Genomic DNA, 55,713 nt, shown 5'->3' on the forward strand with positions numbered 1-55,713 from the left:
GCTGCCGCGAGTGCAATAGGCTCGATCCAGAGTTCGCTCGCGGTCTGGTCGATGGTGCAGAATGCCTGGTACGGCCTCTCGCTCGGTTCGGTGCTGCTGCTTGCAGCGATCGGGCTTGCCATCACGTTCGGCGTGATGGGCGTCATCAACATGGCCCATGGCGAGATGGTGATGATCGGAGCCTACACCACCTTCGTGGTGCAGGAGGTGATCCGCACCCGCTATCCCGGCCTGTTCGACTATTCGCTGCTGATCGCGGTGCCGCTCGCCTTCCTGGTGGCGGGCGCGCTCGGCGTCGTGATCGAGCGCAGCATCATCCGCTTTCTCTATGGCCGTCCGCTGGAGACGCTGCTGGCGACGTGGGGCCTGTCGCTGGTGCTGCAGCAGGCCGTGCGCACCATGTTCGGCCCGACCAACCGCGAGGTCGGCAACCCCTCATGGATGAGCGGCGCATTCGAGCTCGGCCAGATCACGATTACCTATAACCGGCTCTGGATCCTTGTCTTCACGCTCGCGGTGTTCGTCATTCTGCTCGCGATGCTGCGCTACACGGCACTCGGGCTCGAGATGCGCGCGGTCACGCAGAACCGCCGCATGGCGGCTTCGATGGGCATCGCGACCTCGCGTGTCGATGCGTTGACCTTCGGCCTCGGCTCGGGCATTGCCGGCATCGCCGGCGTGGCGCTGTCTCAGATCGACAATGTCAGCCCCAATCTCGGCCAGAGCTACATCATCGACAGCTTCATGGTCGTGGTGTTCGGCGGCGTCGGCAATCTCTGGGGCACGCTGGTCGGCGCCTTCACGCTCGGCATCGCCAACAAATTCCTGGAGCCGGTCGCCGGCGCCGTGCTCGGCAAGATCGCCATCCTCGTTCTCATCATCCTGTTCATTCAAAAACGGCCGCGCGGTCTGTTCGCGCTCAAGGGCCGTGCGGTGGAAGTATGAGTCCTCACATGCTGACGCGATCGCTGGACCGCGGCGCGACGATCTTCCTTGCCGTCGTCGTGGCCTGCGGCATCCTCATCCCGCTCTCCAACCTGCTGCTGCCCGCGGGCTCGTTCCTGCAGGTGCCGACCTATCTGGTCGCGCTCTGGGGCAAATATGTCTGCTACGCCATCCTGGCGCTCTCGATCGACCTGATCTGGGGCTATTGCGGCATCCTTTCGCTCGGCCACGGCGCCTTCTTCGCGCTCGGCGGCTACGCGATGGGCATGTACCTGATGCGGCAGATCGGCAGCCGCGGCGTCTACGGCAACCCGATCCTGCCGGACTTCATGGTGTTCCTGAACTATTCGAAGCTGCCCTGGTACTGGTACGGCTTCGACATGTTCTGGTTTGCCGCGCTGATGGTGCTGATCGTACCGGGGCTGCTCGCCTTTTGCTTCGGCTGGCTCGCCTTCCGCTCCCGCGTCACGGGCGTGTATCTGTCGATCATCACGCAGGCGATGACCTATGCACTGCTGCTCGCCTTCTTCCGCAACGATTTCGGCTTCGGCGGCAACAACGGCATGACCGACTTCAAGGACATTTTGGGCTTCAACGTGCAGGCCGAGGGCACGCGTGCTGCGCTGTTCGCGCTGAGCTGCCTGGCGCTGATCGCCGGCTTCCTGATCTGCCGCGCCATCGTCTCATCCAAGCTCGGCAAGGTGCTGATCGCCGTGCGCGATGCGGAATCGCGCACGCGCTTCCTCGGCTACCGCGTCGAATCCTACAAGCTGTTCGTGTTCACGGTGTCGGCCTGCATGGCCGGCGTCGCCGGCGCGCTCTATGTGCCGCAGGTCGGCATCATCAACCCAAGCGAATTCGCGCCGGGCAATTCGATCGAGGCAGTGATCTGGGTCGCCGTCGGCGGCCGCGGTACGCTGGTCGGCGCTGCGCTTGGCGCCGTCGTCGTCAATTACGCAAAGACGTTCTTCACCTCCGGCATGCTCGCGCCTTACTGGCTGTTCATGCTGGGCGCCATGTTCATCCTGGTGACGCTGCTGCTGCCCAAGGGCATCGTCGGCACTTTCAACGCCTGGTGGGACTCGTCGAAGGAAAGGCGCGAGGCCGCGACCATTGCGAGCGCCGCGGCCGAAGACGGCGTCACCGAACCTAAAATGGCGGAGGAAGCGCAATGAACGTCATGGACACCCGCGCCACCTCCGCAATGCTTTATCTCGACGGCGTGCACGTCTCGTTCGACGGCTTCCACGCCATCAACAACCTCTCGCTGACGCTCGAGCCCGGCGAGATGCGTGCCATCATCGGCCCGAACGGCGCCGGCAAGACCACGATGATGGACATCATCACCGGCAAGACCAAGCCTGACGAAGGCACCGTGCTGTTCGACGGCGTCACCGATCTGACGCGGCTGGACGAAACCCGTATCGCCGAGCTCGGCATCGGCCGCAAATTCCAGAAGCCGACCGTGTTCGAGAGCCAGACCGTGCAGGACAATCTGTTGCTCGCGCTCAATGTCGACCACAGCGTCAAGGGTACGCTGTTCTGGCGCGGCAGCCGGGCGGAATCCGAGCAGATCGACAAGGTGCTGGAGACGATCCGCCTCACCGATGCCCGCGCCCGTCTCGCCGGCAGCCTCAGCCACGGCCAGAAGCAGTGGCTCGAGATCGGCATGCTGCTCGCACAGGATCCGAAACTGCTTCTCGTCGACGAACCCGTCGCCGGCATGACCGACGTCGAGACGCATCTCACCGCCGAGCTGCTCAAGCAAATCAACAAGACCCACACCGTGATGGTGGTCGAGCACGACATGACGTTCGTGCGCGAGCTGGGCGTGAAGGTCACCTGCCTGCATGAGGGGACCGTGCTCGCGGAAGGCACCATCGACCAGGTCTCGTCCAACGAGCGGGTCATCGAAGTCTATCTGGGGCGCTGAGCGATGCTTGAGGTCAAGGACATCAACCTGTTCTACGGCGCGGCGCAGGCGCTGCGCGGTGTCTCGATCGCGGCCGAGCCCGGCAAGGTCACTTGCGTGCTCGGGCGCAACGGCGTCGGCAAGACCTCGCTCCTGCGCGCCATGGTCGGGCAGTACCCGATTTCCTCGGGCGCGATCGTGCTCGACGGCAACGATATCACGGGCCTGAAGCCCTATGAGCGCGCGCGCAAGGGCATCGGCTTCGTGCCGCAGGGGCGCGAGATATTTCCGCTTCTGACGGTCGAGGAAAATCTCAAGACCGGCTTCGGCCCGCTCAGGCGCGAGGACAAGCACATTCCTGACGACGTGTACTCGCTGTTCCCGGTGCTGCAATCCATGCTCGGCCGGCGCGGCGGCGATCTCTCCGGCGGCCAGCAGCAACAGCTCGCGATCGGGCGCGCGCTGGTGATGCGGCCAAAGCTGCTGCTGCTCGACGAGCCGACCGAGGGCATCCAGCCCTCGATCATCAAGGACATCGGCCGAGCCATCTCGTATCTGCGCAATCTCGGCAACATCGCCATCGTGCTGGTCGAACAATATCTCGACTTTGCCTGCGAACTCGGCGACAGTTTTGCGGTGATGGATCGCGGCGCGGTGAAGTTCACCTGCGACCGCTCCAATCTCGACGCGAGCGAAATCAGCCGCCAGATGGCGCTGTAGGCCATTCTGCCGCGACCGGCTGGGGAGGCGGATGCGCAGCGACGTTTTAGCGACATCTTCGGTGTTCGACGCCAACCGTGCCCGCGGCGCGGTGCGCTTCGACGTCCACGCGCGCGACGGTGTGACACGTCGCGGGATATTGCATGAGTCCGGCTCGCTGCGCGTGCGCTTCCCTTCGCCGGAGGACGAGGGTCTCTCCGGTGTGTTCGTCAACACGGCCGGCGGCGTTGCGGGCGGCGATCGTTTCGACATCGAAATCGCGGCCGCAGATAGCTCGAAGCTGACGCTGACGACGGCAGCCGCGGAAAAGGTCTACCGCGCGCCAGCGCAGGCGGCGGAGCTCAATATAACGCTGAAGGTTGCCGCAGGCGCACATCTCGGCTGGCTGCCGCAGGAGACGATCCTGTTCGACCGGGCGCGCGTGCGGCGCCGCTTCGACATCGACCTCGATGCGACTGCCTCGCTTCTGCTGTGCGAGATCGTGGTGTTCGGCCGTACCGCCATGGGCGAACGAATGGAGCAAGGCGAGTTCGTCGACCACTGGCGGCTGCGTCGCGGCGGCAAGCTCATGTTCGCCGAGACCGTCAGGCTCGACGGCAATATCGGCGCAAAGCTTGCGCGATCGGCGGTGGCGAAGGGCGGCGCTGCGATCGGCACGGCGCTGCTCGTGCCCGGCGACGAGGCCCTGATCGAGCGTCTTCGCGAGGCCTCGGAATCCTTTGGCGGCGAGGTCGGGATATCCGCCTGGAATGGCTTTGCAATGGCGCGGTTCTGTGCCCAAGATGCGGCGCGGCTGCGCGCGGACATGATGGCCGTCCTGGCGCGCACCGGTGCGGCGTTGCCGCGGCTCTGGCTCAATTGATCGGCTGAAAGTGTTGAACGGAAGAGATTTCGCATGAACCTGTCTCCCCGCGAAAAGGACAAGCTTCTGATCTCGATGGCGGCGATCGTGGCCCGCCGCCGGCTGGATCGCGGCGTCAAGCTCAACCATCCGGAGGCGATCGCGCTCATCTCCGATTTCATCCTCGAGGGCGCGCGCGATGGCCGCACCGTCGCCGAGCTGATGCAGGCGGGCGCGCAGGTCCTCACCCGCGAACAGGTGATGCCGGGAATCCCTGAGATGATCCACGACATCCAGGTCGAGGCGACCTTTCCGGACGGCACCAAGCTCGTCACCGTGCACGAACCGATCAGGTAGGAGAGAAGCATGATTCCCGGCGAACTCTTCATCCAGGACGGCGAGATCGAGCTCAATGCCGGCCGCAAGACCGTGACGCTGACGGTCGCCAACACCGGCGACCGCCCGATCCAGGTCGGCTCGCACTATCATTTCTTCGAGACCAACCCGGCGCTGAAGTTCGATCGCAAGAAAGCCCGCGGCATGCGCCTCGACATCGCCGCCGGCACCGCCGTTCGCTTCGAGCCGGGCCAGACCCGCGACGTTCAGCTCGTCGCGGTGGCCGGTAAGAAGACCATCTACGGCTTCCGCGGCGACGTGATGGGGAAGCTGTGAAATCCACAGGAACGAGCGTGGCGCGCCACGGTTGAGGCGAAAACGGAGGACTTTGCCATGCTGTCACCTGTCCGCCTCATCTCCGAAGCCGCCGAACTCGCCGCGCGCCGCCACAACGGCATGGCGCGCAAGGGCCGCGGTCATGAGCCTTACATCAACCACCTCGCCGAGGTCGCGAACCTGCTTGCGACCGCGACCGACGGCACCGACGCCGAACTCGTTGCCGCCGGCTGGCTGCATGATGCGATCGAGGACACCGACACCACGCGCGAGGAGCTCGCGCAAAAATTCTCCGACCGTGTCGCGTCGCTTGTCGAGGAATGCACCGACGATATGAGCCTGCCGAAGCCGGAGCGGCGGCGGCGTCAGGTGCTCGACGCACCGAAAAAATCGGCTGGCGCCAGGCTGATCAAGATCGCCGACAAGATCAGCAATATCGGCGCGCGCGTGCATTCGGATCCGACGGCCGCGGAACGTGACGACCTCGTCGATTACACCGACTGGGCCGAGCAGGTTGTCGCCGGTTGCCGCGGCGGTAACTCCTGGCTGGATACGACATTCGACGACACGGTGCTCACAGCGAGGACCTCGCTGTGAGCACCGATCCAAAATTCAAACGCAAACGGGGCTTGTGATGTCCGTCAAAATAAAGCGTTCCGTCTATGCCGACATGTTCGGCCCGACCACCGGCGACAAGGTGCGGCTGGCCGACACCGATCTCATCATCGAGGTCGAGAAGGATTTCACCACCTACGGCGAGGAAGTGAAGTTCGGCGGCGGCAAGGTGATCCGCGACGGCATGGGCCAGTCGCAGGTCACCAACAAGCAGGGCGCGGCGGACACCGTCATCACCAATGCGCTGATCGTCGATCACTGGGGCATCGTGAAGGCCGACGTCGCGATCAAGGACGGCATGATCGCTGGCATCGGCAAGGCCGGCAATCCCGACATCCAGCCCGGTGTCACCATCATCATCGGCCCCGGCACCGACGTGATCGCAGGTGAAGGCAAGATCCTCACCGCCGGCGGCTTCGACAGCCACATCCATTTCATCTGTCCGCAGCAGATCGAGCACGCGCTGATGTCGGGCGTCACCTCGATGCTAGGGGGCGGCACCGGTCCGTCGCACGGCACGTTCGCCACCACCTGCACGCCGGGGCCGTGGCACATGGGCCGGATGATCCAGTCGTTCGACGCCTTCCCGGTCAATCTCGGCGTCTCCGGCAAGGGCAACGCCTCGCGGCCCGCGGCGCTGATCGAGATGATCAAGGCCGGCGCCTGTGCGCTGAAGCTGCACGAGGACTGGGGCACGACGCCGGCCGCGATCGACACCTGCCTGTCGGTCGCCGACGACTACGACATCCAGGTGATGATCCACACCGACACGCTGAACGAGTCCGGCTTCGTCGAGGATACCATCAAGGCGTTCAAAGGCCGCACCATCCACGCCTTCCACACCGAGGGCGCCGGCGGCGGTCACGCTCCTGATATCATCAAGGTCGCGGGGCTGAAGAACGTGCTCCCGTCGTCGACGAACCCGACGCGGCCCTTCACGCGCAACACCATCGACGAGCATCTGGACATGCTGATGGTGTGCCACCACCTCGACCCATCGATCGCGGAAGATCTGGCGTTTGCTGAAAGCCGCATCCGCAAGGAGACTATCGCGGCCGAGGACATCCTGCATGATCTCGGCGCGCTCTCCATGATCTCCTCGGACTCCCAGGCCATGGGCCGCCTCGGCGAGGTCATCATCCGGACCTGGCAGACCGCCGACAAGATGAAGAAGCAGCGCGGCTCGTTGCCGCAGGACAAGGGCAAGGACAACGACAATTTCCGGGTCAAGCGCTACATCGCCAAATACACGATCAATCCCGCGATCGCCCACGGCGTTTCGAAGCTGATCGGCTCGGTGGAGAAGGGCAAGCTCGCCGATCTCGTGCTGTGGTCGCCGGCCTTCTTCGGCGTCAAGCCGGATTGCGTCGTCAAGGGCGGCATGATCGTCGCGGCTCCCATGGGCGATCCCAACGCCTCGATCCCGACCCCGCAGCCGGTGCATTACCAGCCGATGTTCGGCGCCTTCGGCAAGGCGCGCACTGCGTCTTCTGTGGTGTTCACCTCGAAGGCCGCGATCACCGGTGGCCTCGCGCGCAAGCTCGGCATCGACAAGAAGCTCTATGCAGTCCAGAACACCCGCGGCAGGATCTCGAAGAAGAGCATGATTCACAACGACGCCACGCCCAATATCGAGGTCGATCCGGAGACCTATGAGGTCCGTGCCGACGGTGAGCTTTTGACCTGCGCCCCCGCCGAGGTGCTGCCGATGGCGCAGCGATATTTCATGTACTGAAATAGCGCCTCAACGCATGTCCCAGGAATATGTCTTGGTCGCATATCGGAGACAGGTTTTCCGGTTTTGCGTTCGATCCCGCCTGGTCTAAGGTCCCGCCCGGTATCTGAAGCCCAGAAGAAAAGCCGGGAGGATTTCTCGTGATCTATGTCGTCGCCACCTTGACCATCAAGCCTGAAACGCGCGCCGAATTCATTGCAGCCGCCACCGCCTGCATCAAGGAGACCCGGAAAGAGCCCGGCAATATCGCCTATGATCTGCATGAGAGCGTCACCGATCCCGCCAAGATGGTGTTCGTCGAGCAGTGGGAGAATGCCGAGGCGCTGGTGCCGCATCGCGCCATGGAGCACATGAAGACGTTCGGCCGCGTCGCGGTGAAGTGTTTTACGGCGCCGCCGAAGATCGAGGTGATCACGCCCGAGAAGGTCGAGACACGGTAACGGGGTAAAAGCGCATGATCCGGGCGACGCAGGTCAGGGGACAACACCGCTTCGCGGAAGCGCCGGCGGATACGGTCGTGCTCGATTTCGACGATCGACACCGCCGCCGCATGGCAATGACGGGGACGCGGGGGCTCGAGTTCCTGCTCGACCTGGAGAATGCCGTCGCGCTGCGCGGCGGCGATGCGCTGGTGTTGGAGGACGGCCGGCTGGTCGAGGTGGTCGCCGCGCCCGAGCCGCTGCTCGAGATCCGCGGCCACGATCCGCACCACCTTATTCGCGTCGGCTGGCATCTCGGCAATCGCCATCTGCCGACGCAGATCATGGCCAAGGGCCTGCGCATCCGCCGCGACCACGTCATCGAAGCCATGGTGAAGGGCCTCGGTGCCCGCGTGATCGAGATCGAGGCGCCGTTCGATCCCGAGGGCGGCGCCTATGCCGATGCCGGTCATGCGCATGGACACGACGACCATGCGCATCACGATCATGGCCACGATGATCATCATGGCCACCACCATGATCATGCCGCACATGGTGACGGTCACGATCACCATCACCACGACGAGCATTGCGATCACCCCGATCATCACCACGGCCACAAGCATGCTCATGACCACAAATGAGCCGGTCGCGGCCCGCGACCTCGCGGAGCGCGAGGCGGCGGCGCTGTACCGGTTGATGACCTGGCTGTCGCCCGCGTTTCCCGTCGGGGGCTTTTCCTACTCCAGCGGCATCGAATGGGCGGTCGAGGCCGGCGACATCACCGACACAGCGTCGCTGGCGGACTGGCTCGATGCGATGCTTCGCGACGGCTCGGGCTTCTGCGATGCGACGTTTCTGGTCCACGCCTATCGCGCCACTGAAGCGGGCGAGGGCGACACCTTGAGCGATATCGCCGAGCTCGCCGCGGCGTTCGTGTCCTCGCGCGAGCGGCAGCTGGAGACGACATCGCAGGGCCGTGCCTTCATCGATATCGCCCGCGCCGCGTGGGATGCCGACGGGCTGGATGCCATGGTTGCGGCATGCCGGACGCCACTGGTCTATCCCGTTGCCGTTGGCGTGGTCGCCGCGATGCACGGCGTGCCGCTGGCGCCGACGCTGCACGCCTTCCTGCATGCGCTGGTCTCGAACTGGATTTCCGCGGCCAGCCGGCTCATTCCGCTCGGCCAGACCGACAGCCAGCGCGTGCTGGTGAGGCTGGAAGCCGCGGTTGCCGCGACGGCAAATCGTGCGCTGAATGCGACGTTGGACGATGTCGGCGGCGCGACGTTTCGCGCCGACCTCGCCAGCCTGCGGCACGAGACACAATACACGCGGCTGTTCAGATCTTGATTGCGGCCAGTACACTCCGCAGCCGCCAGGACGACGTAGGAAAGAAGCAATGGCTACATCTCACGGCCCCTTGCGTGTCGGCATCGGCGGTCCGGTCGGATCGGGTAAGACCGCGCTGATGGACCTGCTCTGCAAGACCATGCGCGAGCGCTACGACATCGCCGCGATCACCAACGACATCTACACCAAATGGGATGCGGAATTCCTGGTGCGTTCGGGCTCGCTGACGCCGGATCGCATTGCCGGGGTCGAGACCGGCGGCTGCCCGCACACCGCGATCCGCGAGGACGCCTCGATGAATCTCGCCGCGGTAGCGGATATGCGCGCCAAGTTTCCCGGGCTCGATCTCGTGCTGATCGAATCGGGCGGTGATAACCTCGCTGCCACTTTTTCCCCGGAGCTCGCCGATCTCACCATTTACGTCATCGACGTGGCGGCCGGCGACAAGATCCCGTCAAAGGGCGGCCCCGGCATCACCCGGTCCGACCTCCTCGTGATCAACAAGATCGACCTGGCGCCCTATGTCGGCGCCTCCTTGGAAAAGATGGAGACGGACGCCAGGCGCATGCGCGGCGAGCGACCGTTCGTCATGACCAACCTGAAGAAGAGCCAGGGGCTGGACCGCATCATCGGCTTCATCGAGGCCAAAGGCGGCTTGAAACGGGCCAGCTGACCGGCGCGACCACCTGGCGCAGGCGTTTTCCCCTGATAACGGCACAGGCAGAGCCGTGTCCGCGGAACAAATTTCGGTCACGGCAATTGATTACCTCCGGTGCCCGGAGCAAATCCATCCCGGCCCGACCATCGGCCGGGCGGCTTTAAGCTTCTCAGGCGACCCAAGTTGCGTATCGATGCCTCCTCCTCCATTATCTCGGCCATTGGGGTTCACCCTGTTTCGGCACGTGCCCGTTCGAGCGGCGTCCATATGCTCCGTGTTTATTGCCGACCTCCTGCTTTCGCCTGAGTAGTCGCGTGGTCAGGCTGGGTTTCATCATCGGCTTCATTGCTCTTCTCGGAGCCCTGCTCTCCGGGCTTGCGGCTTATCGCGTCCACGACCAGGAGCTGGCGCTGGACCGGATCGCGCTTGCGCGCGCGATCGACGTCCATGCGAGCCTGGTCCAGGACCGGCTCACCGAGCGTGAACTGCTCGCGCGGGTTGCCTCCGGCCTGTTCCGGGCACCGTCGGTGCTCAAGCCAAACATGCTCGAGCCGCTGCGCTCGGCCATCTACGCCTTCAAGACCGATTTCGTGGTGGCGGGCTGGGTGGCCCGCCTGAAGCCGAACGAGCTTGCCGCAGCGCAGGCCGCCATCGCGAGCGCCGGCTTCCCCAATCCGCGAATCCGCACCTATGACGACAAGCCGATCGATCCGGCAGGTGTCACCCAGCCGATCGACGTGCTGCTGGATCTCGAGCCGCGCAGCAACGAGACCAAGGGGCTGCCTGGCCGCAGTTACGACCAGGACCAGGTGCGCAGCGCCATGCTGACGCGCGCCAGAGTGGAGAAGAGATCGGTTGCCTCAGAACCGGTTGCCCTCCTGCGCGGCGACGGGCCCATCGGCATCATTGTGGCCGCTCCCGTCATCCCCGAGGGCGCAACGGAGCCGGCGGGCTTCATCACATTTTCCTACGAGCTCTCTTCCCTGATGCTGACCAACGACGACATGTCGTTGTTCGCGGTCGCGTTGAAGGATCCGCGCCTGGAGGGTGGCGAGCTGGTCGCCAACGATCAAGGCGTCGTCTCCGGCCGAACGACGGCGGCCGATGGGCCCGCGCCGTCGGCGACGCGCACGGTGAGCTTCGGTGGCCGCGACTGGCAGCTCGGCTATTACGCCAAGACCAATTCGGCGCGCCGCGCCGAACAGACTGCGATCATCGTGGCGGCGATCGGCTTTGCGATCACCGCGATGGTGTGCGGCCTGTTCGGCTACGTCGCCTACAACAATTTGCGGCTCAGCCGGGAAATCCAGGTCAGAATCGGCTTCGAACGCCGGCTGACCGCTGTCATCGACGAGCTCAACCACCGGGTCAAAAACATCCTGGCGGTGATCCAGTCGATCGTGACCCGCACGCTGCGCCATGGCTCCGACATCGATGTCGCGCGCGAGCTCCTGATCGGCCGCATCCACGCCATGTCCAATGTCGTCTCGCTGCTCAGCGAGAGCCAGTGGCAGGGTGTCAAGCTGAAGGGCCTGTTCGAGGCGCGCGCGATCCCGCATGCCGACCGCATCGCCGTTACCGGTCCTGATATCGCAGTCAGCGCGCGCGCGGCGCAGAGCCTCTCGCTGCTGTTCTTCGAGCTCGCCTCACACTCCGACGAAGGCCTGTCACTGGTCGGCAAGCATCCGCACATCACGGCCAATTGGACGGTGACGAATGAGGGCGCCGGCGAGGTCTTCTATTTCCGCTGGGAGGAGTTCAACACCAGCGAAGCGACGCGCCGCCCCGACTCCGATTTCGGCCTGATCCTGCTCGACCGCGTCGCGCCCGAGGCGCTCGGCGGCACCGCCAAGCGCTATTTCACCGACGTCTCTTATGTCTACGAGCTGACCGCGCCGATGGAGACGGTCGAGGACATGACCGAGCGCGACCGCACCGACAAGCTGTCGGCACCGATCCGGCCCGCGCGGTGATTCCAGATTAGCTCTTCGGCCGCAGCACGAGGTCAACCAGATTGCGCGCGTAGGCCGGTGTGATCGGCGCGATGCCGAAGACGTAGCGGTAGAACAGGCTGCCATAGATTGCGTCGTAGAGATCCTCCGGCAGTGCTTCCGCCAGAATGCTGCCGTCGTTTTGGCCGGCGGCGATCATCTCGACCAGCGCGTCGCGGCGGAATTGCAGGTAGCGGGCGTAGAACAGCTCCGCCGAGCCGGTCTTGGAGATGCATTCGGAGATGACGGCGAGCTGGACCTTGCCGAACTCGCCCTGGAGCGCTTCGGCATAGGCGGCGGCATGGCGGCGTGCGCGCGCGGCGGGGCTGCCCGAGCTTGCAGGCGGCAGCGGCAGCATCTGCGCGGCTTGATGAAGGAAGGCGTCGATCAGCAAGGCTTCGCGGGAGGGCCACCATTTGTAGATCGTCATCTTGGAGACGCTGGAGTGGCGCGCGATCGCGTCGATGGTGGTGGCGGCAAGGCCGGTGGTGGCCATCAGCGCATAGGCGCTTTGGAGAATGGCGTTGGTGGTCTCGATCGACCTCGGCCGGCCGCGCCGGGGCGCGCTGTCGGCTCCCTCACCCCCGCCATTCGCCATCGCCACGCCCCGCCTCCTCGCGCAATCCGCTGCCGCTCCGCTTAGCCTAGCCGCGATGGCCGGCCTAGCGGAATCGGAAGGTGCCGGGCTAGGCCTGTTGCCGCAAGGCCGCCGGCAGGTCCTGCCGCTTCGACCAGGCGATGTAATATGCGACCGCGGCCATCGCCGCGAAGCCGGCCAGACTCACGGCGATCTGCATCACCATCAGATTGGCACCGGTGATCAGGATGAGATGGCCGGCTAAGGACAGGAATACGCCGACGCAGAACACCGCGAGCCATTCCTCGCCGCATCGGATGACCGCCCGCAGCGATCTCCATTGCAGGCCGGGATGATCGGGCGGCACGAGATGTGTCGCGATGAAAGCGAGTGCGAGGAAGTGGACTACGCGATAGGGTGCGAGGTTTTCCTTGTCGGTCGGCGTGATGTTGTCGAGCACGATGTCCGGCAGGTAGGCGGCAAGCGCCGGCGAGTGGCGCATCAGCGTGATCGCCATTGCGAATACGAGATAGGCGCCTGCAAGCACGCGCAGCCAGGACAGGCCGTGTAGCGCGCGGCCCGACGCACCGGTCACGGCGAACCAGCCGCCCAGCACCATCAGCATCTGCCAGCAGAACGGGTTGAAGGTCCACTCCTGGTCCGGATAGACCCGGAAATTCCAGTCGAACCAGCGCGCCGCAACGTACAGCGCGACCGATGCCACAAGCGTCAGGTTCGGCCGCCGCAACAGCCCCCACAGCGCGAACGGAAAGAAGGCCATCAGCGGGATCATCAGCTGTAACAGATCGAGATTCAGCGGCTCCTCCTGGAGCACGAGGCCACGCACCAGGATGCGCAGCGGGTGTTCGAGAATTCCCGATATGTTGTATTCGTGGATGATTTCGGGCGCCATCGATTGAGAGGCGACATAGGCGATGGTGTCGATATAGATCACGAACAGCACGACATAGGCGGCATACAGCCGCCAGACGCGGCGAAAGATGCGCGTCGCCGCGACAACGTAGCCGCGCTCAAGCGCTATCCTGCCGTGAATGATCGCGACGCCATAGCCCACCACGAACACGAACAAGTCTGCGGCGCCGCTGAAGCCGAAGTTGCGCAGCGTCAGCAAATTGACCACGTTGTTCGGGATGTGGTCGACGAAAACCGACCAGTTGGCGATGCCGAGCGTCAAATAGAGCCGGGGGTCGTGATGGAATGCGGCGAGGTTCGCCTGGACAGACGGTTTCATCGAAAAATGACTTTTGGAATCAGGGGCGCTGCTTTTAGCGGCAACCGCCTGCCTATCCGAGTAGCGTTTGCGTGAGTAGGGACATTCGCGTCGGGCGACGCAAATTTGGCGGGGCGCCCGCGGGTGTCGAATTCCGAAAGATGCGCTTGCGGGACCTATGACGAAATTTTCTAACGCGCGCTAGCCGCTACTCGGCAGGTTCAGCCGAGGCATCGTCGGGTACGCCGGCGCGGCTCGCCATGATCCCGAGGGCGACGCCGCCGATCGCCAGGATCGGCAACAACCGCTTGATCCCGATGGCGCGAACGATCTGGAGTCCGGTGGCGAGCAGCATGGGGTCCGCGAGCATGCTCGAGGCCGCCGACCTCGTGGCGCGCTCGGCTGCGATATGAGCTTGCTTGCGCAGCTGCCGTTTGTAGACCCAATAGCTCACCGCTGCGGTCAGGGTCAGCAGAAAGAAAATGCCTGCACCGGCGAGGCAGGCTTGCACCGGTCCATATTTGTTGAGCACAGAAATGAACGCTGCCGCGCACAGGAAGCACGTGGTGATGAAGAGTGCGAGCGCCGCGCCTGCTGCCAGCGATGTCAGCCGCACAGTAGTACCGGTGGATGCGCTGATCCCGTCGATGATGCGCTGAAACATGGCCTTGCTCCTCAGATCCCCACAAGCCGGCACCGGCGGCGCCGCTGCGCCACCGTCTCAATACCCGTTCGCGATCTCAGCGACGCCAGACCGCGCCGATCAGGAAGCCGATGCCGAGCGCGAGCCCGACGGTCGCGAGCGGCCGCTGCGTGATCGCGTCCTCCAGCGTCTCCTCGATCGAGCCATAGGCCTCCTGTGCCGCGCCCATCATCGCGCTGCCGCGTTCCGACATATCGTCGATCGCGGAATCCACGTTTTCGCGCGCCTGGCTATAGCCGCGGCGGGCTTGCTTGCTGGAGGAGTTGGCAAAAGTATTGAGCGCGTCGGTGATCTGATCGGTGAGGGCGGCGATATCGCTTTTCACGGCTGCTACATCCTTCTCGAGGCGTTCTCGGGTGGCTTTGTCGGTCCAGTCTCTCATCCCGGCTTCGGCATTGGTGGCGGACATCGGGGGCTCCGAGCTGTTGACGGTTGAGACAGCCGGGAAACGTTTCGTCGTCGGGTAAGTTCCGTTCACGGAAACCGGTCAGTCCTGCGGGAGCTGCGGCGAATCCTGCGGCAGCAGATGCTCCTTCAGAATCAGGGCGACGATCAGCAGCGGCGACGACAGGAACGCGCCCATCGGGCCCCACAGCCAGGTCCAGAACGCCAGCGCCAGCAGCACCGCGAGCGCATTGAGCGCCAGCCGCCGGCCGATGATGGTCGGCGTGACGAAATGTCCCTCCAGGAAGGTGATGCCGCCAAAGGCGAGCGCCGCCATCAGGCCGCCGCTGACGGTCGGGAAAGTGACCAGTCCCACCACGACCAGAATGGCGAACATGGCCACCGGTCCGATGATCGGAATGAAATTGAGGGTGGCCGCGAGCGCGCCGAGGCCAGCCGGATTGGGCATTCCGGTGAGCGCGCAGACAATGCCGGCGGCGACGCCGACGCCGACATTGATGAGGGTCACGGTCAAGAGGTAGTTGCCGAGATGGACCTCGATCTCGTTGAGGATGCGAAGCGTGCGCAGCCGTGCCTCATGATCGCTGAAGGTCATGATCATCGCCCGTCGCAGGTCCCGCCAGCTGGCGATGAACAGGATCAGGGTGACGAAGAACAGCAGGAATTCGGTAAAGGTCGGTGACAGGAATTCGATCGTCGGCTGCACCCAATCGAATTTCGGCATCTGGAAACTTGGCAATCCCTCCGAGCCGCCGAGCATCATCTGCAGCTCCCGCCACAGCGCCAGCGGCCGGTCGAACACGTGGACCTTGTCTTTCAACTGCGCGCCGAGTTCGGGCAGGCGCGAGCTCCATTCCATCGCTGGCGAGGCGATCAGCGCGACGATGAAGCCGACCACGGCGGTCACCGCGAACACGATCAGCGCGGCGGCGAGGCTCCGCGGCACTTTCCGTTTCTCCAGGAAGGTCGCCGCCGGTGAGAGCATCGTGCCGGTGACGAACGCCATCACGACAGGCAGAAAGAACGCTTTTCCGACATAGAGCACCGCGACGATTGCAATGAGGAGCAGTCCGGCGAGCGAGAAGGCAACGAGCTCGGTGCGGCGGATCACCGGGGGGAGCTCGCCGTGGCTCTCGGGAAGCGGGGTGCCGTCGCCGTTGCCGGAAGTCATACGTTCACTGGGAAGGACGCGCACAATACCTCTCCGGCACGGAGTCTTCGGTCCGCGCGCCCAAGGACCAGGAGAGAACGTCCAAGCGCCCTGCGGGTTCCATCGCGGCTTCGTGAAGAAATGCTCGCTTGACTGTGACGTCGCTGCTGCATCCGGCAAGGGAACTTGTATCGGCTCGACCGCGTTGATCGGACCAGAGCATCACCCTGATGCAGGTATCCAACGGGGCAGCACATGACGAAGTTCTCTGCAGTCCGACGCCGCTTATCGCCGCGCCGCATCACCGCATTCGCGTTCGCAACGGCTTTGCTGGCGGTGCCGTTCGGCGCCGCAAGCGCACAGACACTGGGCTACACCTATCCGCAGGATCAGGCCTACCCGCAGGACCAGGGCTATTCGCAGGGTTATGCAAACCAAGGCTATGCGAACCAAGGCTATGCAAGCCCGAACGCGCAGGCCTCCGACGAGGATGCCGTGCTGCCCGATCGCCTGCGCAAGCAGATTGTCAGCTTCGACCGCAGCGAGCCGGCCGGTACCATCGTCATCGATACCAATAATACTTATCTTTACTATGTGCTCGGCCAGGGCCGCGCCATCCGTTATGGCGTCGGTGTCGGGCGCGAGGGTTTCACCTGGTCGGGCGTGCAGAGCGTCAGCCGCAAGGCGGAGTGGCCTGATTGGCATCCGCCGGCTGAGATGATCGCGCGCCAACCCTATCTGCCCCGCTTCGTCGCTGGCGGCCCCGGCAATCCGCTCGGCGCGCGTGCGATGTATCTCGGGTCGAGCGAATACCGCATCCATGGCACCAACGATCCTACCACGATCGGCAAGTTCGTCTCATCCGGCTGCATCCGCATGACCAATGAGGACGTCACCGACCTGTTCGGCCGCGTCAATGTGGGTGCAAAGGTCGTTGTGCTGCCCAAGAACGCGCCGGTGATGGCCAAAGGCGGGGATCCCGTGCGCAAGCGTCCGGCCGTGACGGCGCTGCCCTCGGGCCGTCAGGCGCTGAACATTTCGAATTCGGCCGTAAACTAAGGGTCGCGTGAGGTCACATGAAGAGACGTTCGATCGGCAAACTCGCCGGTGGCGCGGCGGCATTCGTCGCCGTTGCCTCCTTCGGCCTCGCGCTGACCCCATCGGCCCATGCGGAGGACTTTTTCTCGGCCCTGTTCGGCGGCTTCCGCGGGCGGCCGGCGCCGGAGATTCGCATGCCGTTCCAGACCGATGACATGCCGCGCTACGACACGCCGCGCCAGCGGGCCTCCTACGGCGGCGGCACGGCCTATTGCGTGCGCGGCTGCGACGGACGTTATTTCCCGGCGCAGGGAAATGATTCCGAGAGCAAGGCGCAATCCTGTAAGAGCTTCTGCCCCGCCTCGGAGACCTCGCTGGTCTATGGCGGCAACATCGAGGACGCGACGACGGACAAGGGGAAATCCTATTCCGACCTGCCCAACGCGTTCCGCTATCGCAATGAGATTGTCGCAGGCTGCACCTGCAACGGCAAAGATCCGGTCGGGCTCGCTCAGGTCAAGGTCGACGACGATCCCACCTTGCGCAAGGGCGACATCGTCGCGGGCGCCGACGGTCTGGTGGTCGCCAGCCGCAATGCGAACGACCGCCGCGGTGTCGCGATGAATTTCTCCCCGTTGCCGGATTCGGTGCGCGCAAGGTTCCGCCAAGTGCCGGTAGTGGCGAAGGAGTAACCCTCAACGTCGTCTTGGCGAAAGCCAGGACGACGTTGAGGGTGTGGGGCGCGGCTCTCTTTTTAACGGCCTACGCTACGCCGCGCGGATCTTGCCGAGGAAGTCGCTGACCTCATCGCCGAGCTGGCGGCTCTGGCTCTCCAGCATCTCGGAGGCGTGTTTTACGTTGTCAGCGGCGGCTGCGGCAGCGTCGGCATCGGATTTGACGCCGGTGATGTTGTCCGAGACGTTCTTGGTGCCCTGCGCCGCAAACTGGGTGCTGCGGGTGATCTCTTGCGTGGCCGCTCCCTGCTCCTGCACGGCGGCGGCGATCGCGGTCGCAACCTCGTTCACTTCGCCGATGATGCCGCCGATGGTCTGGATCGCGCTGATGGCATCGCCCGCGACCTTCTGGATGTCGGCGATCTGCTCGGAGATCTCCTCGGTTGCCTTGGCCGTCTGGCTCGCCAGCGACTTCACCTCGGAGGCGACCACGGCAAAGCCGCGCCCCGCTTCGCCTGCGCGGGCCGCCTCGATCGTGGCGTTGAGCGCGAGCAAATTGGTCTGCTGCGCAATGGTGTTGATCAGGCCGACAACCTCGCCGATGCGGCCGGCCGACTTCTGAAGTCCCTGGACCGTGCCGTCGGTGTCGCGCGCCTGGGTCACGGCGCGGCTGGCGATGCCTGCGGCATGCGCGGCCTGCTGGCTGATGTCGTTGATCGAGGCGCTGAGCTCCTCCGCGGCGGCGGCGACGCTGTCGACGCTCATGGACGCGTCATTGGAGGCCTTGCCCGCGACCTGGACGCGGTCGTTGGTCTGCCGCGATACCGCGGAGAGATCGCCCGAGGTCTTGCGCATTTCACCGGAGGCTTCGCTCAATTCGCCGAGCGTTTTGCGCACCGCGCCCTCGAACTCGCCGACATAGGTCTCGACCGCGCGCTGGCGCGCCGAGGCGCCCGCATTGCGTTCGCGCTCCTGCGCCTCGATCGTGAGCTTCTCGTTGGCCTGCTGCTTGAAGGTCTCCAGCGCGCCGGCAAGCGCGCCGATCTCGTCGTTGCGGTCGAGATAGCCGCTGTCGACGGCAAGATCGCCGCCGGCGACCTTGAGCATGGCGTCGCGAATGGTGTTGAGCGGGGTGATGACGCGGCGGCTGACCAGCATGATCGCGCCGACGGCAAGGCCGATAGCGAGCGCCAGCAGCGTAAGCTGTACGATCAGCGCGCGCTGTGCGGCGCCGCGCTGCTCCTGCGTGTGGATCTTGGCAGCATCGAGTGCACCTTCTGCCACTGCGACCGCGCTCGCCATGCGACCGACCGTGAGCGGGCTCCATTGGTTCGCCGTCATCTCGGGCTTCTCACCCTTGACCAGCGCGTCCGCGAGACGGTCGCGCAAGGCCAGATATTGCGGCTCGAAATAAGAGGACTTTGCAGAGGCCATCGCGGAAGCGAGTCCCGCCGGCAACTGCATGCCGGACGTCGACAACTCCAGCGCCTTCCACATCGCGCTCGTGCCGCCGACATGTTGGGTATAGGCGTAGCGGCCTTCCGGCGTGATTTTGCCGGCGGCAAGCCCGGTCGAGACGATCAGCGACGCCTCACCCGCGGTGTTGCGGAGCAGCCAGGCGTTCTGCTTGATCGACAGGAGCTGGTCGATCGCGGCGTCCTGGTGATTGACGGTGGCGGCCAACGTGTTCGAGAGCTTGTCGAGCGTGTCGAGCAGGCCCTGCGTCGTCTCCATGTATTCCTTGGGCAGGCCGGCGCGGCGCTGCTCCTTCGGCTTGGCCACGTCCTCCCAGAACTGCTTCTGCTCCTCGATCAGCAGCTTGTAGAGGCGCGCGAGCTCCGGTACCAGCGTACCCGATTGCGGAAAGTCGATGGTCGGCAGCAGCTCGAGCGCGCGCGCCATGGCGGGCATCTGCGCGTCACGCAGCGCGCGCAGATATTTCTCGATCTCGCCGTCCATCTGCTCGGTCGCGTTCAGGAGGCGGACCGTGGTCGAGCGATCGGTGCGCAGATTGTGCATCGCCTTGAACAGATCGGCGGACGTGTCGGCGATCTGGGAGATGCGGTTGGCGGTCTTCAGGCGATCCCAGGACTCGTAGGCGGTGAGCGAGAGTGCGATCACCACGCAGACCGACGTGATCGCGATCACCGCCTTCAGCAGCGCGGATACGGTCAGACGATTCAGCATCGAAGTCCCCCAATTCCCATTACAAAATGCGTGAAGTCGCCCGGCAACATCGGAAAAGTGGGCGCACGCAAGACCAGGCAATCGCATGCCGTTTGTGGCTCAGGGCCCAAACGGTGACTGCATCTGAAAGGAAAAGGGTAAAGTTTTAGGCAGGCCGGCTGACGGTAGAAGTACGTATTTACTAGAAGTTGCAGAGGGTTGCGTCGATGGAACCAAGCCGGGAGTTGCGCGTTAGGAGACCGTCAGCAATTTTGCCTAAAGGGGGGTCCTAGCGATGCTGGTCGGCGTACTCGTCACCTTTCTCGTCGTCATTCTCGTACTTTACCTCATCAACATGCTGCCGATGGACGGCCGCGCCAAGCAGATCGCGCGCGTCGTCGTCATCATCATCGGCATCGTGTCGCTGCTGAAATATCTGGCCGTGTTCTAGCCGCGCTTTCGTAGTCCGGACGGATCGCAGCGCAATCCGGGTCTTGCCCCAAACCATAGCGGCCCCGGATTACACTTCGCTCCATCTGGGCTACGGCTCCAACAAAAAAGCCCCGGCGTGAGCCGGGGCTTTGCTGCTCGGTGATTCGGGCCTACCCCGCCGCTTTGGCCTCGCGGCGGCGGGTGGTGAGGATGTATTCGGTGTAGCCGTTCGGCTGCTCGCGGCCCTTGAAGATGAGGTCGCTAGCCGCCTTGAAGGCCGTGCCGTCGAAGGCGGGCGCCATCGGCTTGTAGATGGGATCGCCCGCATTCTGCTTGTCGACGACGACCGCCATGCGCTTGAGCGATTCCATCACCTGCGCCTCGGTGATGACGCCCTGGTGCAGCCAGTTGGCGAGGTGCTGGCTGGAAATGCGCAAGGTGGCACGGTCTTCCATCAGGCCGACGTCGTGGATGTCAGGCACCTTGGAGCAGCCGACTCCCTGGTCGATCCAGCGCACGACATAGCCCAGAATGCCCTGGCAGTTGTTGTCGATCTCCTGCTTGACGTCGTCGGGTGCCCAGTTCGATTTCGACACCGGGATGGTGAGGATGTCTTCGAGCTTCGCGCGTGGGCCGCCCTTGGCGAGCTCCTGCTGGCGCGCGGTGACGTTGACCTGGTGGTAGTGCAGCGCGTGCAGCGTCGCGGCCGTCGGCGAGGGCACCCAGGCGGTGGTGGCGCCGGCCTGCGGATGGGCGAGCTTCTGGGCCAGCATGTCCGCCATCTTGTCGGGCGCGGCCCACATGCCCTTGCCGATCTGGGCATGGCCGGGCAGGCCACAGGTCAGGCCCATGTCGACGTTCCAATCCTCATAGGACTTGATCCAGGGCTGCGCCTTCATCTCGTTCTTGCGGATCATCGGACCCGCCTCCATCGAGGTGTGGATCTCGTCGCCGGTACGGTCGAGGAAGCCGGTGTTGATGAACATGATGCGCTTGGAGGCGCGCTGGATGCAGGCCTTGAGGTTGACGGTGGTGCGCCGCTCCTCGTCCATGATGCCGACCTTGAGCGTGTTCTCGGGCAGCGACAGCATCTTCTCGACGCGGTCGAAGATCTCGCAGGTCAGCGACACCTCGTCGGGGCCGTGCATCTTCGGCTTGACGATATAGGCAGATCCCGTGCGGCTGTTCTTGACCTTGGAGTTGCCTTTCAGATCATGCACGGCAAGAAGCCCGGAGACGGCGGCGTCGAGCAGGCCTTCCGGAATTTCCTCGCCCTTGTCGTCCAGCACCGCGTCGGTGAACATGTGGTGACCGCAATTGCGCATCAGCAGCAGGCTGCGGCCGTGCAGCTTGATCTCGCCCTTGCCGTCAGGCGTCTTGTAGCTGCGGTCGGCATTGAGCGAGCGCGTCAGCGTCTTGCCGCCCTTCTCGAAATCGGCCGACAGCGTGCCGTTCATCAGGCCGAGCGTGTTGCGATAGACCAGCACCTTGTCCTCGGCATCGACGGCCGCGACCGAGTCTTCCATGTCGAGAATCGTGGAGACCGCGGACTCCATGACCATGTCCGCAACGCCGGCCGGATCGTCGTTGCCGATCGCGCTGCTGCGGTCGATCTTCACCTCGACATGCAGGCCGTTGTTGGAGAGCAGCACCGCGCTCGGTGCGGCTGCGTCGCCCTGGAAGCCCGCGAATTGCGCGGCGTTCTTCAGCGCGGTGGCGTTGCCGCTCTTCAGCTTCACCGCGAGCTGGCCTGCGACCACGCTACAGGCGGTGACGTCGGTGTGACTGCCGGTCGCCAACGGCACGGCGGCATCGAGGAAGGCTTTCGCTTTTGCGATCACCTTGTCGCCGCGCGCCTTGTTGTAGCCCTTGCCGCTCTCGGACGGATCGTGCGGGATCGCGTCGGTGCCGTAGAAGGCGTCATAGAGCGAGCCCCAACGCGCATTCGCCGCATTCAGCGCGTAGCGTGCGTTGGTCAGGGGCACGACCAGCTGCGGGCCGCAGATCTTGCCGATCTCCTCGTCCACATTGGTGGTCTCGACCGTCTGCGTCGCCGGCTCCGGGACGAGATAGCCGATCTCCTTCAGGAAGGCGGTATAGGCATTGAGGTCGAACGCCTTGCCCTTGTTGGCGCGGTGCCAGTCGTCGATCTTGGCCTGCAGCGTGTCGCGCACCGCCAGCAGCGCGCGGTTCTTCGGGCCCAGCTCCTTGATGATGGCGGCAAGCCCGGCCCAGAACGCATCCGGCGCGATACCCGTCTTCGGGGCCGCTTCCTTGGCGATGAAATCGAACAGGACGGGAGCAATCTTCAATCCGTGGGCGTCGACGCGTTTCATGATGGGCTTTCTCGTTGGAAATGGCTGTTTTTGGCTGCTTTTGACCCGACAGCAGCAAAATGCGCTCCAAGGAGCGGCTTTCGGGGTCTTATTAGCCCCAAAATCGGGGCCGTGAGAAGGCCCCCAAAAGTTGTCAAAATGTCAAGGCGAGGTGGGCGGCCCACGTACGGTGTCATCCCCTGCGAAAGCGAGGAATCCAGTACGCCGCGGCCTCTCGGCTGAATCACTGCTGTCGGTGGAATACTGGGTCGCCCGGTCAAGCCGGGCGACGACAGCGGGGCAGCAGCCCGGCTCAAATATTCGCGGCGAGGTCCACGAGTTCGTCGAACAGCACGCCGGTTGTCTTGAGCATCTGTTCGATCTCGTCCGCCGCCTCGGCGACCGTCCGCGTCGACGTGTCGATCACGAGCTCAGCGGCTTGCGGCGTCTCGTAGTCGTTGAGGATGCCGGTGAACGACGCGAGCGTGCCGGCGCGGGCCTTCTTGTAGTGGCCCTTGGGGTCGCGCTCCTCGCAAATTTCCGCAGGCGTCGCGACGTGGATCTCGCGGAACGAAGTGTCGGCGATGCGGCGCGCGGTGGCGCGGTCCTCGCGGGCGGGCGAGACGGCGGCGACAATGGCGATGTGGCCGTTGCGAGCGAGATGCGTGGCGACTTCAGCGAGACGCCGGATGTTCTCGCTGCGATCGGCGGTCGAGAAGCCGAGATCGCTGTTGAGCCCGGCGCGTAGCGTATCGCCGTCGAGCAGGATCGGCGAGCCGCCATTGCTGAACAGCCGCCGCTCCAGCGCTTTTGCGAGAGTCGACTTGCCGGAGGCGGGCAAGCCGGTGAGCCAGACCACGGCGCCGTTGTGACGATAGCGCGCGGAGCGTTCGTCGGGCCGCAGCGCGGATTCCACCGGCACGATGTCGACGGGCACAGCGCGCTGGCCGGCGTCGACCGACAGCACGAGACCGCCGCCGGCGATGCGCCCGGACACCTCGATCACGAGACGGCCGGTGCGCGGATTCTCCGTGTAGGGATCGGTGGCAATCGGATTCGAAAGGGAAATGTCGATCTCGCCGACATGGTTGCGCCCGATCGCCTTGTTCTCGACGCTCGACAGCTCGCCCGGATCGACCGCCTTCTCGATTGCGACGACGGTGGCGCGGCTTTCCTTCGGTCCGCAGCGAACCAGGAGCTGGTCGCCCTTGGCCAGCGGCTTGTCGTGCAGCCAGAAGATCCGCGCGCGCAGCCGCCGCGTCTCGCGCGGCGCGCTGTTCGTATGCGCGATGATATCGCCGCGTTCGAGGAACAGCTCGCGGTCGAGCGTGATGCCGACCGAGCGGCCCGCACCCTGTCGGCCCGCGACCGGCGTCACCGGCCAGCTCTCGACCGTCTTGATCCTGGCGATCTTGCCGGCGGGCATGATCACGATTTCGTCGCCGGCGACCAGGCTGCCGGATTCGATCCGGCCCGCAACGATGCGGCGATCGTCGAATTTGTAGATCGCCTGCACCGGCAGGCGCAGCGCCAGCGCTTCCAGCGGCCGCGCCGGCTCGAGTCCATCAAGCGCTTCGACCACGGTCGGACCCTTGTACCAGCCGATGCGGGCGGTGCGCTCGGCGACGCCGTCGCCGTCGCGGGCGGAAATCGGGATCACGGCCGTGGGCTTCACACCGAGGCCTTGCAGATGCTCCGAGATCTCGTCGCTGATCTCCTTGAAGCGCTCGGCGGAGAAGTCGACGCGGTCCATCTTGTTGACGACGACCGCGACCTGCTTCACGCCGAGCAGATGCAGGAGATAGCCGTGCCGCCTTGTCTGGTCGCGCACGCCTTCGAGCGCGTCGATGATCAGCACCGCGCCGTCGGCCTGCGAGGCGCCGGTGATCATGTTGCGCAGGAATTCAGCGTGGCCGGGCGCGTCGATCAGCACGATGTCGCGCGAATTGGTGCGGAAGCGGATCTGCGTGGTGTCGATGGTGATGCCCTGGTCGCGCTCGGTCTGGAGCGCGTCGAGCAGGAACGACCATTCGAACGGCATGCCGCGCCGCGCGCTGACGGCCTTGAGCATCTCGAGCTTGCCGTCGGGCAGGCTGCCGGTCTCGTGCAGCAGGCGGCCGACCAGCGTCGACTTGCCATGGTCGACATGGCCGACGATGACGATGCGGACCTGCGGACGCGTGGTGCCGTTCGGGGTCGCAGGCGATGCGGGGGTGACGATCATGTTCATACGACGCTCGCGTCCTTGATCAGAGATAGCCGGCGACGCGCAGGCGCTCGAAAGCGTCCTCGGTCTCGTGGTCGAGCGCACGGCCGGAACGTTCCGGCACCTTGGTCTGCTCGAGCTCGATCAGGATCTCGTCGATGTTCGACGCGTTTGAGGCGACCGGATTGGTGATGTCCTGATCGCCCAGCGAGCGATAGCGCTTGCCGTTTTGCGACAGATACAGCGGGATGATCGGGATGTTCTCGCGCTTGGTGTAGGCCCAGATATCGGACTCGGTCCAATGCAGGATCGGATGGATGCGCAAATGCGCGCCTTGCGGCGGCGACGCATTGAAATGATCCCAGAACTCCGGCGGCTGGTCGCGCACGTCCCAATTGCCCTCGAGGCCGCGCGGAGAGAACACGCGCTCCTTGGCGCGCGTCGCCTCCTCGTCGCGGCGAATGCCGGCAATCAGGCCGTCGAAACCGTATTTGCCGAGCGCCATCTTGAGGCCCTCGGTCTTGCGCGCGGCGGAACGGGCGGCGGGCGGCAGCGTTGGGTCGACGGCATCAATCGGCGGGCAGGGCTCGACGCGCAGATCGAGATCCCATTCCTTGCCGTAGTGATCGCGAAAGCGATACATCTCCGGAAACTTCTTGCCGGTGTCGACATGGAGGGCCGGGAACGGCAGACGGCCGAAGAACGCCTTGCGCGCCAGCCAGATCATGACGTTGGAGTCCTTGCCGAGCGACCACAGCAGGGCGATCTTCTTCAAACGGGCAAAAGCCTCGCGGAAGATGTAGATGCTCTGGGCCTCGAGCTGGTCGAGATGGTCCATGCTCGGTGCCAGGTCGGCAGAAAATTCTTGCGCGGGCACGCGCTCGGCGAGAGCGGGGCTGCTCAGCCCGCCAGCAGTGGAATTGTCCTTGAGAAGATGCATCTCTGCCACTTTGCGTTTGGAGGCGAAAATTCTATAGTTGCAGTGCAAGGGAGAAGAAAAAATTTTCTCTTTGCGCGCTCGAAACAACACATATATAGAAAATAATTCCAGTCAACCCCGGATGTGGGGGAAGCGAGTATCGTATGCGGTTCTTGCCCGTGTTCCTCGATCTCAAGGCCGGTCCGGTGGTCCTCATCGGTGCGGGTGAGCTTTTGCGCGCCAAGCTGCGCGTGCTCACTGCGGCCGGTGCGCGCATTCGCGTGCATGCGATCGACGGCAATCAGGACCTGGGTCTGAGCTCCGAGGACGCCGCGCGTATCGACATTGCGGCGGCCGATCCGCTGACCGCCGATCTCTCGGGAATCATCGCCGTCGTTTGCGCCGGCGCAGGCGATGTCGGCGTGGCGATGTCGGCCCGCGCCAAGGCGCTCGGCCTGCCCGTCAACGTCATGGACGATCTCGAGCATTCCAGCTTCATCTTTCCGGCGATCGTCGATCGCGGCGATGTAGTGGTCGCCGTCGGCACTGGCGGCACGTCGCCGGTCGTGGCGCGGCGCGTGCGCGAGAAGATCGAGGCGCTGCTGCCGGCGCGCATCGGCGAGCTCGCCGAGTTCATCGGCGGCTTCCGCAAATCCGTCAACGAACGTATTGCCGAGTTTCCGCTGCGCCGCCGCTTCTGGGAGCGCGTCATCGACGGCCCGATTGGCGCTGCCATTCTGGCCGGCCGCAAAGGCGAGGCGGACGCAGCGCTCAAGGCGATTTCCGATCCATCCGCGTTTGCGCGGGGCGACAAGCCGGAAGGCTCGGTCGCTCTGGTCGGCGCCGGTCCAGGTGATCCGGATTTGCTCACCATCAAGGCGCTGCGCGCGCTCCAGGATGCCGATATCGTCTTCCACGACGAACTGGTCTCGCCTGAAATTCTCGATCGCATCCGCCGTGACACGACGCGTGTGCCCGTCGGCCGCCGCGTCGGCAAGCCCGGCATCGGGCAGGACGCCATCAACAAGCGCATGATCGAGGCCGCGCAATCCGGCCAGCGTGTGGTGCGGCTGAAGGGCGGCGATCCCTTCGTGTTCGGCCGTGGCGGCGAAGAAGTCGAAGCGCTGCGTGCTGCCGGCGTTGCCTATTCGATCATTCCCGGCATTACCGCAGGCCTCGGCGGTGCCGCCGATTTCGAGGTGCCGCTCACCTACCGTCACGAAGCAACCCGCATCACCTTCCTCACCGCGCACAAGGCGCGCGACGCGGAAGTCGTGGACTGGTCGACGCTGACCGACGCCAGGATGACCGTCGTGGTCTACATGGGCATGACGGCTGCGCCCGCTATACGCGCCGGCCTGTTTGCCGCCGGCCGTTCGCCGGAGACGCCGGTCGGCGTGTTCGCCCGCGTCACGCGCCCCGATGCGCAAGGCGCGATCGGCACGCTGCGCGACCTGCCTGAGCTGGTGCGACGGACCAACGGCGGGCCTGCCATTCTCATCATCGGCGATGTGGTCCGGCATGCCGGATCGCTTCGCCGCCAAACCCCAAAGCAAATCATCTCTGACCTATTGGATGCAGCCGAATGACCTCCCCGCTTGAACAGAAAAAGATCAAAATCGCCGGCCCCTCGGTCGTGACCGCCAATCGCACCTGGGACGGCATCGTGGTGTACCGCACCGCCGCCAACGGCTGGTCTGCCGACCTCTCGGAAGCCGCGATCGTGCGCAACTCCGACGAGGCGAAAGCGTTGCTTGCGGAGTCCGTGGCCGATGACGTGGGCGCGATCGGTCCCTATATCGCCCCGGTACAGGTCGGCGCCGACGGCAAGGTCGAACCCGGCAATCTGCGCGAACAGATCCGCCGCACCGGCGTGACCATCGGACAGCCGGTCCAGGTTTAAGGCATTCTCTCATGTACGCTTACGACGAAATCGACCGCACGCTCGTCAACGAGCGCGTCTCGGAATTCCGCGACCAGGTGAAGCGCCGCCTGTCCGGCGAGCTCACCGAGGACGAGTTCAAGATCCTGCGGCTGCAAAACGGCGTCTATCTGCAACTGCACGCCTACATGTTCCGCGTCGCGATCCCCTACGGGACGCTGGCGTCCAACCAGTTGCGGGCGCTCGCCCACGTCGCGCGCAAATACGACCGCGGCTACGGCCATTTCACGACGCGGCAGAACATCCAGTTCAACTGGATCAAGCTCGCCGAGCTGCCGGATGCGCTGGCCGATCTCGCCGAGGTCGGCATCCATGCGATGCAGACCTCCGGCAACAACATGCGCAACGTCACCTCGGACCAGTGGGCCGGCGTCGCGCCCGGCGAGATCGAGGATCCCCGCGTCTGGTCGGAGCTGATCCGCCAGCACACCACGCTGCATCCGGAATTCTCGTTCCTGCCGCGCAAGTTCAAGATCGCGATCACCGCGTCGGACCACGACCGCGCCGCGATCAAGATCCACGACATCGGGCTGAAGCTGATCAAGAACGAGAAGGGCGAGACCGGCTTCGAGGTTCTGGTCGGCGGCGGGCTCGGGCGCACGCCGTTCATCGGCAAGACTATCAAGCACTTCGTGCATGGCCGCGACATTCTCAGCTATATCGAAGCGATCCTGCGCGTCTACAACCAGTACGGCCGCCGCGACAATATCTACAAGGCGCGCATCAAGATCCTGGTGCACGAGCTCGGCATCGAGAAGTTCTCGCGCGAGGTCGAGGAGGAGTGGCAGCACATCCGCAACTCCTCGCTCCAGATCGACGACGAGGTGGTCGAGGACATCCGCTCGCGCTTCACCTATCCCGCCTACGAGAAGCTGCCGCACATGCCGGACGAGCTGCGCCAGGCCGCGGCCGATCCGGATTTCGAGGCGTGGCGCAAGAACTCGGTGGCCCCGCACAAGGTCCAGGGCTATTCCATTGTCACGATCTCGCTGAAGCCGATCGGCGCGCCTCCGGGCGATGCCACCGCCGAGCAGATGGATGCGCTCGCCGATCTCGCCGACAGATATTCCTTCGGGGAGATCCGCGTCGGCCACGAGCAGAACCTCGCTTTGCCGCACGTTGCCAAGCGCGACCTGCCGGCGTTGTGGAAGGCGCTCGACAAGCTCGGCCTCGCGACGCCGAACGTCAATCTGATCACCGACATCATCGCCTGCCCGGGGCTCGACTACTGCTCGCTGGCCAATGCGCGCTCGATCCCGATCGCGCAGGAACTGACGCGGCGCTTCGCCAATCACGAGCTGGCCAATTTGATCGGCCGGTTGCACATCAACATCTCCGGCTGCATCAACGCCTGCGGCCATCACCATGTCGGTCACATCGGCATCCTCGGCGTCGAAAAGAACGGCGAGGAAGTCTACCAGATCACCATCGGCGGGCGCGCCGACGAGAGCGCCGCGCTCGGCAATCTGATCGGCCCCGGCGTCAAGTTCGACGAGGTCGCCGACGTGGTCGAGGACATCGTGGAAGCCTATCTAGCGCTGCGCGAGCGGCCCGAAGAGCTGTTCATGGACACCGTAAAGCGCCTCGGCGTCGAACCCTTCAAGGAGCGCGTTTATGCCACTCGTTAACGGCGGAAAGATCGCCGACGACAGCTTCGTCAAGCTCGCCGTCGACACGCCGCTGCCCGAGGGCGGCGACATCCTGGTGCCGGCCGAACGCTTCGTGGGCGAGGCGGATACGTTGCTCAAGCGGAACGGCAAGGTCGGCGTGATCTGGCCGAACAATCGCGACATCGCCGAGCTGGTGCCCTATCTCGGCAAGATCGCCGTCGTCGCGCTGGTGTTCCCGACCTTCCGCGACGGACGCGCCTACAGCCAGGCGCGGCTGCTGCGCGAGCGCTACAATTACCGCGGCGAATTGCGTGCGACGGGCCAGATCCTGCGGGACCAGTTCGTGTTCATGCTGCGCGCGGGCTTCGATTCCTTCGACGTCAAGAAGCAGGCCGACGCGGAAGCCTTCATGCAGACCGCGAAGCGCTACTCGGTATTCTACCAGCCCACCGGCGACGGCCGGATCACGGCGCTGCACCGGCGCATGCAACTGCGTCATTCCGAGGGTGTCGGCACGTGAACGCAATCGCCTCTCCGGTGTCGTCAATCTCCGTCTCGGCGCTGCCCTCGGCGGAGGAGCTCGATCGCGCCTTGCGCGATGCCTCGCCCGCCGAAATCATCGCCGCTGCGTTGAAGACGGTCGGTCGCGACAAGCTCGCGCTGGTGTCGTCCTTCGGCACGGAATCGGCGACGCTGCTGAAGGTCATGGTCGACGTCGATCCGGCGATCCCGGTGATCTTCCTCGACACCGGCTGGCTGTTCGAGGAGACGCTGACCTATCGCGACACGCTGATCGCGACGCTGGGCCTGAAGGACGTCCGCTCGATCAAGCCCGCCGAGGAGACGCTGTCGCGCGAGGATCCCGACCGCGACCTCTGGTTCTCCGATCCCGACGCCTGCTGCCGTATTCGCAAGGTCGAGCCGTTGGCGCGGGCGCTGAAGCCGTTCGATGCGTGGCTCAACGGCCGCAAGCGCTTCCAGGGCAGCGCGCGCGCCGACATTCCAGTGGTCGAGGACGACGGTGCACGGTTGAAGTTCAATCCCTTCGCCAATGTTTCGCGCGAGGAACTCGAAGCGATCTTCGCCCGTGCCAAATTGCCGCGTCATCCTCTGGTTGCGTCCGGATTCCTGTCGGTTGGGTGTATGCCTTGCACGAGCAGAACGGCCGAAGGCGAGGATGAGCGTGCCGGTCGCTGGCGCGGCCGGGCCAAGACGGAATGCGGCATCCACACGATGAAGACTTCGTAGCATGGTCACGCTGCCCTGCTACGAACAAGAAAATCCGGTTCCGTTGACTTAAGCGCGTTTCGACCCGAGTTATGCCTGCCATCGATGACGCCGACGTCATTGATGCGAATGGAGATGGACATGATGCGCCGTATCGTTCCGCTCGCTGCAGGACTGCTCGTGACAGGCTTGTTGGCAAGCTCGGCTCTCGCCGCTGACATCAATCTGCTGAATGTGTCGTACGATCCGACGCGTGAGCTCTATGTCGAGTTCAACAAGGCGTTCGCGGCAGCCTATCAGAAGGAAACCGGCAAGAGCGTCGAGATCAAGCAGTCGCATGGCGGCAGCGGTTCGCAGGCGCGCGCCGTGATCGACGGATTGCAGGCGGACGTGGTGACGCTTGCGCTCGCCTACGACATCGACGCCATCGCCAGCAAAGGCCTCGCGACGGCTGATTGGCAGAAGCGGTTGCCGCAAAACTCGTCGCCCTATACCTCGACCATCGTGTTTCTGGTCCGCAAGGGCAATCCGAAGGGCATCAAGGACTGGGACGATCTGCTCAAGCCGGGCGTCGCCGTGATCACGCCGAACCCGAAGACATCAGGCGGCGCGCGCTGGAATTATCTGGCGGCCTGGGGCTTTGCGCAGAAGAAATACGGCTCGGCGGACAAAGCCAAGGATTTCATCGGAAAGCTCTATCAGCAGGTGCCGGTGCTCGACACCGGCGCGCGCGGCGCGACCGTGACCTTCGTCGAGCGCGGCGTCGGCGACGTGCTGCTCGCCTGGGAGAACGAGGCGTACCTGGCGCTCAAGGAATTCGGTCCGGAAAAATTCGAGATCGTGGCGCCGCCGCTCTCGATCCTGGCGGAACCGCCCGTGACGATCGTCGACAAGGTTGCCGATAAAAAAGGCACCCGCAACGCCGCCGACGCCTACCTGCAATATTGGTATACCAAGGAAGGTCAGGAAATCGCGGCGCGCAATTTCTATCGTCCGCGCGATCCCGAGATCGCAAAGAAACACGAAAACTCCTTCGCGAAGGTCGAGCTGTTCACGATCGACGAACTTTTCGGCGGCTGGACCAAGGCGCAGAAGGAACATTTTGCCGACGGCGGCGTCTTCGATCAGATCTACAAGAACTGATCGGGCGCTGTCGGCGGGGCTTAAACAGGGGGCCTGGTGAGCGCAATCGCAGCACGACGCCGGACATTGCCGGGCTTCGGTCTCACCATGGGGCTGACGCTGTCCTGGCTGTCGATCATCATCCTGATTCCGCTCGCGGGCCTGTTCCTGAAATCGCTTGAGCTGAGCCCCGAGCAGTTCTGGAACATCCTCTCCAGCCGCCGCACCCTGAATGCGTTGCGCGTATCCTTCGGACTCGCCTTTGCGGCCGCCTGCGTCAATCTCGTGATGGGCAGCATCATCGTCTGGGCGCTGGTGCGTTACCGCTTCCCGGGAAGGCGGCTGTTCGACGCCATCGTCGACGTGCCCTTTGCGCTGCCGACGGCGGTCGCCGGCGTCGCGCTGACCGCGTTGTTCGCCGAGAAGGGGTGGCTCGGCGCGCCGCTTGCGGCGGCCGGCATCAAGGTGGCGTTCACACCGGTCGGCATCTTCGTCGCCATGATCTTCATCGGTATCCCCTTCGTGGTGCGCACCGTGCAGCCGGTGCTCCAGGACCTCGACCCTGAGATCGAGGAGGCCGCCGGAAGTCTTGGCGCGAGCCGCTGGCAGACCATCATCCGCGTGATCCTGCCCTCGCTCGGCCCGGCGCTGCTCACGGGGCTGGCGCTCGCCTTCGCACGCGCCGTCGGCGAATACGGCTCGGTGATCTTCATCGCCGGCAATCTGCCCAACGTCTCCGAGATCGCGCCGCTGCTGATCGTGATCCGCCTCTCCGAATTCCGCTATGCCGACGCGACCGCCATCGCGGTGGTCATGCTGGTCGTGTCTTTCGTCATCATTTTCGCCGTCAACCGGCTCCAGCGCTGGGCGCAGAGCCGGATCCCGGCACGCTGAGGGCGGATCATGACGATGCAGATCGCAGATTCGGTTTCGCTCTCGGCTCCCGACGCCAAGACACGCGCGCATGCGGCGGCCGCGCGGAATAACCTGCGCACCGAACCGCGCGCGGTCCGCATCGTCATCATCGCGCTGGCGATGACCTTTCTCTCTGTCTTCGTCGTGCTGCCGCTGGTCGTGGTGTTCGCGCAGGCTTTCTCGAAGGGAGTCCTCGCCTATTTCGCCGCGCTGGCCGACCCGGAAGCGCTTTCCGCAATCAAGTTGACGCTGTTGGTTGCGGCAATTTCCGTCGGCCTCAATCTTGTCTTCGGCCTGGTCGCGGCCTGGGCGATTTCAAAATTCGAATTCTCGGGCAAGACCTTCCTGATCACGCTGATCGATTTGCCATTCTCGGTCAGCCCCGTCATCTCGGGCCTCGTCTTCGTGCTGCTGTTCGGCGCGCAGGGCTATTTCGGCGGCTGGCTGCGCGATCACGATATCCAGATCCTGTTCGCGGTGCCCGGCATCGCGCTTGCGACCACCTTCGTGACCTTCCCCTTCGTGGCGCGTGCGTTGATCCCGCTGATGCAGGAGCAGGGCACGCAAGAGGAGGAGGCCGCGATCTCGCTCGGCGCCTCGGGCCTGCAGACCTTCTTCCGCGTCACGCTGCCCAACATCAAATGGGGCGTGCTCTACGGCGTCCTGCTCTGCAACGCGCGCGCGATGGGCGAGTTCGGCGCGGTCTCAGTGGTCTCCGGCCATATCCGCGGCGAGACCAACACGATGCCGCTGCTGGTCGAGATTCTCTACAACGAATACCAGTTCGTCGCGGCGTTCGCGATCGCCTCGCTGCTGGCGATGCTGGCGCTGATCACGCTGATTGCCAAGACCGTTCTCGAAAATCATCTCGACGAAGGACACGACGCAAGTGAGCATTGAAGTCAGGAATCTCGTCAAGAAGTTCGGCAGCTTCAAAGCCCTCGACGGCGTCGACCTCAAGGTCAATGACGGCGAGCTGCTGGCGCTGCTCGGTCCGTCCGGCTCGGGCAAAACAACGCTGCTGCGCATCATCGCCGGCCTCGACTGGCCCGATTCCGGTGAGGTGTCTTTCAACGGCGAGGATGCGCTGGCGCAGGGGGCGCGCGAGCGGCACGTCGGATTCGTGTTCCAGCACTACGCGCTATTCCGCCACATGACGGTGTTCGAGAACGTCGCCTTCGGGCTGCGCGTGCAGCCGCGCGCGATCCGCAAGGACGAAGCGACCATCCGCGCGCGCGTCAAGGAGCTGCTCGATCTCGTGCAGCTCGACTGGCTCGCCGACCGTTATCCGAGCCAGCTCTCCGGCGGCCAGCGCCAGCGCATCGCGCTGGCCCGCGCGCTCGCGATCGAGCCGCGCATCCTGCTGCTCGACGAACCCTTCGGCGCGCTCGACGCCAAGGTGCGCAAGGAGCTGCGCAAATGGTTGCGTTCGCTGCACCAAGAGATCAACGTCACCTCGATCTTCGTCACCCATGACCAGGAGGAGGCACTCGAAGTCGCCAACCGCGTGGTGGTGATGGACAAGGGCAAGATCGAGCAGATCGGCTCGCCCGATGACGTCTATGAGAGCCCCGCGACCGCCTTCGTCCACAGCTTCATCGGCGAATCCATCGAGCTTCCGGTGCTGATCGCCGACGGTCTCATCACGCTCGGCGACCGGCCGCTTCAGCTCGCGGCAGATGGGCTTGCGCCTGGCGCGTCAAGACTGTTCGTGCGGCGACACGACATGCTGGTCGGCCCGCCCGGCAGCGGGGCCTTCGAGGGCGCCGTGCGGCATGTCCGGAATTTCGGTCCCGTACAGCGGGCCGAGGTGGCACTCGCTGGCGGCGAGACCATCGAGATCGACGCTCCCCGCGACAGGGAACTGCGCGCCGGCGACACGATCGGCCTGGAGCCCCGCCGCTACCGGATATTTGCGGGCACCTGAGCGGGATCAAAGGCTCAATTTTTCCTCAATATTCACCTTTCAGCCACGGTTGGTATGCAACAACGGCCCCTGATTTTGGGGGCTCCTGTTCATGCGCGCCGCGGCCGCAATACTCATCACTTTGCTGCTCGCCGGCTGCGCCGGCAACGAAGCACCGGTCCAGCAACCCTCGATGTATGACGATATGGCTGTCCCGGGCGCAAAGCTCGATGCGCAGGCGGCAGCGATCATGATTTCGCAATACCGCCAGAACAACGGGCTCGGGACCGTCGTGATCGACCCCGAATTGATGCGGCTCGCCGAATCCCAGTCCCAGGCCATGGCAGCGGCCAACAAGATGGACCATGACGTCCGCGCGCCGCTGGCCAAGCGCCTCAGCGCCGGCGGCTATCCGGCGACCGTTGCAGTAGAGAACGTCTCGGCTGGCTATCACACGCTGGCGGAAGCGTTTTCGGGTTGGCGCGACTCGCCCCCCCACCGCGCCAACATGCTCAAGAGCGGTGTCACAAAATTAGGCATCGCGGCGGGCTATGCTCCCGGCACCAAATACAAGGTGTTCTGGACCATGATCCTGGCCTCGACGGACTCCCGATAAGCCAGACTTGATCCCGGGATGCATTGACGCCGCGGCAGACTGTCGCCACGGTCGCTCGCCATCTGCTACTGTTCCCGCATGACCGATCATAGTCCAGAAGTCGCAACAATCCCCGCGAACGCGCAACGTGTCCTGGTCCTCCAGGGCGGCGGCGCGCTCGGCTCCTATCAGGCCGGCGCCTATCAGTCGCTCTGCCATGCCGGCTTCGAGCCGGACTGGGTCGCCGGCATCTCGATCGGCGCGGTCAACGCCGCGATCATCGCCGGCAACGAAGGGCAGACGCGCGTCAAGCGGCTCAAGGAATTCTGGGAGATGGTCTCCGCGCCGGTGCCGTGGAAGCCGATCGGCAAGAGCGATCACAGCCGCGAACTGTTCAACTCGACCAGCGCCGCATTGATCGCGACCTTCGGCGTGCCAGGCTTCTTCACGCCGCGCATCCCGCCCGCGCCGCTCTGGCCGCCCGGCAGCCCGCAGGCCGAGAGCTATTACGACACCGCACCGCTGAAGAAGACGCTGGAGCGACTGGTCGATTTCGACCGCATCAACGATCTGAAGACGCGGCTGTCGGTCGGCGCGGTCGGCGTCACCTCGGGCAACTTCAAATATTTCGACAATTTCGAGTTCAGGAAGCTCGGCAAGAAAATCGGCCCCGAGCACATCATGGCCTCCGGCGCGCTACCGCCCGGGTTTCCGTCCATCGTCATCGAGGGCGAGCATTATTGGGACGGCGGCATCGCCTCCAACACGCCGCTCGACTACGTGCTCGACGCCGAGATCGACCGCGATCTTCTGATCTTCCAGATCGACCTGTTCAGCGCCCGCGGCGATCTGCCGACCTCGCTGCTCGAGGCGACCGAGCGCGAGAAGGACATCCGCTTCTCCAGCCGCACGCGGATGAACACTGACAAGAACAAGCAGGTGCACAACGCCCGCAGGGCCGTGCGCGACCTGATTTCCAAATTGCCCGATTATCTCAAGAACGACCCTTCCGTGGAATTCCTTGCCAAGGTATCGCGCGAAAGCACTGTGACTGTGGTGCACCTGATCTACCGCAGCAAAAATTACGAATCCTCGTCCAAGGATTACGATTTCTCGCATGTCGCGATGGTCGAGCATTGGGAAGCCGGCGTGCGTGACGTGCATCTGTCGATGCGCCACAAGGACTGGCTCGAGCGGCCGCAATCCGGCGAGACCATGGTGACCTACGATCTCACGGGGGACGTCACTGTGCCCCCGCCAAAAAGGAGCGAGTAATATGGGTAGTTTGTCAGGCAAGAACGCCGTTGTGACCGGGTCGACCAGCGGCATCGGGCTTGCCTATGCGCGCGCTTTCGCCGCCGCCGGCGCCAATGTCGTCATCAACGGGTTCGGCTCGCCGGAGGACATCGAGAAGGAGCGCGCCAAGATCGAGTCCGATTTCGGCGTGAAGGCGGTCTATTCGCCGGCCGACATGACCAAGCCGGCCGAGATCGCCGGGATGATCGCGCTCGGCGAGAAGAGCTTTGGTTCGGTCGATATTCTCGTCAACAATGCGGGCATCCAGTTCGTCTCGCCCATCGAGGAATTCCCGCCGGAGAAATGGGACCAGATCATCGCGATCAACCTGTCCTCGGCGTTCCATGCCATTCGCGCAGCCGTCCCCGGCATGAAGAAGAAGGGCTGGGGCCGCATCATCAATACCGCTTCCGCGCACTCGCTGGTCGCTTCGCCCTTCAAGTCGGCCTATGTGTCGGCCAAGCACGGCATCGCCGGCCTGACCAAGACCGTGGCGCTCGAGGTCGCGACCAGCAAGATCACCTGCAACTGCATCAGCCCCGGCTATGTCTGGACGCCGCTGGTGGAGAAGCAGATCCCCGACACCATGAAGGCCCGCAATCTCACGCGCGACCAGGTCATCAACGACGTGCTGCTCGATGCGCAGCCGACCAAGGAGTTCGTCACCTCCGAGCAGGTCGCAGCCCTCGCGCTGTTCCTGTGCGGCGACGATGCCGCGCAGATCACCGGCACCAACCTGTCGATCGACGGCGGCTGGACCGCGGAGTAGAGCGCCACGGCTGGCAAATGGCGGAGCCGAGCTCCGCCATTTTCGTTCAGTGCGTCCAGGCCAGCGCCGTCTCGAATGCCGAGGACAGGTGCAACTCCGCGAACATGATCTTGCCGGCGACCACGAACAGCACGCTGGCAAGTGTCAGGCGCAGCACCGTCTCGGGCACGCGCGTCGCGCTAAAGCTGCCGACGACGATGCCGGGCAGCGAGCCCAACAGCAGCACGCCCATCAGCGCCCAATCCACGTCGCCAAGCGCCCAGTGCCCCATTCCGGCGATCAGCGTCAGCGGGACGGCATGGGCGATGTCGGAGCCGACGATGGTCGCCACCGGCAGGCGCGGATAGAGCAGCAGCAGAACGGTGACGCCGACCGCGCCGGCGCCGACCGATGAAATCGAGACCAGCACGCCGAGCACGATTCCGGTGACGACGGTTGCGATCGCGGTGGTGCGGTCATCGACCTGCTCCAGGCGCCGGCGATAGCGCTCCATGATCGATCTGCGGAAGATCAGCGAGGTCGCGGTCAGCAGCAGCGCGAAGCAGAGCACGAGGTTGACGAGATTGCGCTCGGAATCGCTCTTGAGGTCGAGCTTCCACAGCACGAGCAGCGTCAGCGCGCTCGCCGGAAGGCTGCCGCAGGCGAGCCGCAGCACCGCCGGCCAGTGCACGCTGCGCGACCAGCCATGCACCAAGCTGCCGCCGGTTTTGGTGGCGGCGGCATAGAGCAGGTCGGTGCCGACCGCGGTCGATGGATGAATCCCGAACAGCAGGATCAGCAGCGGCGTCATCAACGAACCGCCGCCGACGCCGGTCATCCCGACCAGCAGGCCGACGCCGAACCCGGAGGCGACGTAGAGTGGATCGATCATGTCCAGGGAATCTTAGGTTTATCTCGTCAGTTGGGCAATATGACGTAGAATAAACTTTCTCTGCAGCGCAACCGATTGGAGCGAATAAGAAAAATCCTCCTGCAGGGGGCCGAAGTGGAGGCGTTTTCTCCAATTCATCGCTCTCTTGCAAAACGGACATTCGGTTAGACGTCAAACAAGAATCCAGAGCTTCGGTTCTGATCAATCAGAACCGATAACGCTCTAGGCATATTGCCTACCGGGCTCATTCAGCCCCGCGACCGGTCGCCGGGACGTGTGGCGGATGTGGACGGTATGGATTACGGACACGGTAAAATATCCGGAATGGGTAGCGGACGACCGCTGCGACACGAACCTCGGAACGGTGCGCAACGCGTGGCGCCGAGAAAGGCGCGCGACGGACGCGCTCCACGACGTCAACAAATCTCCGGTCGACAGCTTCGGCGACCACAGGGCTGGCGTTGCTGGCATAATAGGTCGCGATGTCCGCGAGATCAGCAAGCGCCTCTCGCGTCCAGACGACCTTCATCCGCGCGCAAATTTCGCGAAGGCTTCCGCAACCTCGGCATCCGTAGCGACCTCGCCGCGATCGATGGAGGCCAAGGCCGCGTCGATGCTCCGCAATTCCTCTTGCGTCGCAAGATACTCGCCGCCGAGCAGCTCACTCTCGATTTCGCTGGCAATGGCGACCAACTCGTTCTGGGCCTCTTCAGGCCAGGTCTGGGCACGTTCCAGAAGGTTTCGTAGATCGCTTACAGCCATGGATCCGACTATATCAGGCGGCGGTTGGCTTTCCAATTGCCGTGAGCCGACGGCTATTTCCCGAACGCCAGCACGTGCAGCCCGAGCCGCTGTCGCACGATCCAGAACAGCAGCACCGTCTCGAAACTGAGCGAGATCGAGGTCGCGGCCGCAGCACCATGGCCGCCGAAGTGCGGCACCAGCGCGATGCAGAGCACCAGGTTCATCGCAAAGGCCAGCGCATAGGCCAGCGCGCAGATCTTCTGCTGGCCGAGCATGTTGAGCAGCCGTTCGACCGGGCCGATCGCGGATCGGACCACCAGGCCAATGGCGGCGACGAACATGATGTCGTAGCCGACCACGAATTGCGGCCCGAACAGCCAGAGCAGCGGCTTGCCGAGCGCGAGCAGCACGATGGTCGCCGCCAGCGACGGCCAGAACGTCCAGTTGATGGCATGCGCCACGTAAGCCGACAGCCGCGCCTTGTCGCCGCTTGCATTGTATTCGGCGAAGCGATGCGCGGTCGTTGCCGACATCGCGTAGTGGATGAAGGAGACCAGCGCGAGCGTCTTCACCACGGCGAAATAGACGCCGACCTCGTCGGAGGGGCGGAACTGCTGAAGCACCAGCACGTCGGTGTAGGACAGCAGCAAATAGAAGCTTTCGACCAGCAGGATCGGCAGCGAGACGGCGAGCCAGCCGCTGACGTCGTAGGCCTTGGGACCGGGCTCGATGTGACCAGCGAGCTTGCGGTTCAGCACCACCATCTGCCCGGTCATCGCGATCCACACCGCGCCGGCACTCGCGATCATCGCGGCGACCGCGCCGAGATGATAGCCGAGCAGGAAGGCGCAGGCCGTGATGCCGATGATCAGCGCCTGGCGGATGATGAATTGCGGCATCAGGCCGAGCTGCATCCAGTCATGCGAGCGCGCGATGCCGTCCTGGGTGTTGGCGACGACGAAAGCGGGCAGCGTCATGCAGCCGATATAGAGCGGCAGCTCTTCGGCCGGCTCGATCCAGGGTGACAGCAATTTGACGAGACCGGCGAGGCCGAGCGAGACCAGCGCGGAAACGGCAAAGGTCAGCCAACGGCTGCCCGAGAGAAAGCCGCGCAGCAGCGCATGCTCGCCACGGGCGCGGTATTCCGGGATGATTTTTTGCGCGGAGGCCGAGATGCCAAAGTCCATCATGCTGCCGAGCAGCAGCACCCAGGTCCAGACATAAACATAGACCCCGTAGTCCGAGGTCCCCATCCAGCGCGCGAGCAGGACCTGCGAGAAATAGGCAAGGCCGGCGCTGATCACGCGGATGACGAAGATGGTGCCGGCCAGCCGCCGCGTCAGCGACGCCTCGCTCGACCCGCCCGTCAATTTTTCGCGCAGCCGCGCGATGAGGCCGGCAGGTCCGGTCGTTGCGGGTTCTGCATCCATCACGGCCAAATCGAAGGGTCCCCGAGGCGCGCACGAGTGCTGCGGCAGACTTGCCGCAGGAGCCCTGGGGATTAGCAACCATTCGTTAAGATTCGGTTGGATCAAGGATGTCGTCCTGGCGAATGCCAGGACCCATACCGCGTGATCTGTCAGGAGGAATTGGGTAGCAGTTCCAAAGAAGGAGTCTTCGCCAAACTAATCCCTGGGGTAATGGGTCCCGGCCTGCGCCGGGACGACAACTAATCCAAATTGGCATTGAACTCGTACGACTTCTCCGGTCCGACCAGCGTGAACTTCAGCGCTGCGCCGTCGGGCTTGGCGCCCGGCGGCAGTCCGTCGAGTTCGAAAGAAAATCGCTTCACGCCCGGTGGGCTGGGCTCGACCGGCGCCGGGATCGGCAACGCCCAATCGGGCGTCGGACCTTCCACATAGAGATTGACGGTGCGCGCATCCGGCACGACGACGTCCACCACCACATTCTTGGGCCCGTCGCGCTTGACGTCCCGGATGGTGAGCGGGTTGGGATCGCCGATCGTGGCAGGCTTGGGCACGGTGTCGAGCGCTGCACGCAAATTGGCGTCCTCGGTCGAGGCGACGCTGTTGAAGCCAAGCTCGGCGCGAGCCTCGACCGGGATGCAAAGCTTTTCGCACACCGCATAATTGATCTCGGCGCGCAACGTCACCGGCTTGTCGGCCGCCTTGGCGATGATGCGCAGGGGCAGCACGATCTGGTCGTGATAGCCGATCGAATGGCCGCCCGCGCCGTCGTCGAATTTCTGCGGGGCCGGCCACATCACCGTCACCGCCTCGACATTGTCGGATTTCGAGAAATCGAAGCGCGGCGGAACGCCGGAATCGCCCGGCATGCGCCAATAGGTTTTCCAGCCGGGCTGGATCTGGAAGGCAATACCGCCGAGCAGGACGGCGCCGCTGCGCGATCCCGCCAGCAACCGCACCGCGGAATGTCCATCGCGCTGCCACGGCGATGCATCGTCGGCATGGGCCGCAAGCGCCAGCGACGACGCGAGCAGGGTTGTCGCGACGCCAATCGCCGCACGCCGGGGAACTCTTGTCAGCATGGTACGTCTTTACAGGGTCACCCCGCGGCAAACCATTGAATTGCTTGTGATGGATGCACTTGAATCGAGGCCCTGCAAGCCTTGATTTGACAGCGGCCCGGCCCGACATCAGGATAGGAATTGAAACCGGAGTGCTTCACCGATGGCTCCCACAGGCAAGAGGACGGGCGAAAGCACCCGCAAGTCAGCCCCCGCGCTCCCGAGCTCGGCGGGCTACCTCGACGGCCAGCTGTTGATCGCCATGCCCGTGATGGGCGACGAGCGCTTCGAGCGCTCGGTGATTTATCTCTGCGCCCACTCCGCCGAAGGCGCGATGGGCATCATCGTCAACCACCCGGCCGGCAGCATCGACTTCCCCGAGCTGTTGCAGCAGCTCGGCATCATCAACAAGGGCGAGCACATCAAGCTGCCGGAGAATGCCGAAAGCATGAAGGTGCTGCGCGGCGGTCCGGTCGATACCGGCCGCGGCTTCGTGCTGCATTCCAGCGATTTCTACATCGAGAACGCGACGCTCCGGATCGACGATGGCGTCTGCCTCACCGCGACGGTCGACATCCTGCGTGCGATCGCCAACGGCTCCGGCCCCAAGCACGCCATCCTCGCGCTCGGTTATGCCGGCTGGGCGCCCGGCCAGCTCGAGACCGAAATCCAGAGCAACGGCTGGCTGCATTGCGACGCGGATTCGGATTTGATCTTCGGCGATGACGTCGACGAAAAATACGGGCGCGCACTGCGCAAGATCGGCATCGATCCCGGCATGCTCTCGAACGAGGCCGGGCACGCCTAGCGCCTCGCTGTCGTGCCCCGCGAAGGCGGGGCATCCAGTACGCCGCGGCGCATCGGTTCTATCACAACTGTCTCGGAGTACTGGATCGCCCGGTCAAGCCGGGCGATGACACCGATTGCTGAGTAACGCCTACTCCGCCGCCTGCTGCTGGACCGTCGGCTCCGTGCCTGCGACCGTCGCGCGGCGCATGTCGCGGGGCTGCGACTGGTCGTAGCGGCGGACGCGGTGCATGGTCTGGCGGTTGTCCCACATCACGAGGTCATGCAGCGTCCATTTGTGGACGTAGACGAACTCGCTCTGGGTCGCGTGCTCGTTGAGATCGCGCAGCAGCAGCCGACCCTCGGGGACGCTCATGCCGACGATCTTGCCGGCATGCGATGAGAGATAGAGCGACTTCCGGCGATGAACGGGATGGGTGCGCACGAGACGTTGCAGCACCGGCTTGAACATCTGCTTCTCGTCGTCGGTGTATTCGGTGAAGCCGAGCGATCCCCGCGAATACATCAGCGAGTGCTCGCAGACGAGATCTTCGATCTCCGCCTTGGTCTCGTCGTCGAGCGCGTCATAGGCCGCCCGCATGTCGGCGAATTCTGTGTTGCCGCCCTTCGGGTTGATCACGCGGGCCGACAGCAGCGAGAATTTTGCCGGGATGGGGCGGAACGAGCTGTCGGAATGCCACAGGCAGTTGCCGAGGTTGAACAGATGCGCGCGGCTGTCCTTTGCCAGCGGCTTGCCGTCCTTGCCGAGATTGGAGACGTCGTTCAGGCCCGATTGGAGGCGGTAGTCTTTTTCCTTCGTGACGGTGCCGCCGCGCGCGTCCTCGCGCTGGCCGAAATTCAACGCGAAAGCCATCTGCTGTTCGTCGGTGATGTCCTGGTCGTGGAACACCAGCATCGCATATTTGTCCATGGCGGCTTCGATCTCGCGCGCCTCGGCCTCGGTGAGAGGTTGCCGCAGGTCGAGGCCGGAAACCTCGCCGACAAAATGTTTGTGAAGCTGCCGGATGGCGATCGTCATGACGTTTCTCCCGCGAACCGCGAGCGGTTGGTCCGCTCTGTCGGTGAAAAAGTTACTCCCGTAACAAGCGATGTCAACGCTAGGCGCGCATAGCTGCCCGTAGCCCGGATGGAGCGCAGCGTAATCCGGGAAGTCTTCCCGCGAGGTGAGAACCCCGGAGTGCGCTGCGCTCCATCCAGGCTACGCACCTTTGGTGCCGCTCACGCGTTGCGCGCCATCAGGCCGCCGTCGACGGGGATCACCGCGCCGGTGAGGAAGGACGCTGCCGGCAGGCACAGGCTCAGCGTCATGTGCGCGACCTCTTCGGGGTCGCCGTAGCGGCCCAGTGCAGTGCGGCGCTTGGCGTAGATGGTCTTGTGTTCTTCCGAGATCCTGTCGGTGATGGCGGTGCGGACCGGCCCCGGGCAGATGCAGTTGACGGTGATGCCTTCGCGGCCGAGCTCCACCGCCAGCGAGCGGGTAAGGCTGGCGACGCCGCCCTTCGCCGCCGAATAGGGGCTGTGCAATGCGGTGGCGCCGAGCGCCTCGGTCGAGGCGATGTTGACGATGCGCGGGCTCTTCGACTTGCGCAAGTGAGGCAGCGCGGCGCGGATGATGCGCGGATGCGCCGTCAGCATCACCGCGATACCCCTAGCCCAGGCGTCCTCATAGGCCTCGTCGTCGATCGCGACGCGCACGGAGATGCCGGCATTGTTGACGATGATGTCGAGCCCGCCGAAATGCGTCGCGACGTCGCCGACCACGCGCCTGATCTCATCGCCGTCGGCCACGTCGAGCTTCCAGGCTTTCGCGGCTCCGCCGCTTGCCGCGATCTCCTTCGCCACGGCCAGCGCGCCCTGCTCGTCATAATCGGTGACGGCGACGTTGGCGCCCTCGGTGGCGAACACGCGGGCCGTTGCGCGTCCCATGCCGCTGGCCGCGCCGGTGACGAGAACGGTCAGGCCCTTCACGGAGCGGCTGAGCTGTTTGAAATCGGACATGGTGTTTCCTCGTGCTCTGCTTGTTCTTGTTGTGATTGACAAGGCTGTCATCGATCCGCAGACAGGTCAAACAAGCAAGACGATCGGGGAGGCCTGCGATGACGAACGAGCTCGATTTCTCAGGCAAGCAGGTGCTGGTCGTCGGCGGATCCAGCGGCATCGGCAACGGTATCGCGCAAGCCTTTCGCGTCAGGGGCGCGCAAGTCGCGGTCTGCGGCACGCGTGCTCACGCGAAGGAATATTCAGCTGAGGAGGGCTCGGATCTCACCGGTCTCTCCTACGCGCAACTCGACGTCGGCAATGCCGGCGCGGTCGAAGCGTTCAAGCCGTCGTTCGAACGGCTCGATATCCTGGTGCTCGCGCAGGGCGCGGTGCTCTATCGCCGCGGCGAGTTCGAGATGGCTGGCTTTCGCAAGGTCGTCGAGGTCAACCTGATGAGCCTGATGGCCTGCGCCACGCGATTTCATTCCATGCTGCGGGACTCGCGGGGATCGCTGATCATGGTGTCCTCGACCGCGGCCTATCATTCCACCATGGGCAATCCTGCTTACAACGCGTCGAAGACCGGGGCGGTCGGATTGACACGGACGCTCGGCGAGGCCTGGGCCGAAGACGGCATCCGCGTCAACGGCATCGCGCCTGGTCTGGTCGACACCAAGATGACGAAGGTGACGACCGAGAATCCCAAGCGGCTCGAAGGTGCACTTTCACGCATTCCGCTGCGGCGATTGGGCACGCCTGCTGACATGGCGGGCGCGGCGCTGTTCCTGGCATCACCGCTGTCGTCCTACATCATCGGCCAGACGTTGGTCGTCGACGGCGGGCTGATTCTCTGAGTCCAATTTCAAGTCAGATGGAACTGCGCCGCTCCTGATCGGTTACTTGGGCTGACCCCCGAGGAGGAGCATCATGGATAAAGATCGGATTGTCGGATCGGCCAAGGAATTCGCCGGACGCGCGGAAGGCGCTGTCGGTGATCTCGCAGGCGATGCGCAGACACAGGCGTCGGGCAAGGCACGCGAAGCGGCCGGCACGGTGCAGAATCTCTACGGCCAGGCCAAGGATGCCGTACGTGACGCGACCGACACCGCGGCCAGCTATGCCAAGGACGCCTACGACAAGCCGGCCGAAACCTTGCGCGACGGTTCGCAGGCGATTGCCCAGAAGGTGCAGGACAACCCGCTCGGCGCGCTGCTGGTCGCCGGCGGCATCGGCTTTGCCCTTGCACTGCTGATGGCGCGGCCTGCGCGCCGCCCGCCGCCGCGCTGGCGCTATTACGGCTGAAGCCAACGCAATAAGCATCTGGCCCCGGACGCAGTGCGGCGTGTAACGCCGCACTGTGAGCCGGGGCCCATCTTTTTGTGGCCCATTCCTTTGTGACTGTCGGACGTGCTGGGTCCCGGCTCTGCGCAGCAGCGTTTCACGCTGCAGCGCGTCGGGGACACGAGATCTCAGCTTAGAAAATTATCGGAACACTTCCGCCGATCGCCCGACATTGCCAGGCGGCCGCGGGATCGCGGGGTTGGGATTCGGATTGCGCGGCGCGGGCGCCAATTGACGCGGCGGGGGCGGCGGCGAGCCAAAGCCGAAGAAATCTCGCATCGATGGCGCTGCCTGTGCCGGTTGCTGCGGCACCGGTGGCTTCTTTGGCGCAAGCTTTGGCGGGGCGATCGCTGCGGCCGCACCCGGCGTACCGCCATCAGGCGTCGTCGCGGCGACCGGCGTATCGCCCTTGGCCTGCTCGCGGCCGACTTCGCGGCGCGGCCAGGCATAATCGTCAGCGCGGCCGGCCGGCGCAGCCAGTGGCTCGCCCTTCACCATCGTCTTCGCAGCGAGCGCATCGACGGCGGCAGGACGTGAGCCCGGCCCACCCAGCAATTGATCGGTCGAGATCGAGGCCGCAACCAGCGGCACGATCGGGCCGGCCAGCGGCCGCGGCGCGGGCTTGCCGGGTTCGGCACTGGTGTCGGGGGTCGCCGGTTCGCTCGGCAGCGCGATCGGGCCGGAGCGCCCGGCGAGCAGGCGGGTGATCTCGCGTTCGACATAGTGGGCGAGCTTGCGCGCGCCGGGTTTTGTGAAATAGACGCCGTCACCGCTGCGGAGTTGACGGATCTGGCCTTCGAAGTCCGGGCCCTTCTGCAGGAAGCGGCCGGCCTCGTCGACAAAGCCGTCCCAGACGTCGACGTAAGTGATGCCGGCCTTGGCCGCGCCTTCGCGATAGAGCGAATCCAGGAACAGCATGTCCGCGGTGCCCTTGGGACCGCGGATCGCGGGCAGGCCGACCCAGAGCACCGGCACGCCCTTGGACTTGAGGACGTTGGCGAGCTCCTCGATCTTCTTGCCGTAGAGCTCGACCCAGCGCTCGTCGCGGAATTCGTAGAGGCCGTTCGGGTTGCGTGCCGTCTTCTCGGGCGCTGCGACCGCCGGTGCGTCAGCGTTGTCGGCATCATCCTGCGGCAGGTCGGCATCGGCCGGCTTGTCGTCCGGTTTCGCCGCGGTGTCGCCGGGCTTGGCATCGCCGGGCTTGGCCGGTGGTTTGCCGCGCGCGCCCTTGTCGTTCTTCTTGTCCTTGTCGGTCGCCTTGTCCGATTTATCGGGTGCTGCCGCCTCGCGGATCGCGATGCGGTCGTTGAGGCCGAGCATCACCACGATCACGTCGGGCTTCTCGGTCTCGAGAATGCCCTTCGCAGCAGCCGTCCAGTCCGAGGGCTCACCCTTGGGCTGGTACTTGATCAGGCCGGACGTGGTCTTGTGCTTGCGGATCACGCCCATGTCGGGCTGCTCGGTGTAGGCATCCTCCAGGCCGTAGGCGAGCCAATCGGCCATGGCGTCGCCGATCACCAGCACGTTCCTGTCGGGAATGGTGTCGCGCTTGGCCGGCGCCGGTGCGCGCGAAAAATCCTGACGCGGTGCTTGCGGCTGTTGCTGCTGGAACGGCGCGAAGAAGTCGCCGCCGAACCATCCGCCGCCGCCGCCTCCACCTCCGCCGTTCCGCGGCGGCGGCGGAGCCGCGCGCTGCGGTGGGCCGCCGAAGCCGGGGAAGTTGAAGAACTGCGCCGAGGCGGGTCCCGCGACCGAGACCAGAATCGCAAGCGCCGTCCCCAGCGCGATCAGCGGGCCGGTCTCGGTCAGCACCTTGAACAGGGACTTCTTCGACATGCGATCTCGGCACGTGCAATGGGGATCGGGACAGGCTCGAATATAATAACGGAATCGGGCGCCAAACGGGCAGATTCTCTTTCCAGATTCTCTTCAGATCCTTGAGATTCTTGGCCCAAGATTATTGGCCCATACACGGCGAACCGCCGCCCCGGTCAAGACTGCCGGCCAAAATCCCTGTTCAGGGTTACTTTCGGCGCGATTTTACCGCCCGCGCAGCCGGTTCAGCGCGTCGGAGGAGGCAAATCCGTCCGCGGGGACCCCGATCGAGGCCTGGAAGTTGCGCAGGGCTTCCCGGGTCTGGCCGCCGAACTGGCCGTCGGGGGTGCCCTTGTAGAAGCCGCGCTGGGCCAGCAACTGCTGGAGTTCCAGCCGCTCGGTCCGAGACAGCTCCCGTTCCTGCCGCGGCCAGGGCTGCATGAACGGCTGGCCGCCGCGCAGGCGGTCGGCGAAATGGCCGATCGCCAGCGCATAAGCCTCGGCCGGATTGTACTTCATGATGACCCGGAAGTTCTGCAGCATCAGGAAGCCGGGCCCTTGGGCACCGGCCGGCGCCAGCAGATAGGCCTTCTCGGCTGGATGCGGGAAGGGCTGGTTGGCCGGGCGCTTGAGGCCGAGCTTTTCCCATTGCGCCACCGTCATCGCCTTGGCGCGATCGGCCAGCATGTAGTTGAAGCCCTGGGGCACCACGACCTCGTAGCCCCAGGTCTGGCCGGGCTGCCAGCCGTCCTTCTTCAAATTGTTGGCGGTCGACGCAATCAGGTCGGAGGGATTGTCGACGACGTCACGCCGGCCGTCGCCGTCGCCGTCCACGGCAAAGCGCTTGAACGCGGTCGGCATGAACTGGGTCGGGCCGAAGGCGCCGGCCCAGGAGCCGCGCAATTGTTCGGGCCTGAGATCGCCGCGGTTGAGGATCTCCAGCGCGGAGAGGAATTCGTCCTTGAAGTAAGCCTGGCGGCGGCCGATGCAGGCGAGCGTCGCGGTCGATTGCAGCACGCTGCGGTCGCCCATCTGCGTCGAGTAGTTGGACTCGATGCCCCAGATCGAGGCGATGATGTAGCGATCGACGCCGGCGGCTTTTTCGGTGGCGTCGAACTGCGCCTTGTATTTGGCCAGGACCTCGCGGCCCTTGGCGAGGCGGTTGTCGTTCACGAGGATGTCGAGATAATCCCAGATCGACTTGGTGAACTCCGGCTGCGAATCCATCAGGTCCATGATGCGCAGATCGGGCGCGAGGCCAGCCGTGAAGCGTTGGAAATTTTCCTGCGTGATGTTGCGCCGTGCGGCATCGGGCCACATGCCCGCGACGCAATTGTTGAAATTGCCCGCGGCCTCTCGGATCGCGGCGGCTGTCATCAGCGGATGACCGGAGGCGCCGTCCTCGCCGGTCCAGGGTTGAACTCCCGTTTGAGCGCCGCTGGGCCCGGGCGCTGCTGGCGAAGGCGCCTGGTTCGGGCCGGAGAAAATACCGCCGAACAGATTTGACAGACCGTTCTGAGCCTGCGCGCCGGCGGGAAGCGGGAACAGCAGGGCGGCCGCAATCATCGTCGCACCGGTCACGGACCCGCCCCGTTTTGCCAGCCCTGCCATTGATTGCATCATGTCCACACCTGTCCGGCCAAAATCCGCCCTCAGGAGGCCTGGTTACGGTTGCCAACAGCTTAACAAAGGTGAAATTTTGATGGTGGCCTTTTTCTTAACTCTGTGAGGATGAGGCCCCACATCCGCCTTTGTTGGCGGCTGCAAACAAGCTAGCAAGATGCCATTGCTCCCTTCACGTGTTCCTCAGGTATTCGATCAATCCCATGAAAATCCGCAAAGCCGTATTTCCCGTTGCCGGCCTCGGCACCCGCGTCCTGCCCGCCACCAAGGCGATGCCGAAGGAAATGCTGACGATCGTCGACAAGCCGCTGATCCAGTACGTCTATGACGAGGCCCGGGAAGCCGGCATCGAGCACTTCATCTTTGTCACCGGCCGCAACAAAAGTGTCATCGAAGATCATTTCGACCGGATGTTCGAGCTCGATGCGACGCTGGCCGCGCGCGGCAAGAAGACCGAGCAGGACGTTCTGGCGCAGAACCAGCCGGAGGCCGGCGCCGTCAGCTTCACCCGCCAGCAGGCGCCGCTCGGCCTCGGTCACGCGGTCTGGTGCGCGCGCGACATCGTCGGCAACGAACCGTTCGCGGTCGTGCTGCCCGACGAACTCGTGCTCAATTCGCCCGGCTGCCTGAAGCAGATGATCGACACCGCCAGCAAGCTCGGCGAAAAATCCAACGTCATCGCGGTCGAGGCGGTGCCTGACCATCTGACCCATCAATACGGCATCTGCGGCGTCGGCAAACGCACCGGCAAGATGTTCGAGGTCGACGGCATGGTCGAGAAGCCGGCCAAGGGCACCGCGCCCTCCAACCTCTCGATCACCGGCCGCTACATCCTGCAGCCGGAGATCTTCAAGGTCCTTGAGACCCAGGAGCGCGGCGCCGGCGGCGAGATCCAGCTCACCGACGCCATGATCGGCCTCGCCAGATCGCAAAAATTCTACGGCGTCGAGTTCGAGGGCGAGCGCCACGATTGCGGCTCCAAACCCGGCTTCCTCCGCGCCAATATCGCCTACGGCCTGAAGCGGCCGGAGCTGCGTGACGGGCTCATTGCGGAGATGAAGAAATATCTGGGGCAGTAGCGCTCCGCTCGTCATTGCGAGGAGCGAAGCGACGAAGCAATCCAGGCTGCCTCCGAGGCGACAGTCTGGATTGCTTCGCTTCGCTCGCAATGACGGAACGAACTCCTCACGCCACCAGCGACAGCTTCGGCAGGCTCGCGACCACAGACTGGTTGCGGCCGCCGGCTTTTGCGGCGTAGAGGGCCTTGTCGGCGGCGGCGACCAGTAGCGGCCAGTCCATGCCCGTGGTCGGAACGAGGCTCGCGATGCCGCAGGACACCGTCGAGCTCGTGTGGTCGTCGGACCAGCCCTGCACCTTGGCGCGGATCTTCTCGGCCACCGTGAGGGCGTCGGTGACCGAGGTGCCCGGCAGCAGCACGGCGAATTCCTCGCCGCCATAGCGCGCCGCGCAATCGCCGGCGCGGCTCACCGAATCGGAAATGCAGATGGCGATGCCGACCAGCACCTGGTCGCCGGCCTGGTGGCCGAACGTGTCGTTGTAGGCCTTGAAATGATCGGCATCGATCATCAAGAGCGCGATCGGCGTCTGCTGCCGCATCGCGCGGCGCCATTCGACGTCGATCACCTGGTCGAACTTGCGGCGGTTCTTCAGGCCGGTGAGCGCGTCGGTCGTCGCCATCTCCTCGAGCTTGCGCTCGGCCTCGGCGCGCCGGCCGATCTCGCGCGCGAGCACCAGCGTCGATGCGAGCATGAACAGGCTGAGCGCCAGCACCACGGCGCCGATGCGGTAGGCTTCCCTCTGCCAGAGCTCGAACACCGCGGCCAGCGGTTTGCCCGCCACCACGAACAGCGGACCGCTGTCGCTGCTGCGCACATAAAGTCGCGGAGTCGGATCGACCGGGCCCTGGCCCGCATAGGAGGCGCCGACCCGGAGATTTTCGGCCTTCCATGTCCGCCGATCGTTCAGGTTGGTGCCGATCACGTCGAGGTCGAACGGGCGCCGCATCATGATGGTGCGGTCGCGCTTGAGCACGGTGATGGTGTCATGGGGATCGAGGTTCAGCCGCTCGAACAACTCGTGGAAATAGCTGAAGCGGATCGAGCCGGCGACGACCCCGAGGAAGCCTCCGTCGGTGTCGCTGATGCGCCGGCTCAGCACGATTGCATAGGCGCCGCGGAACAGCATCGGGCGGCTGATGAAGAGGCCCGTTTCGGGACTGTCGCGATGGACCCTGAAGTAATCCTCGTCGCCCCGGTTCACGACAACGGGATCGAGCGTCGAGGCGTCGATGGTCAACCGGCCGTCGGCATCGAACACCTGGATCGCGCCGAAATGCCTCGCCGTGGTCGAATGGTCGAACAGGATGAGGTGACGGATCGGCTTCGAGACCGTGGCGATTTCCGGCAGCAGCATGTTGCTGGCGACCGCCTTGAGGGCCAGATCGTAGATCTCGATGTTGCGGCTGACGTCGGACTCGATGGTCGTCGCCAGGTTTTCCAGGGTCTGGCGGGCGAGCGCCTCCTCGCCGCGGCGCATGTCCAGCATGACGTTGACGCAAATGGCGGAAAAGCCGATCACCGTCACCACGGACGAGATGATCAGCAGCTTCGCCGAAAGCCGCCATGGCCGTCGGGCCGTGACGTCGCGCCATCGAGACAACATCGTTTGCTCCCGGCACCAGTGAATGCGCCCGAAAGCTTGAGTAGTGTTTAAGCCGGGACGGCGCTGCCGGAATGAGTTAAAAATTGGTTTCCGCGGCTCACGTTTTTGGGCAAAGCGGGCCTTCGACCAGCGAAGAGGACAGCGGTGAACGACTACGACGCGTTGCGCGATTATCTGATGCGGCAGAAGCAGGCGGAATTCGTGCTGACCTATGAACAGATCGAAGAGATCATCGGCGCGGCCCTGCCGCGCGCGGCGAATCGTGCCTCATGGTGGGACAGCCTGCGCAGCCCGGATATCCAAATGCCGCAACGCGAAGCCTGCCTCGCCGCGGGTTTCAAGGCGATGCGGATGCCGGACGGCGAGAGCGTGCGGTTCACCAAGCTGAAGAGTGACCGGCGTAGGCCTGGGTGAGGCGAGGGGAAGCTAGCTCGCCGCTTCCAGGCGCACTTCCGTGAGCAGGCGCATCGCGGCGTCGGCATCCATGGGTTCGCCGAAGGCAAACCCTTGCGCATATTCGCAGCCCATCTGGTAGAGCTCGACCGCGTCGGAATCGGTCTCGGCACCTTCGGCGACCACGTCCATGCCGAGGTCGTGCGCGAGCGCGATGATGGACTTCAGGATCACCGGGCGGGTGCCGCGGTTGGTGGTGCGAACGAAGGACTGGTCGATCTTGATGGTGTCGAACGGGAAGCGCTGCAGATAGGCCAGCGACGAATGCCCGGTGCCGAAATCGTCGAGCGACAGCCCGGTGCCGAGCTCGCGGATCCGCGTCAGCATCTGTGCCGCGTGCTCCGGATTCTCCATCACCAACGATTCCGTCAGTTCCAGCTTCAGCGTGCCGCGCGCGACCGAGGAGCGCGACAGCACGGTGCGGATATCGTGGATCAGATCGTGGCGCAGCAATTGCCGCGAGGAGACGTTGACCGATGCGAAGATCGGCTCGCGCGAGCGCATCGCGCGCTGCCAGATCGAGAGCTGCTTGGCGGTCTGGTCGAGCACGAACATGCCGAGGTCGATGATCAGGCCGGTCTCTTCCGCGATGGTGATGAATTCCGACGGCGCCATGCGTCCGAGCTTGGGATGATCCCAGCGCACCAGCGCCTCGAAGCCGGCGACGGAGCGGTCTTCAAGCCGCACGATCGGCTGGTACAGGATCGTGAGCTCCTGCCGCTCGATGGCGCGGCGCAGTTCGCTCTCCAGCGTCAGCCGGTCGGTCTTTCGCGCGCGCATCGCGGACTTGTAGACGTCGATGCGGTCGCCGCCGATGCGCTTGGAGTGATACATCGCAAGCTCGGCGTCCTTGATGATCTCGTCCGTGAGCTGAACTTGCGGATCGGACAAGGCAAGGCCGATCGAGGCCGTGAGAAATATCTCGCGTTCGTTGAAGGCGATCGGCGCGCGGATGGTCTTGCGGATGGTCTCGGCGAAGGCGGTGATGCGGGCGGGGTCCTGCTCCGACAGCAGGATCAGGCCGAACTGGTCGCCGGCGAGCCGCGCCAGCGTATCCTGCGGCTTCAGGATGCGGGTGAGGCGGCGGGCCAGCGTCAGCAGGATGGAATCGCCGACCGCGATGCCGACGGAATCGTTGACCTGCTTGAAGCGGTCGAGGTCGATCACCATCAGCGTCGGCCGCAGCGTCGGCATGGTCTTGGCAAAATGCGCGACGGCGCCGAGGCGGTCCATGAACAGCTTGCGGTTGGGCAGGCCGGTCAGATTGTCATGCACGGAATCGTGGAGCAGGCGCTCCTCGGCGTTGCGGAGCTCGGTGACGTCGGTGAGGGTGCCGACCACGCGCGAGACCTCGCCGTCGGAGCCGACCACCGGGCGCGCCTTCAGCGCGAACCACATGAAGTGACCGTCCGGCGTGCGCAGGCGGAAATCCTGCACCAGGCGGCCGCGGCGCTGGTCGAGCACGCTGTCGAGCGCTGCGCGAAAACGGTCCTGGTCGAGCGGGTGCAACACTTCGAGCCAGGAGGCGGCCGGACCTTCCAGCGTGCCGCGCTTGAGGCCGAGCAGGGCCTCGGTCTCGGGGCTGGTGAAGACCTTGTCGGCGGAAACGTCCCAGTCCCAGATCAGATCGCCGGAACCGGCCAGCGCCAGCGCGCGGCGCTCGATGTCGGAGACGACGCCGGTGGTGGCGCCGCCGCCGGCGAATGCATGCTGCATCACCGTGAAGCCGATCAGCATCACGATCAGCACGAGGCCGCCGAGCAGCGCAGGGCCGACGATGTCGTTGGTGACGGAGCCCGCGACCGTCATGCCGGCCGCGACCACCCAGACCACCAGCAGGAACCAGGTCGGGATCAGCAGCACCGCGCGGTCGAAGCCGTGGGTGGAGAGATAGACGATCAGCGCGAAGCCGGCGAAGGCAATCAACACTAGCGATATGCGAGCGATGCCGGACGCCACCGCAGGGTCGAACAGGGCTAGCGCCACCAGGGAGCCCAGGAACGCGAGCCAGCCCACCGTGATGTGGGAATATCGCACGTGCCATCGACTGAGATTGAGATAGGCGAACAGGAACACCAGCAGCGTCGCCGCCAGGATCGCCTCACCCGCCGCGCGCCAGATGCGCTCGGCGTTGTTCGACATGTCGAGCACCTTGCCCCAGAAGCCGAAATCGACGCCGATATAGACCAGCACCGCCCAGGCCAGCGCCGCGGCGGCCGGGAACATGATGCTGCCCTTGACCACGAACAGGATGGTCAGCACCAGCGCCAGCAAGCCGGAGATGCCGATCACGATGCCCTGGTACAGTGTGAACGAGTTGACCTTGTCCTTGTAGGATTCCGGCTCCCACAGATAGAGCTGCGGCAGCTTGTCGGTGCGCAGCTCCGCGACGAAGGTGACGACGGCGCCGGGATCGAGGGTGACGCGGAAGACGTCGGCGGTCGGACTCTCCTGCCGCTCCGGCCGGTCGCCGGTCGAGGGCGTGATGGTCGCGATGCGCGACAGCCCGAGATCGGGCCACAGCAGCCCCGAAGAGACGATGCGGTAATGCGGGGCGACGATCAGGCGGTCGAGCTGGTCGTCGGTGTTGTTGGCGAGCGCGAACACCACCCAGTTCTGGCCACCCTCGCGGGCGCGCACCTCGATGCGGCGGACGATGCCGTCGGTGCCGGGCGCGGTGGAGACCTGGATGCGGTCGGCGTCGCTGCGCTGATGCTCGAGCACGCCGGTGAGGTCGATTGCGGGCGCGTCACCGCGGACGCTGACAGCGTCCAGCGCGCGCGCCGGGAACGCGCAGACGAGAATCATGAGGCCCAGCGCTATGGGCGCGAGGCACCTGATCAGACGCAAGGTCAGTTCTCCGCGTTCGACGCAAACTCTTCGGTGCAGGCTCTTCGGTGCACGGCGTTTTCCGAACGGAACAAGGTGGTTCGGTGCGTCGCGATAGATGCCACGAAAGCAAGGAAAATCAAAGGGTTTCCGGCCTGCCCTGTGGGCCGCTGACCTAGACCTCCAACACAATTTCGCCAATATGTGCCGAGGTTTCCATCCGCCGGTGCGCGTCGGATGCCTTTTCCAGCGGGAAAGTGCTGTCCATCAGTGGCTTGACCCGGCCTTCGCGCAATAGCGGCATCACTTTCGCCTCGATCGCGGCCACCATCGCCGCCTTGTCCGCATTACTACGGGGGCGCAGCGTCGAGCCGGTATGGGTCAGGCGCTTCACCATCACCTTGGCGATGTTGACGGTGACCTTGGGCCCGTTGAGGGTCGCGATCTGCACGATGCGGCCGTCGAGCGCGGCGGCGTCATAGTTGCGGTCGACATAGTCGCCGGCGACCATGTCGAGGATCAGATTGGCGCCGGCATTGTTCGTCTCCGCCTTGACCACGGCGACGAAGTCTTCCGTCTTGTAGTTGATGGCACGATCCGCGCCGAGCTTGAGGCAGGCATCGATCTTGTCCTGCGATCCCACGGTGACGATCACCTTCGCGCCGAACGCTTTGGCGAGCTGGATCGCCATGGTGCCGATCCCGGACGAGCCGCCATGGATCAGCAGCGTCTCGCCGGCCTTTAGGCCGCCGCGCTCGAACACGTTGTGCCAGACCGTCATCAGCGTTTCCGGCAGTGCGCCGGCTTGCTTGATCGACAGCGACGGCGGCACGCTCATCGCCTGGCCGTCCTGGGCGATGCAGTACTGCGCATAGCCGCCACCGGCGACCAGCGACATCACCTTGTCGCCGATCTTGTGCCGCTTGGCGTTGCTGCCGACGGCCACCACTTCGCCGGCGATCTCGAGGCCGGGCAGGTCGCTGGCGCCGGGCGGCGGCGGATAGGCGCCGGAGCGCTGCGC

Annotated in this window: 55 protein-coding genes (2 of these 55 running past the window's edge); 34 read left to right on the forward strand and 21 right to left on the reverse strand. The window is 64.6% G+C overall.

The genetic code is table 11. The features are described 5' to 3' along the window. The 14 genes from urtB to IVB45_RS03790 form a co-directional block, all read left to right on the forward strand. Positions 1–945, forward strand: partial view of an urea ABC transporter permease subunit UrtB gene (gene urtB, locus IVB45_RS03725; protein ID WP_247359499.1) — the 3' portion only. It extends 663 nt beyond the left edge of the window; the window shows 945 of its 1,608 coding nt (coding positions 664–1,608); its start codon lies off the left edge, out of view; the stop codon is at positions 943–945. Continuing rightward, positions 942–2,120, forward strand: coding sequence for an urea ABC transporter permease subunit UrtC (gene urtC, locus IVB45_RS03730; RefSeq protein ID WP_247359501.1), 1,179 nt, complete (start codon positions 942–944; stop codon positions 2,118–2,120). Before urtB ends, urtC begins: the two co-directional genes overlap by 4 nt. Then, positions 2,117–2,878, forward strand: coding sequence for an urea ABC transporter ATP-binding protein UrtD (urtD, locus tag IVB45_RS03735; RefSeq protein WP_247359503.1), 762 nt, complete (start codon positions 2,117–2,119; stop codon positions 2,876–2,878). Before urtC ends, urtD begins: the two co-directional genes overlap by 4 nt. 3 nt (positions 2,879–2,881) lie before the next feature. Next, complete coding sequence (urtE, locus tag IVB45_RS03740; RefSeq protein WP_007599806.1) at positions 2,882–3,577, forward strand: urea ABC transporter ATP-binding subunit UrtE; 696 nt, start codon at positions 2,882–2,884, stop codon at positions 3,575–3,577. A gap of 31 nt (positions 3,578–3,608) precedes the next feature. Continuing rightward, positions 3,609–4,439 carry an urease accessory protein UreD gene (locus IVB45_RS03745; RefSeq protein WP_247359504.1) on the forward strand — a complete coding sequence of 277 codons (831 nt, stop codon included), beginning with the start codon at positions 3,609–3,611 and terminating at the stop codon, positions 4,437–4,439. Positions 4,440–4,472: 33 nt separating this feature from the next. Then, positions 4,473–4,775, forward strand: a complete 303-nt coding sequence (locus IVB45_RS03750) for an urease subunit gamma (RefSeq protein ID WP_027570212.1) — start codon at positions 4,473–4,475, stop codon at positions 4,773–4,775. Between the two features lie 9 nt (positions 4,776–4,784). After that, on the forward strand, positions 4,785–5,090 hold the full coding sequence (locus tag IVB45_RS03755) for an urease subunit beta (RefSeq protein WP_007599812.1): 306 nt from the start codon (positions 4,785–4,787) through the stop codon (positions 5,088–5,090). A gap of 57 nt (positions 5,091–5,147) precedes the next feature. After that, positions 5,148–5,687, forward strand: coding sequence for an HD domain-containing protein (locus tag IVB45_RS03760; protein ID WP_247359505.1), 540 nt, complete (start codon positions 5,148–5,150; stop codon positions 5,685–5,687). Positions 5,688–5,724: 37 nt separating this feature from the next. Beyond that, entirely contained in the window at positions 5,725–7,440 is a 1,716-nt protein-coding gene (gene ureC / locus IVB45_RS03765) for an urease subunit alpha (RefSeq protein ID WP_247359507.1), read from the forward strand. A 140-nt stretch (positions 7,441–7,580) separates the two neighbouring features. After that, positions 7,581–7,880 (forward strand): putative quinol monooxygenase, encoded by a 300-nt coding sequence (locus IVB45_RS03770; protein WP_007599815.1) that lies wholly within the window; start codon positions 7,581–7,583, stop codon positions 7,878–7,880. Between the two features lie 14 nt (positions 7,881–7,894). Then, on the forward strand, positions 7,895–8,503 hold the full coding sequence (locus IVB45_RS03775; protein WP_247283691.1) for an urease accessory protein UreE: 609 nt from the start codon (positions 7,895–7,897) through the stop codon (positions 8,501–8,503). Next, on the forward strand, positions 8,484–9,212 hold the full coding sequence (locus IVB45_RS03780) for an urease accessory protein UreF (RefSeq protein ID WP_247359595.1): 729 nt from the start codon (positions 8,484–8,486) through the stop codon (positions 9,210–9,212). The genes IVB45_RS03775 and IVB45_RS03780 overlap by 20 nt, the downstream gene beginning before the upstream one ends. Positions 9,213–9,261: 49 nt before the next feature. After that, on the forward strand, positions 9,262–9,885 hold the full coding sequence (ureG, locus tag IVB45_RS03785; RefSeq protein WP_027570217.1) for an urease accessory protein UreG: 624 nt from the start codon (positions 9,262–9,264) through the stop codon (positions 9,883–9,885). Positions 9,886–10,184: 299 nt separating this feature from the next. Beyond that, the gene (locus tag IVB45_RS03790; protein WP_027570218.1) at positions 10,185–11,843 is read left to right on the forward strand and encodes an HWE histidine kinase domain-containing protein; all 1,659 of its coding nucleotides are present in this window, start codon (positions 10,185–10,187) and stop codon (positions 11,841–11,843) included. Positions 11,844–11,850: 7 nt separating this feature from the next. On the opposite strand, the gene IVB45_RS03795 is transcribed toward IVB45_RS03790, so the two are convergent. The 5 genes from IVB45_RS03795 to IVB45_RS03815 all read right to left on the reverse strand — a co-directional run bounded on the left by IVB45_RS03795 (position 11,851) and on the right by IVB45_RS03815 (position 15,972). After that, a complete protein-coding gene (locus IVB45_RS03795; protein ID WP_247359596.1) occupies positions 11,851–12,459 on the reverse strand; it encodes a TetR/AcrR family transcriptional regulator in 609 nt (202 codons plus the stop codon). An 88-nt stretch (positions 12,460–12,547) separates the two neighbouring features. After that, positions 12,548–13,690: an OpgC domain-containing protein gene (locus IVB45_RS03800; protein WP_027570220.1), complete on the reverse strand. Its 1,143-nt coding sequence runs from the start codon at positions 13,688–13,690 to the stop codon at positions 12,548–12,550. A 187-nt stretch (positions 13,691–13,877) separates the two neighbouring features. Further along, positions 13,878–14,333 (reverse strand): hypothetical protein, encoded by a 456-nt coding sequence (locus tag IVB45_RS03805; RefSeq protein ID WP_027570221.1) that lies wholly within the window; start codon positions 14,331–14,333, stop codon positions 13,878–13,880. Between the two features lie 76 nt (positions 14,334–14,409). Beyond that, positions 14,410–14,781, reverse strand: coding sequence for a DUF883 family protein (locus IVB45_RS03810; protein ID WP_027570222.1), 372 nt, complete (start codon positions 14,779–14,781; stop codon positions 14,410–14,412). 78 nt (positions 14,782–14,859) lie between these two features. Then, positions 14,860–15,972 (reverse strand): AI-2E family transporter, encoded by a 1,113-nt coding sequence (locus IVB45_RS03815; RefSeq protein ID WP_247359508.1) that lies wholly within the window; start codon positions 15,970–15,972, stop codon positions 14,860–14,862. Positions 15,973–16,182: 210 nt separating this feature from the next. On the opposite strand from IVB45_RS03815, the gene IVB45_RS03820 reads away from it, so the two are divergent. Beyond that, the gene (locus IVB45_RS03820; protein ID WP_247359509.1) at positions 16,183–16,986 is read left to right on the forward strand and encodes a L,D-transpeptidase; all 804 of its coding nucleotides are present in this window, start codon (positions 16,183–16,185) and stop codon (positions 16,984–16,986) included. 17 nt (positions 16,987–17,003) lie between these two features. Next, a complete protein-coding gene (locus IVB45_RS03825) occupies positions 17,004–17,657 on the forward strand; it encodes a DUF2865 domain-containing protein (protein ID WP_247359510.1) in 654 nt (217 codons plus the stop codon). Between the two features lie 75 nt (positions 17,658–17,732). On the opposite strand, the gene IVB45_RS03830 is transcribed toward IVB45_RS03825, so the two are convergent. Next, entirely contained in the window at positions 17,733–19,826 is a 2,094-nt protein-coding gene (locus tag IVB45_RS03830) for a methyl-accepting chemotaxis protein (protein WP_247359511.1), read from the reverse strand. A gap of 274 nt (positions 19,827–20,100) precedes the next feature. Between IVB45_RS03830 and IVB45_RS03835 the strand changes: the two genes are divergently transcribed. Next, on the forward strand, positions 20,101–20,256 hold the full coding sequence (locus tag IVB45_RS03835) for a Thivi_2564 family membrane protein (RefSeq protein WP_007599832.1): 156 nt from the start codon (positions 20,101–20,103) through the stop codon (positions 20,254–20,256). A 151-nt stretch (positions 20,257–20,407) separates the two neighbouring features. Here the strand turns inward: IVB45_RS03835 and IVB45_RS03840 are convergent, their stop codons facing one another. The 3 genes from IVB45_RS03840 to cysD form a co-directional block, all read right to left on the reverse strand. Beyond that, on the reverse strand, positions 20,408–22,573 hold the full coding sequence (locus IVB45_RS03840; RefSeq protein WP_247359513.1) for a malate synthase G: 2,166 nt from the start codon (positions 22,571–22,573) through the stop codon (positions 20,408–20,410). A 292-nt stretch (positions 22,574–22,865) separates the two neighbouring features. Continuing rightward, the gene (gene cysC / locus IVB45_RS03845; protein WP_247359514.1) at positions 22,866–24,782 is read right to left on the reverse strand and encodes an adenylyl-sulfate kinase; all 1,917 of its coding nucleotides are present in this window, start codon (positions 24,780–24,782) and stop codon (positions 22,866–22,868) included. 19 nt (positions 24,783–24,801) lie between these two features. Continuing rightward, complete coding sequence (gene cysD / locus IVB45_RS03850) at positions 24,802–25,596, reverse strand: sulfate adenylyltransferase subunit CysD (protein WP_027570229.1); 795 nt, start codon at positions 25,594–25,596, stop codon at positions 24,802–24,804. Positions 25,597–25,841: 245 nt separating this feature from the next. On the opposite strand from cysD, the gene cysG reads away from it, so the two are divergent. The 12 genes from cysG to IVB45_RS03910 all read left to right on the forward strand — a co-directional run bounded on the left by cysG (position 25,842) and on the right by IVB45_RS03910 (position 37,059). Continuing rightward, a complete protein-coding gene (gene cysG / locus IVB45_RS03855; RefSeq protein ID WP_247359515.1) occupies positions 25,842–27,266 on the forward strand; it encodes a siroheme synthase CysG in 1,425 nt (474 codons plus the stop codon). Beyond that, positions 27,263–27,580 (forward strand): DUF2849 domain-containing protein, encoded by a 318-nt coding sequence (locus IVB45_RS03860; RefSeq protein ID WP_247359517.1) that lies wholly within the window; start codon positions 27,263–27,265, stop codon positions 27,578–27,580. The genes cysG and IVB45_RS03860 overlap by 4 nt, the downstream gene beginning before the upstream one ends. Positions 27,581–27,591: 11 nt before the next feature. Continuing rightward, positions 27,592–29,247: a nitrite/sulfite reductase gene (locus IVB45_RS03865; RefSeq protein ID WP_247359518.1), complete on the forward strand. Its 1,656-nt coding sequence runs from the start codon at positions 27,592–27,594 to the stop codon at positions 29,245–29,247. Then, entirely contained in the window at positions 29,234–29,749 is a 516-nt protein-coding gene (locus tag IVB45_RS03870) for a DUF934 domain-containing protein (protein WP_247283721.1), read from the forward strand. Before IVB45_RS03865 ends, IVB45_RS03870 begins: the two co-directional genes overlap by 14 nt. Continuing rightward, positions 29,746–30,477, forward strand: a complete 732-nt coding sequence (locus IVB45_RS03875) for a phosphoadenylyl-sulfate reductase (RefSeq protein WP_247359519.1) — start codon at positions 29,746–29,748, stop codon at positions 30,475–30,477. The genes IVB45_RS03870 and IVB45_RS03875 overlap by 4 nt, the downstream gene beginning before the upstream one ends. A 120-nt stretch (positions 30,478–30,597) precedes the next feature. Continuing rightward, a complete protein-coding gene (locus tag IVB45_RS03880) occupies positions 30,598–31,599 on the forward strand; it encodes a sulfate ABC transporter substrate-binding protein (protein ID WP_247283740.1) in 1,002 nt (333 codons plus the stop codon). Between the two features lie 36 nt (positions 31,600–31,635). Next, a complete protein-coding gene (cysT, locus tag IVB45_RS03885) occupies positions 31,636–32,472 on the forward strand; it encodes a sulfate ABC transporter permease subunit CysT (RefSeq protein WP_081747971.1) in 837 nt (278 codons plus the stop codon). A gap of 9 nt (positions 32,473–32,481) precedes the next feature. Continuing rightward, positions 32,482–33,393 (forward strand): sulfate ABC transporter permease subunit CysW, encoded by a 912-nt coding sequence (cysW, locus tag IVB45_RS03890; RefSeq protein ID WP_247359520.1) that lies wholly within the window; start codon positions 32,482–32,484, stop codon positions 33,391–33,393. Next, positions 33,383–34,420, forward strand: coding sequence for a sulfate ABC transporter ATP-binding protein (locus tag IVB45_RS03895; RefSeq protein ID WP_247359521.1), 1,038 nt, complete (start codon positions 33,383–33,385; stop codon positions 34,418–34,420). The genes cysW and IVB45_RS03895 overlap by 11 nt, the downstream gene beginning before the upstream one ends. Before the next feature lie 91 nt (positions 34,421–34,511). Continuing rightward, on the forward strand, positions 34,512–35,015 hold the full coding sequence (locus IVB45_RS03900) for a CAP domain-containing protein (RefSeq protein WP_247359522.1): 504 nt from the start codon (positions 34,512–34,514) through the stop codon (positions 35,013–35,015). Positions 35,016–35,093: 78 nt separating this feature from the next. Beyond that, complete coding sequence (locus IVB45_RS03905) at positions 35,094–36,269, forward strand: patatin-like phospholipase family protein (RefSeq protein ID WP_247359523.1); 1,176 nt, start codon at positions 35,094–35,096, stop codon at positions 36,267–36,269. A 1-nt stretch (position 36,270) separates the two neighbouring features. Then, positions 36,271–37,059: a 3-hydroxybutyrate dehydrogenase gene (locus IVB45_RS03910; RefSeq protein ID WP_247359524.1), complete on the forward strand. Its 789-nt coding sequence runs from the start codon at positions 36,271–36,273 to the stop codon at positions 37,057–37,059. A 46-nt stretch (positions 37,060–37,105) separates the two neighbouring features. Here IVB45_RS03910 and IVB45_RS03915 read toward each other — a convergent pair whose 3' ends face one another. The 5 genes from IVB45_RS03915 to IVB45_RS03935 form a co-directional block, all read right to left on the reverse strand. Continuing rightward, positions 37,106–37,930 carry a sulfite exporter TauE/SafE family protein gene (locus tag IVB45_RS03915; RefSeq protein WP_247283758.1) on the reverse strand — a complete coding sequence of 275 codons (825 nt, stop codon included), beginning with the start codon at positions 37,928–37,930 and terminating at the stop codon, positions 37,106–37,108. A 244-nt stretch (positions 37,931–38,174) separates the two neighbouring features. Then, positions 38,175–38,459 carry a type II toxin-antitoxin system RelE/ParE family toxin gene (locus IVB45_RS03920; protein ID WP_247359525.1) on the reverse strand — a complete coding sequence of 95 codons (285 nt, stop codon included), beginning with the start codon at positions 38,457–38,459 and terminating at the stop codon, positions 38,175–38,177. Continuing rightward, positions 38,456–38,692, reverse strand: a complete 237-nt coding sequence (locus IVB45_RS03925) for a hypothetical protein (protein WP_247359526.1) — start codon at positions 38,690–38,692, stop codon at positions 38,456–38,458. The genes IVB45_RS03920 and IVB45_RS03925 overlap by 4 nt, the downstream gene beginning before the upstream one ends. 53 nt (positions 38,693–38,745) lie before the next feature. Next, positions 38,746–40,113, reverse strand: coding sequence for a flippase (locus IVB45_RS03930; protein ID WP_027570243.1), 1,368 nt, complete (start codon positions 40,111–40,113; stop codon positions 38,746–38,748). A gap of 230 nt (positions 40,114–40,343) precedes the next feature. Further along, complete coding sequence (locus IVB45_RS03935; protein ID WP_247359527.1) at positions 40,344–41,183, reverse strand: protein-disulfide reductase DsbD domain-containing protein; 840 nt, start codon at positions 41,181–41,183, stop codon at positions 40,344–40,346. A gap of 142 nt (positions 41,184–41,325) precedes the next feature. On the opposite strand from IVB45_RS03935, the gene IVB45_RS03940 reads away from it, so the two are divergent. Beyond that, positions 41,326–41,970: a YqgE/AlgH family protein gene (locus IVB45_RS03940; protein ID WP_007605477.1), complete on the forward strand. Its 645-nt coding sequence runs from the start codon at positions 41,326–41,328 to the stop codon at positions 41,968–41,970. Positions 41,971–42,099: 129 nt separating this feature from the next. Here IVB45_RS03940 and IVB45_RS03945 read toward each other — a convergent pair whose 3' ends face one another. Together IVB45_RS03945 and IVB45_RS03950 are read right to left on the reverse strand one after the other, a co-directional pair. Beyond that, positions 42,100–42,987 (reverse strand): TauD/TfdA family dioxygenase, encoded by an 888-nt coding sequence (locus tag IVB45_RS03945; protein WP_247359528.1) that lies wholly within the window; start codon positions 42,985–42,987, stop codon positions 42,100–42,102. 200 nt (positions 42,988–43,187) lie between these two features. After that, positions 43,188–43,967 carry an SDR family NAD(P)-dependent oxidoreductase gene (locus tag IVB45_RS03950; RefSeq protein ID WP_027570246.1) on the reverse strand — a complete coding sequence of 260 codons (780 nt, stop codon included), beginning with the start codon at positions 43,965–43,967 and terminating at the stop codon, positions 43,188–43,190. A 98-nt stretch (positions 43,968–44,065) separates the two neighbouring features. On the opposite strand from IVB45_RS03950, the gene IVB45_RS03955 reads away from it, so the two are divergent. Next, entirely contained in the window at positions 44,066–44,803 is a 738-nt protein-coding gene (locus tag IVB45_RS03955) for an SDR family oxidoreductase (RefSeq protein ID WP_247359529.1), read from the forward strand. Between the two features lie 73 nt (positions 44,804–44,876). Next, positions 44,877–45,251, forward strand: a complete 375-nt coding sequence (locus IVB45_RS03960) for a CsbD family protein (protein WP_247359530.1) — start codon at positions 44,877–44,879, stop codon at positions 45,249–45,251. A 180-nt stretch (positions 45,252–45,431) separates the two neighbouring features. Here the strand turns inward: IVB45_RS03960 and IVB45_RS03965 are convergent, their stop codons facing one another. Together IVB45_RS03965 and IVB45_RS03970 are read right to left on the reverse strand one after the other, a co-directional pair. Then, positions 45,432–47,126 carry an SGNH family hydrolase gene (locus IVB45_RS03965; protein ID WP_247359531.1) on the reverse strand — a complete coding sequence of 565 codons (1,695 nt, stop codon included), beginning with the start codon at positions 47,124–47,126 and terminating at the stop codon, positions 45,432–45,434. Between the two features lie 204 nt (positions 47,127–47,330). Further along, on the reverse strand, positions 47,331–48,728 hold the full coding sequence (locus IVB45_RS03970) for a lytic murein transglycosylase (protein ID WP_247359532.1): 1,398 nt from the start codon (positions 48,726–48,728) through the stop codon (positions 47,331–47,333). Between the two features lie 203 nt (positions 48,729–48,931). Between IVB45_RS03970 and IVB45_RS03975 the strand changes: the two genes are divergently transcribed. Then, on the forward strand, positions 48,932–49,807 hold the full coding sequence (locus tag IVB45_RS03975; RefSeq protein WP_247359533.1) for a UTP--glucose-1-phosphate uridylyltransferase: 876 nt from the start codon (positions 48,932–48,934) through the stop codon (positions 49,805–49,807). 106 nt (positions 49,808–49,913) lie between these two features. On the opposite strand, the gene IVB45_RS03980 is transcribed toward IVB45_RS03975, so the two are convergent. Next, complete coding sequence (locus IVB45_RS03980) at positions 49,914–51,410, reverse strand: diguanylate cyclase (protein WP_247359534.1); 1,497 nt, start codon at positions 51,408–51,410, stop codon at positions 49,914–49,916. A 144-nt stretch (positions 51,411–51,554) separates the two neighbouring features. Here IVB45_RS03980 and IVB45_RS03985 point away from each other — a divergent pair, with 144 nt between their 5' ends. Continuing rightward, positions 51,555–51,824 (forward strand): hypothetical protein, encoded by a 270-nt coding sequence (locus tag IVB45_RS03985; RefSeq protein WP_247359536.1) that lies wholly within the window; start codon positions 51,555–51,557, stop codon positions 51,822–51,824. Between the two features lie 12 nt (positions 51,825–51,836). On the opposite strand, the gene IVB45_RS03990 is transcribed toward IVB45_RS03985, so the two are convergent. Together IVB45_RS03990 and IVB45_RS03995 are read right to left on the reverse strand one after the other, a co-directional pair. Further along, a complete protein-coding gene (locus tag IVB45_RS03990) occupies positions 51,837–54,713 on the reverse strand; it encodes an EAL domain-containing protein (RefSeq protein WP_026232774.1) in 2,877 nt (958 codons plus the stop codon). Between the two features lie 154 nt (positions 54,714–54,867). Beyond that, positions 54,868–55,713, reverse strand: the 3' portion of a protein-coding gene (locus IVB45_RS03995) for an NAD(P)H-quinone oxidoreductase (RefSeq protein WP_247807589.1). The gene runs 153 nt beyond the window's last position; the window shows 846 of its 999 coding nt (coding positions 154–999); its start codon lies beyond the right edge, outside the window — the gene reads right to left on this strand; it ends in the stop codon at positions 54,868–54,870.

The organism is Bradyrhizobium sp. 4, assembly GCF_023100905.1.
Lineage (GTDB): Bacteria > Pseudomonadota > Alphaproteobacteria > Rhizobiales > Xanthobacteraceae > Bradyrhizobium.

What these genes read in the sequence shown, in the direction of transcription:
- IVB45_RS03810 (WP_027570222.1), bottom strand. Translation starts at nt 14,781, where the DNA reads ATGTCCGCCACCAATGCCGAAGCCGGGATGAGAGACTGGACCGACAAA.
- IVB45_RS03940 (WP_007605477.1), top strand. Translation starts at nt 41,326, where the DNA reads ATGGCTCCCACAGGCAAGAGGACGGGCGAAAGCACCCGCAAGTCAGCC.
- IVB45_RS03900 (WP_247359522.1), top strand. Translation starts at nt 34,512, where the DNA reads ATGCGCGCCGCGGCCGCAATACTCATCACTTTGCTGCTCGCCGGCTGC.
- ureC (WP_247359507.1), top strand. Translation starts at nt 5,725, where the DNA reads ATGTCCGTCAAAATAAAGCGTTCCGTCTATGCCGACATGTTCGGCCCG.
- urtD (WP_247359503.1), top strand. Translation starts at nt 2,117, where the DNA reads ATGAACGTCATGGACACCCGCGCCACCTCCGCAATGCTTTATCTCGAC.
- IVB45_RS03865 (WP_247359518.1), top strand. Translation starts at nt 27,592, where the DNA reads ATGTACGCTTACGACGAAATCGACCGCACGCTCGTCAACGAGCGCGTC.
- cysC (WP_247359514.1), bottom strand. Translation starts at nt 24,782, where the DNA reads ATGAACATGATCGTCACCCCCGCATCGCCTGCGACCCCGAACGGCACC.
- IVB45_RS03780 (WP_247359595.1), top strand. Translation starts at nt 8,484, where the DNA reads ATGCTCATGACCACAAATGAGCCGGTCGCGGCCCGCGACCTCGCGGAG.
- IVB45_RS03925 (WP_247359526.1), bottom strand. Translation starts at nt 38,692, where the DNA reads ATGGCTGTAAGCGATCTACGAAACCTTCTGGAACGTGCCCAGACCTGG.
- IVB45_RS03805 (WP_027570221.1), bottom strand. Translation starts at nt 14,333, where the DNA reads ATGTTTCAGCGCATCATCGACGGGATCAGCGCATCCACCGGTACTACT.
- IVB45_RS03905 (WP_247359523.1), top strand. Translation starts at nt 35,094, where the DNA reads ATGACCGATCATAGTCCAGAAGTCGCAACAATCCCCGCGAACGCGCAA.
- IVB45_RS03870 (WP_247283721.1), top strand. Translation starts at nt 29,234, where the DNA reads ATGCCACTCGTTAACGGCGGAAAGATCGCCGACGACAGCTTCGTCAAG.
- IVB45_RS03915 (WP_247283758.1), bottom strand. Translation starts at nt 37,930, where the DNA reads ATGATCGATCCACTCTACGTCGCCTCCGGGTTCGGCGTCGGCCTGCTG.
- IVB45_RS03965 (WP_247359531.1), bottom strand. Translation starts at nt 47,126, where the DNA reads ATGTCGAAGAAGTCCCTGTTCAAGGTGCTGACCGAGACCGGCCCGCTG.
- IVB45_RS03800 (WP_027570220.1), bottom strand. Translation starts at nt 13,690, where the DNA reads ATGAAACCGTCTGTCCAGGCGAACCTCGCCGCATTCCATCACGACCCC.
- IVB45_RS03975 (WP_247359533.1), top strand. Translation starts at nt 48,932, where the DNA reads ATGAAAATCCGCAAAGCCGTATTTCCCGTTGCCGGCCTCGGCACCCGC.
- IVB45_RS03840 (WP_247359513.1), bottom strand. Translation starts at nt 22,573, where the DNA reads ATGAAACGCGTCGACGCCCACGGATTGAAGATTGCTCCCGTCCTGTTC.
- IVB45_RS03760 (WP_247359505.1), top strand. Translation starts at nt 5,148, where the DNA reads ATGCTGTCACCTGTCCGCCTCATCTCCGAAGCCGCCGAACTCGCCGCG.
- IVB45_RS03920 (WP_247359525.1), bottom strand. Translation starts at nt 38,459, where the DNA reads ATGAAGGTCGTCTGGACGCGAGAGGCGCTTGCTGATCTCGCGGACATC.
- urtC (WP_247359501.1), top strand. Translation starts at nt 942, where the DNA reads ATGAGTCCTCACATGCTGACGCGATCGCTGGACCGCGGCGCGACGATC.
- urtE (WP_007599806.1), top strand. Translation starts at nt 2,882, where the DNA reads ATGCTTGAGGTCAAGGACATCAACCTGTTCTACGGCGCGGCGCAGGCG.
- IVB45_RS03755 (WP_007599812.1), top strand. Translation starts at nt 4,785, where the DNA reads ATGATTCCCGGCGAACTCTTCATCCAGGACGGCGAGATCGAGCTCAAT.
- IVB45_RS03745 (WP_247359504.1), top strand. Translation starts at nt 3,609, where the DNA reads ATGCGCAGCGACGTTTTAGCGACATCTTCGGTGTTCGACGCCAACCGT.
- cysD (WP_027570229.1), bottom strand. Translation starts at nt 25,596, where the DNA reads ATGGACCATCTCGACCAGCTCGAGGCCCAGAGCATCTACATCTTCCGC.
- cysG (WP_247359515.1), top strand. Translation starts at nt 25,842, where the DNA reads ATGCGGTTCTTGCCCGTGTTCCTCGATCTCAAGGCCGGTCCGGTGGTC.
- IVB45_RS03880 (WP_247283740.1), top strand. Translation starts at nt 30,598, where the DNA reads ATGATGCGCCGTATCGTTCCGCTCGCTGCAGGACTGCTCGTGACAGGC.
- IVB45_RS03910 (WP_247359524.1), top strand. Translation starts at nt 36,271, where the DNA reads ATGGGTAGTTTGTCAGGCAAGAACGCCGTTGTGACCGGGTCGACCAGC.
- IVB45_RS03795 (WP_247359596.1), bottom strand. Translation starts at nt 12,459, where the DNA reads ATGGCGAATGGCGGGGGTGAGGGAGCCGACAGCGCGCCCCGGCGCGGC.
- IVB45_RS03750 (WP_027570212.1), top strand. Translation starts at nt 4,473, where the DNA reads ATGAACCTGTCTCCCCGCGAAAAGGACAAGCTTCTGATCTCGATGGCG.
- IVB45_RS03970 (WP_247359532.1), bottom strand. Translation starts at nt 48,728, where the DNA reads ATGATGCAATCAATGGCAGGGCTGGCAAAACGGGGCGGGTCCGTGACC.
- IVB45_RS03820 (WP_247359509.1), top strand. Translation starts at nt 16,183, where the DNA reads ATGACGAAGTTCTCTGCAGTCCGACGCCGCTTATCGCCGCGCCGCATC.
- IVB45_RS03980 (WP_247359534.1), bottom strand. Translation starts at nt 51,410, where the DNA reads ATGTTGTCTCGATGGCGCGACGTCACGGCCCGACGGCCATGGCGGCTT.
- IVB45_RS03835 (WP_007599832.1), top strand. Translation starts at nt 20,101, where the DNA reads ATGCTGGTCGGCGTACTCGTCACCTTTCTCGTCGTCATTCTCGTACTT.
- IVB45_RS03960 (WP_247359530.1), top strand. Translation starts at nt 44,877, where the DNA reads ATGGATAAAGATCGGATTGTCGGATCGGCCAAGGAATTCGCCGGACGC.
- IVB45_RS03935 (WP_247359527.1), bottom strand. Translation starts at nt 41,183, where the DNA reads ATGCTGACAAGAGTTCCCCGGCGTGCGGCGATTGGCGTCGCGACAACC.
- IVB45_RS03950 (WP_027570246.1), bottom strand. Translation starts at nt 43,967, where the DNA reads ATGTCCGATTTCAAACAGCTCAGCCGCTCCGTGAAGGGCCTGACCGTT.
- cysW (WP_247359520.1), top strand. Translation starts at nt 32,482, where the DNA reads ATGACGATGCAGATCGCAGATTCGGTTTCGCTCTCGGCTCCCGACGCC.
- IVB45_RS03825 (WP_247359510.1), top strand. Translation starts at nt 17,004, where the DNA reads ATGAAGAGACGTTCGATCGGCAAACTCGCCGGTGGCGCGGCGGCATTC.
- IVB45_RS03830 (WP_247359511.1), bottom strand. Translation starts at nt 19,826, where the DNA reads ATGCTGAATCGTCTGACCGTATCCGCGCTGCTGAAGGCGGTGATCGCG.
- IVB45_RS03945 (WP_247359528.1), bottom strand. Translation starts at nt 42,987, where the DNA reads ATGACGATCGCCATCCGGCAGCTTCACAAACATTTTGTCGGCGAGGTT.
- ureG (WP_027570217.1), top strand. Translation starts at nt 9,262, where the DNA reads ATGGCTACATCTCACGGCCCCTTGCGTGTCGGCATCGGCGGTCCGGTC.
- IVB45_RS03775 (WP_247283691.1), top strand. Translation starts at nt 7,895, where the DNA reads ATGATCCGGGCGACGCAGGTCAGGGGACAACACCGCTTCGCGGAAGCG.
- IVB45_RS03860 (WP_247359517.1), top strand. Translation starts at nt 27,263, where the DNA reads ATGACCTCCCCGCTTGAACAGAAAAAGATCAAAATCGCCGGCCCCTCG.
- IVB45_RS03955 (WP_247359529.1), top strand. Translation starts at nt 44,066, where the DNA reads ATGACGAACGAGCTCGATTTCTCAGGCAAGCAGGTGCTGGTCGTCGGC.